This is a genomic window from Flintibacter sp. P01028 (genome assembly GCF_041925235.1).
Lineage (GTDB): Bacteria > Bacillota > Clostridia > Oscillospirales > Oscillospiraceae > Lawsonibacter > Lawsonibacter aceti.
In genome coordinates, this window is sequence record NZ_JBHEVC010000007.1 from 109,064 (window position 1) to 165,149 (window position 56,086).

Sequence of the window (56,086 nt, forward strand, 5' to 3'; positions counted from 1 at the left end):
GAGGGTGCGACTTCTATGGAATATTTTGCTGTAGCCCTGTTTTCCATCGGGGTCATTGGTATCCCCATCGCGGTCCTGTTGTACAATGACTATGGAAAAAAGCGGGGGTGCGGCCGGGGATGCGCCACCTGTGGAAATCGTTTTCTTTGCCATCCGGACCAGTATTCTGACAAATCGGAACAAATCGACAAAAAAGAGACGTCTGGATAAGCAGACGTCTCTTTTTATTGGTGCTTCCATCACTTGTCTAATCGTTTTTTATCAAGGAGCCTTCCTTACCTGTACTTTTGACTTTCCGCTACCGCCATTTCATCACAGCGGTTGTTATATTGATTTTCCGCATGTCCCTTGACCCAATGGAGGTGGACGGTGTGGTAGTCGCACAGATCCAGCAGACGGCCCCAGAGGTCTGGATTCAAGGCGGGCTTTTTGTCACTCTTTATCCAGCCCCGGGCCCGCCAGCCTTTAGCCCAGCCTTTGTCCAGGCCATCGATAACGTATTTAGAGTCAGACCACAGCTCCACAACACAGGGTTCCTTGAGAGCCTCCAAGGCAGTGATAACCCCAGTGAGCTCCATACGGTTATTGGTGGTATGGGCCTCGCCCCCGGACATCTCCTTTTTGTGGGGGCCGTACATCAGGATTGCCCCCCAGCCCCCCGGTCCTGGATTGCCGGAGCAGGCTCCGTCCGTGTAGATGGTAACAGTTTTCATAGTTCTCCTATCGCTGCCTTCCCCTGTGGGAAGGCTTTTATAGCTCCTCCACGATCTCCCGGCGCTTCTGGTCGTACTCCTGCTGGGTGATGAGCCCGGCCTCCCGCAAGGTCTTGAGCTGCTCCAGCCGCTCCCTAGCGTTCAGGGCGGTGGACTGGATATGGTCGTGGGACTCGTCAGAGGGAACGGGTTCTCCTTCTTTGTCCTCTTCAATGCGGATCTCGGGGCCCACATACTTTTTTCCAAACGCGTGAAGGGCGTTTATCACAGTGATTCCCAAAGCGCCCAGCGTCCATATTATTCCAAACGGTCCAAAGGTGGGGATTACCACAAACAGCCCGATCAGGACGAAGATGCCTCCCCATATCGTTCCAAAGGCTCCCTGTGCCTTGCCCGGGCGGTAAGTTACCCGTTTTCTCATGTTTCCTTAGCCTCCTGTCCCGCGGATCCTTTCCAGACGATAAAGGCTGTTATAGCCCACTGGAAAGTTCATCCTCTCCTGTCGGTTTGCGGCCTCCTTACGACTGGAGCTTTTACTCCTGATTGACGGGGGACTGCTCATTCTCGTCCGCCTGCTCCTCCCGCTCGGTGAGGGCCAGGGAGATGACCTGATCCCCCTCCTCCTTGAAGCGCATGACGATGACGCCCTGGGTAGCCCGGCCGGCGGTGCGGATGGCATCCACATGAGTACGGATCAGGATGCCGCTCTGGGTGACCAGCAGCAGGTCCTCTGAGCCGTCCACTACCTTGACGCCCACCACAGGCCCGGTCTTTTCGGTAACCATATAATTTTTGATGCCGATGCCGCCTCGGTTCGTGATCCGGTACTCCTCCACCGGGGTCCGCTTGCCATAGCCCTTTTCTGTAATGGATAGAAGGCACTTGCCCTCGGCAGCACGGGCGGCCCCTACCACATAGTCCCCATCCCGAAGGCGGATGCCCCGGACGCCCACAGCGTCCCGGCCCATAGCCCGAACGTCGTTCTCGTCAAAGCACACAGCCATACCGTCATGGGTGGCGATGAGGATATTCTGCTTCCCGTCGGTCTCTCGGACGGAGATCAACTCATCCCCCTCGTCCAGCCGGAGGGCCCGGATGCCACTGGCCCGAATATTTTTCAGCGCGGAGGCAGCCAGACGCTTTACTGTGCCGTTCCGGGTGACCATAAACAGGTATACCTCATCCTCGGTGAAGTCCCGGAAGTGGACCATGGTCTGAATCCGCTCTCCCTGCTCCACCTGGAGGATATTGACGATATTGGTCCCCTTGGCGGTCTTGCCGCTCTCTGGAATCTGGTAACCCTTCTTTCGGTAGACCTTGCCCGTGTCGGTAAAGAACAGGATATAGTCATGGGTGGAGGCGGTAAACACATCCACCACATAGTCCTCCTCCCGTGTGGTGATCCCCTTCTTTCCCATTCCGCCCTTGGACTGGGCGGCGTACTCGCTGACCGGGGTGCGCTTGATATAGCCCGCCTGGGTCAGGGTAAAGACACACTGCTCCTCCTCGATCAGGTCCTCAATGTCGATCTCGTCCTCTACATCCTGGATCTCAGTGTACCGCTCGTCTCCGTACTTGTCCCGGATGGCGGTCAGCTCGTCCTTGAGCACGCCCCGGAGCATCTCCTCGCTGGCCAGCAGGCGGTTGAAGTAGTCGATGCGCTTCTCAAGCTCCTCATATTCGTTTTGAAGCTTCTCCCGGTCCAAACCCTGCAGGGCCTTCAGCCGCATATCCAAAATGGCCTGGGCCTGAACATCGTCCAGGGAGAATCGGGTCATCAAGGCTTCTTTGGCGTCGTCATAGCGGGAGCGGATGATTTGGATGACCTCGTCAATGTTATCCTGGGCCACCAGCAGGCCCTCCAGCAGATGGGCCCGCTCCTGGGCTTTTTTCAGGTCGAAGCGGGTGCGGCGGATAATGACCTGCTCCTGATAGGAGATGTACTCGTCCAAAATATGGCGCAGAGAGAGGATGCGGGGCTGGAGCTTGCCGTTGACCTCCACCAGGGCCAGCATATTGATAGCAAAGGTAGTCTGGAGTTGGGTCTGGGCAAACAGGCGGTTGAGCACCACCTGGGGGTTGGCATCCCGCTTTAGTTCAATGACAATACGCATCCCGTTCCGGTCGGATTCGTCCCGGATGTCGGAGATGCCTTCCAGCCGCTTGTCCTCCACCTGATCGGCCATGTTCTTGATCAGCATCCGCTTGTTGACCTGATAGGGGATCTCGGTGATGATGATGCGGGTGCGGTCCTTGCCAAACTCCTCAAACTCATGGCGGGCCCGGACCACCACCCGGCCCCGGCCGGTGGCATAGGCCGCCCGAATGCCGGACCGACCCATGATGATGCCGTGGGTGGGGAAGTCGGGGCCCTTGATGTGCTCCATCAAATCGGAGAGGGTACACTCCGGGTCGTCCAGCACCCGAATGGTGGCGTCGATGACCTCCTTCAGGTTGTGGGGAGGGATGTTGGTGGCCATGCCCACGGCAATGCCGGAGGAACCGTTGACCAGCAGGTTGGGGAAGCGGGAGGGGAGCACCTTGGGCTCCTTCCGGCTCTCGTCAAAGTTGGGGTCCCAGTCCACCGTGTCCTTTTCAATATCCCTCAGCATTTCGTCGGACAGCTTGGACATCCGGGCCTCGGTGTAACGGTAGGCAGCCGGGGGATCACCGTCGATGGAGCCGAAGTTACCGTGGCCGTCCACCAGCATATAGCGCATGGAGAAGTCCTGAGCCAGACGGACCAGGGCGTCGTACACGGACTGGTCACCGTGGGGGTGGTACCGGCCCAGCACATCGCCCACGCAGGTGGCGGACTTCTTAAAGGGTTTATCCGCCGTCAAGTTATCCTCATACATGGCGTAGAGGATGCGGCGGTGGACGGGCTTCAGGCCGTCACGGACATCGGGCAGGGCCCGTCCCACGATGACGGACATGGCGTATTCGATATAGGACTGTTCCATCTCCGGTACCAGGGGGGAGGTAACAATATGCTGGTCCGGGTAACGAATCTCCTCGGGATCGTATTGTGGTTTTTTGCTCATGAATTTATTTCCTCCTTGTTAGAGGCTCATTTTCTCCTTCTGAGCCAGCCGCAGGCCACACCCGCCAGGGAACCCAGCAGGTAGGCCAGAGCGCAGAACAGGGCAAATCCTGTCTCATAGGGATGGTACAGGTTGATGACGCACAGCAGAAACACCAGGCACAGCCAAAGCCGCCTCATCCGAACCCACAGCAGGGTCTTAGAGTACGGCAAAGGTAAGGAACAAGACCAGCGCCAGGGAGGCGCCGTTGGGCGGTGTGACGGACTCCGTGCCGGGCAGGGGAGCTCCCAGCAAAATGATATGCTCCATATCAATAGTCCAAATTGACGGCATATCTGGCGTTGCGCTCGATGAACTCCTTCCGGGGCTCCACCTTCTCACCCATCAGAATAGTAAAGGTCTCGTCGGCCTTAACGGCATCGTCCAGCTCGATGCGGCGCAGAGTGCGCTTCTCCGGGTCCATGGTGGTCTCCCACAGCTCGTGGGGGTTCATCTCGCCCAAACCCTTGAAGCGGCTGATATCAATCTTTACATTGGGATTACCCCCCCGCATCTCGGCAGAGATGGCATCCCGCTCCTCATCGGAGAAGGCCACACGGGTGGTCTTGCCCCGTGTCAGCTTGTACAGGGGAGGGACGGCGGAGTAGACATACCCGTGCTCGATGAGGGGCCGCATGAAGCGGAAGAAGAAGGTAAGCAGCAGGGTGCGGATATGGGCGCCGTCCACGTCGGCATCGGCCATAATGATAACCTTGTGGTAGCGCAGCTTGCTCAAATCGAACTCCTCTCCGATGCCGGCACCCAGAGCGGTGATTACCGGGGTGAGCTTGTCGTTACCATATACCTTGTCCGCCCGGGCCTTCTCCACATTGAGCATCTTGCCCCATAGAGGGAGGATCGCCTGGAAGCGGCTGTCCCGGCCCTGGGTGGCGGAGCCGCCGGCGGAGTCGCCCTCGACGATATAGATCTCGGTGAGCTCCGGGTTGGCCTCGTTGCAGTCCCGCAGCTTGTCCGGCATGGCCGCCCCGCCCAGGGCGGTCTTTCGGCGGATGGATTCTCTGGCCTTACGGGCGGCCTCTCTGGCCCGATTGGCAGTGAGGGCCTTATCCAGAATAGCCCGGCCCACAGCGGGGTTCTCCTCCAGATAGGTCTCCAGCTTTTCGGTGACAATGGCGTTGACCAGAGTACGCATCTCGCTGTTGCCCAGCTTTGCCTTGGTCTGACCCTCAAACTGGGCCTCGGTCAGCTTGACGGAGATAACCACGGTCAAGCCCTCCCGGCAGTCCTCGCCGGACACCTTGTCATCGTCCTTCAGCACCTTGATTTTCTTTCCGTAGGCGTTGAGCACGTTTGTCAGAGCGCGGCGGAAGCCCTCCTCATGCATACCGCCCTCAGGGGTATGGACGTTGTTGGCGAAGGACACCATCACCTCGCTGTACCCGTCGTTATACTGCATGGCCACTTCGGCCATGCTGTCCTCCCGGGCTCCAGACATATAGATGACGTCGTTGTGAAGGGGGTCCTTATTTTTATTCAGAAAGGTAACAAACTCCCGAATGCCGCCCTCGTAGCACATGTCGTCCTCTTGCTCCTGGCCAGGCCGCAGGTCCACGGTCTGGATGCGCAGGCCGGCGTTGAGGAATGCCTCCTCCCGCATACGGGTGTGCAGGGTCTCATAGTTATACTCCAGGGTGTCAAACATCTCCGGGTCGGGCTTGAAGGTGACGGTAGTGCCGGTGTGATCAGTCCTGCCCACTACCTTCATACTCTGGGTGATCTTACCCCGGGAAAACTTCATCTCATAGATCTGCCCGTCCTTGTGGACCTGGACCTCCAGCCACTCGGACAGAGCGTTGACCACTGAAGCGCCCACGCCATGGAGGCCGCCAGACACCTTATACCCGCCGCCGCCGAATTTTCCGCCAGCGTGGAGGATGGTAAAGACTACCTCTAGGGCGGGCCGGCCGGTCTGGGGCTGAATATCTACCGGGATGCCCCGGCCGTTGTCAGTGACGGTAATGGTATTGCCAGGATTGATGGTCACTGTGATATCCGTGCAGTAGCCCGCCAGAGCCTCGTCAATGGAGTTGTCCACAATCTCGTAGACCAGGTGGTGCAGGCCAGACTCGCTGGTAGAGCCGATATACATACCGGGGCGCTTGCGGACCGCCTCCAGACCCTCCAGCACCTGGATCTCAGAGCCACCATATTCGTGGTTGGTCTGGGTGGTGTTCAGCTCATTCAGTTCGTTTCGTTCTTCAGACATAATTTACCTCCGGTTTCATATGGTGGAAGGGTCAAGACGGGAGGGGCAAGAGGCGCTCTCTTTCCTCTCCTCTCTTGACTCTTCGTAATAAAAAAAGAAAATATCACTCAAAGGAATTTCGCTCTGCCCGGCTGACCAGGGCAGAGGGGGACAGAGAAGATAGATAGACCGTGGGAGGGGACTTACCGTCCCCCGCTAAAATAAAGGACCTGGGAAGGTCATCGGTAAGCCAGACAGACCGACCCTCCCGTTCTGCCCGCTCTAAAAATTCCCGGGTCTTATAGGCCCAGCTGGCGTTGTCCAAATCGAAAATGGCCAAAATTTCCCGGTGAGGAAGTACCACGGACTGGCCTAAATACAAGTACATAACAAACTCCCTATTTTCTCCTTGACCACAAAAATGCTGGCAGTTCATAAAATACACAGCCAACCATCCAAAAAAATGCAATAGACGGAATGACAATCAGCTTTGCCCTCATATCTGCCCCTATGGGCAGATACCATGTAATCCAGCAAATCAAAAAAATAGCCCCGCTAACCAATAGAGATAATTTCTTCCCTTTTTTTCGGCCCCTTACAGACAGCCAAAATTGAAGGGAATAGGAGAGCGCCGCCGGCCAAGCTACCAGTCCTAGGGCTACCAGTCCACCATGTCCAAAGAGAGCGCCGCCGAACCAGGGGCTGGATAATTCCTGCCAATACGAAATAAGGTTCCGCAGCACAGTATCTTCCTCCATACAGCACATGATGAACTTTCTTATGAATCAAGCCCTGTCGGAGCCCTTTTAAATTAAAATCCCCGAACAAATTAAATTTTCTCTCTGGAAATTTTCCGCCGCCGCGACTTCGATTTGACGGCGCAAATACGCCGTTTTAGATATTCGTTACAATAGAGCCGTCTCGAATATGAAACACCCGACCACCCTCCAGCCCCTCCAGTTTTTCCTCCTCACAGCAGGTAATAAATACCTGGCCGCCACGGATGCGGTTAAGAACAAAGGCCTGCCGTTTCGAGTCCAGCTCAGACAGCACGTCGTCCAACAGCAGGACTGGCCATTCTCCTGTCTCCTCTTGAAAGATCTCCCGCTGGGCCAGCTTCAGGGATAGGACCGCTGTTCTGGTCTGGCCCTGGGAGGCGTAGGTTTTAGCCAGCTGCCCACCGATGGATACCACCAGATCATCCTTATGGGGACCGGACAAGCACTGGCGGGCGTCCAGCTCCGCCTGGCGGTGGCTCTCCTGGTGGGCCAGTAGCTGGGGAAGGATCTCTCTGGGCTGTGCCATGGGGTCAGTTACCGTGGACACTGTTTCATAGGACAGTTCCAGCCGCTCCCTTCCGCCGGAAAAATCGGCGTGGATGGCCGGGGCGTGTTTCTCCATCCGGCGGATAAAATGGGCCCGGTAGTGGATCAGGATGGCCCCGGTCTGAGCTAGGCGCAGATTAAAGTCATCCAGGGTCTGAAGCAGAGATGGGTTCTCCGGCCAGTCTCGCAGAATGCGGGTCTTGTGGTCATAAAGGCGGTTATATTCTGCCAATGCCTGACTGTATCGAGGGCGGAGCTGGCAGATGGCCCCATCCAGAAACCGGCGCCGGGCGGAGCTCCCCTCCCGGATAAGATACAAGTCCTCCGGGCAGAACAACACCGTGGTCAGGATCCCGGCCAGCTCCCCGGCTGTCTTAAGGCGTACGCCGTTGGAAAAAAGCTGTCTGCCTCGGCCCCGGAACAGCTTGGCCTCCAAAGTGAACACCCGGTCCCGACTGGCCACCTCCCCTTTGAGAAAAGCGGAGTCTATCCCCATCATGATCATCTCTCTGTCATAGCGGGCCCGATGGGACCGGGCGGCGGAGAGGTAGGCGACTGCCTCCAGCAGATTGGTCTTTCCCTGGGCGTTGTCCCCATATATCAGGTTGACCCGCGGGTCAAAGGAGGCCTCCAGATGGGTATAATTTCGAAAAAAATCCAGCTCTAAGGCGTTTACGATCATGTAACCACCAATTCAAGGGCGTGGTCGATGGCCGCCCGGTCCCCGGGGCGGAGCTTTTTGCCCCGCATTTCGCACACCTCGCCGTTGACTGTCACCCGTCCCTCCTGGATGATAAGCTTGGCGTCGCCTCCGGTCTCCACCGCCCCGGCGAACTTCAGTAAATCCTGGAGCTTGATAAATTCAGTTTTTATTTTGACCTCATGAGATTCCATAGCGGCCTCAACTTTCTAAGGTTATTGTTTTGGCTTCCATACCGCAATTCCAGCAGCGATACAAGGCAGCAAAAAGATGGGGAGAGCAGCGTGTCTTGTTACATATCGATAAAAGCTCCAATGTTCTCTGGAATAAACATGCCCCAAGGTCTGATATACCAGAAAAAAGCCAGCAATCGCTACGATACAGACCAGGACCGTAATACCTGTCACAAGGCCCTGCTTTCCCTCTTTTTTACATAGGTAGCTGGCTGAAATAAGAAGGATACAGGCAACATAGTGTCCAAATATCCAAAACACCAAGGGAATCCAGAATGAAATGAGAAGGAAAAATCCCAGAAATCCCAATACATTGATGAAATAGGATTTATGCCTCTGCCAGAGCGTCAATCGGTCGTTCTGTTCCATGGTATCCTTCCTTTCTGTTCTCTCTGTTTTTTGGTCCCGGTCTTTAATTGGCCTTCAAACGGACGGGCAGCACCATATAAATGAACTTCTCCTCCCCCTCGGCGGGCAGGATGACACAGGGGGCCACACCGGAGGTAAACTCCATCCGGAGCTTGTCAGCGGGGGCGGCCTTCAGAGCGTCCATCAGATACTTGTTGTTAAATCCAATCTCCAGCCCGCCGCCGTTGCCACTAATAGGGCACCGGTCGGCGGTGTCGCCCAGGGCGGTCTTTGTCGTAATATCTACCACCCCATCCCCAAAAAGGCAGCGAAGGGGAGATTTCAGCTTCTCGCTGATGATAAGGGACACCCGGTCAATGGAGGACAAGAGTGCTTTAGCTTCCACTTCCACTTGAATCGTGTTATTTCGAGGAATGGCGTTCTTATAGGGCAGAAACTCTCCCTCCAGCCTGCGGCAGACCAGAAGGATATCCCCGGTCTGGAACAGGATATGCCGGGCTCCCTGGATAATGGTCACCTTTTCTTCCCCGGAGCAGATTTTTTCCACCTCGTTAAGAGCGGAGCCGGGGACCACAAAGGAGAATGCCTCGGCCCCGGTTTTTTCCTCTACATCTTCCCGGCGGAGAGCCAGACGATAACCGTCCACAGACACCACAGTGAGGCGGCTGCCCTCCACATCAAAGAGGGAGCCAGTATGGATGGGGCGGCTCTCGTTGTCGCTGACGGCAAAGAGAGTCTGGGCAATCATGGACCGGAGCACAGGCTGGCTCAACACCAGAGAGTTCTGCTGGTCCACTGAGGGCAGTTCTGGAAACTCCTCGGCATCGGTGCCCAGGATGTTGATTTCATACATCCCGCATTTGATATTGACCGAGTAACCCTGTGAGGAAAAGACCACCACATCATCTGGCATTTTCCGGCAGGCCTCCCCCAGCAGGCGGGCGGAGAGAACCAGGGAACCCCCCTCCTTGATCTCCGCCGGTACCGTAGCTTGGATGCCAGTTTCCAGATTATAACCAGTCAGCTTCAGCTGTGCTCCGGCCTCGATGAGAATGCCCTCCATGGCGGGGATAGAGCTCTTAGCCGCCACTGCCCGAGAGGCCACGGTAACAGCGGAAGACAGCAGGGCCTTTTCACAGGAAAATTTCATATGGATTCCTCCGATCTCTTTCTCTCTCCCGGAAGGGGAGAGGACAGGATATATTTCGTAGTAGTTAGCCGTAGGAGAAAAAATTGTGGAAAGATGGCTGAAAGCTCTGGGGGAGTAAGAAAATAGCTTCCACAGGGGATGTGGATAGAGAAAAGCTCTTTTCCACAGAGAAAAAATTATCCACATTGGTCAACAGATAATCCACAAAAAAAGGTGGATAACTTATGTGTTCTCTGATTTTTTCAAGATCTCCTATGGGTCTATCCTTCGCGCTTCTTTATTCGTACCGGCTGTTGATGTTGGCAGTGATGTCCTTGACAATCTCCGCCTTTTCCGAGTCGCTTTTGATGGACTCCTCGATTTGACGGATGGAGTGGATGACTGTACTGTGATCCCGGCCGCTGAACTCCTGGCCGATCTCGTCCAGAGAGAGGTTGGTCATCCTTCGGATCTGATACATAGCGATTTGGCGGGCCAACACGATGTCCTTGGACCGGCCTTGGCCCCGTAGAATGGTAGGTTCTATGTTGTAGAACTTGCATACCTCGTCAATGATAACATCCGCTGTGGGCAGGATATCCGACTTTTCCTTGAACATATCTTTTACCGCCCGGACCACGGTGTCCTTGTCCACAGTGGCGCCCATCAGATCCCGGTAAGCCATGATCTTGTTGATGGTCCCTTCGATCTGCCGCACGTTGGCGGTAATGTTCTCGGCGATGAGTTGGAGCAGAAATTCGGGCAGGTCCAGCCCCATACGGACAGCCTTAGTTTTAATGATGGCCATTCTGGTCTCATAGTCGGGAGGCTTGATATCGGCGGGCAGGCCCTGCTCGAATCGGGTCTGAAGTCGCTGGTCCAGCCGAAGCAATTCCTTTGGGGGGCGGTCAGAGGTGAATACGATCTGGTGCCCGGCCTCGTACAAGGTGTTGAAGGTGTGGAACATCTCCTCCTGGGTGGACTCCCGGCCGGCGATGAACTGAACGTCGTCCATCAGAAAGACATCCGCCTCCCGGTATTTCTCCCGAAACTGCTGATTGCGGCCCTCTCGGATGGCGGCTACCAGCTCGTTGGTAAAGGTGTCCCCCTTGATGTAGACGATCTTATAGTCTGGATGGTTGGCGTGGATGGTGTGGGCGATGGCGTAGAGTAGATGGGTCTTGCCCAGTCCGGATTCGCCGTAGATAAACAGCGGGTTGTAGCCCGCCCGGCCCGGAATATCGGCCACCGCCCGGGCGGCGGAGTAGGCGTATCGGTTGGAGGAGCCTACCACAAATCGCTCGAAGGTATAATCGCTGGTGCCGGGAAACAGGATATCCTGTTTAGCCGCGCTGGTATTCTCCAGCTCTTTTTCCGTCAGGACCACCACCTTCAGGTCCATAGAAAACAGTTCTTTCAGGGCTGCCTCGATCTTCGGAATATAGAGGGATTTAATCACGCTCTGAGTATAGTCGTTTGGGGTCGATATGGTAAAACTGTCCTCAGTGAGGGATACGGCTTTCGCGTCGTCAAACCATGTTTTGATGGTGGTAGGGCTCAGGCCTTGCTGCTTCATCAGTTCGATGACCTTTGCCCAGATATCGTCGGCAGGGTTCATTGGAGTCCTCCTTAAAACAGTCTGAAAACTTGGAAAGCGCCTTCCCCTGCACAGAGAAGGCGGCTGGTCGGTTTCATCGGGATGTTCCTGAAAATAGGATTTTCCATACTGAACATTATACCAAAATTGGGGCTGGACCGCAAGGATTTCCCTTTATTTTTATTTATAATGTAAGGGAAAAAAATAGTCCAATTTGTGTATAGGAAAGATATCTGACACAAGATGTAGAGATATGAGGAAAAAGAGAGAAAAAAGTTGACTCAGATGATAAAAAAGATGGTTGACATCAGGTCCCATCATCGTCTATAATGAGTAACGCTTTCCTGCAAAGGGGCTATTGTACCCATTTTTGCGGAAATACCGGCCGGGGTCTATCCGGCGCCGGAAAGAGCAGACCGCAGTTTCTTTGGAAACTGTTGTTGGGCCGGGAAAGCCGGCTTGAGATCAAATGAGGAGGTGTCCCCCATGCTTCGTACCTATCAGCCCAAGAAGCGCCAGCGTTCCAAGGAGCACGGCTTCCGCAAGCGTATGGCCACCCGCAATGGCCGCAAGGTGCTGGCTCGCCGCCGCGCCAAGGGCCGCGCCCGCCTGACCCACTGATGAGACTGGCGGGACCAGAGTCGTCCCGCAAAACCATCCTGGGATGAGCGGAAGACCGGATCTGATGCAGATGCGGTGAGAGGACACGATTTTATAGATCGGGCAGAAGGGGCGTGGGATCTGATCCCCCGCCCCAAACGCACATACGGAGATTCCTGTAAACCAATGGAGATGCCCTGGACAGAGGGAGGCGTATCATGAAGCACACCGTTTCATTGAAACAGAATCATGAATTCCGCCGCCTGTACAACAAAGGAAAAAGTGCGGTGTCCCCTTATTTTGTGGTATATTGCCGCAAAACAGGCCGGGACCAGAGCCGGCTGGGCATTACCACTGGCGTGAAGCTGGGCAACGCTGTGAAGCGCAACTTTGTCCGCCGCCGTATCCGGGAGCTGTACCGTACCAATGAGGAGAAGTTCCTCCCAGGTTTCGACATCGTGGTAGTGGCCCGGACGCGGGCCATCTTTGGCCGGTACAGGGAACTGGAGCGCAGTTTTCTCCAGCAGATGAAGAAGTTGGGACTTATGGCCCAGTCCGACAAAAAGGAGGACAGGCCATGAAATGGCTGCTCCTGAAGCTCATCCGGTCCTACCAGCGCAATATCTCGCCCCTGCGCCCCCCTTGCTGCCGCTTTATCCCCACCTGCTCTGCCTACGCCCTGGAGGCAGTGGAGAAATACGGCGCTCTCAAGGGAGGCTGGCTGGCCCTGCGCCGCATCCTTCGGTGCCACCCCTTCCACCGGCAGAGATCGATCCAATATGATCCTGTCCCGTAACGAGACCGGGCCCGCCGCCCCAACCTGATTTGTGGAGGTAACATTGTGGGTATCATACTAAAACCCTTTGCCTGGCTGCTGCTGACCTTTTATAATATCTTTAACAGCTACGGCCTGGCCCTGATCCTGTTCGCCATTGTGATTAAGCTCATTCTCTTCCCTGTTTCTCTGAAGAGCAAGAAGAGCATGATCCAGATGAATTTGCTCTCCGGCAAGATGCAGCAGCTGCAAAAGCAGTACGGCAAAGATCGGGAGCGCTATAACCTTGAGGTACAGAAACTTTACGAGCGGGAGAAGGTCAACCCCATGGGCGGCTGCCTGTGGTCCCTGATCCCTATGATTGTGCTCATCGCGCTGTATGGCATTATCCGCGAGCCGATCACCTACTTCATGAACCTGTCTATGGACCAGATCAAGGAAGTGGCCCAGCTGCTAAACTGGGATACCGTAGCGGTCACCCAGGGCTGGGTGACCCAGGCCATGATGGACAAGGCCGGCGGCGTCTTTGAGAACGGCGCCTATAATCAGCTGTATCTGCTGTCCCTGATCAATGACTCCAATCTGGCTTCGCTCCAGGCTGCCCTGGGTGAGGCCGGCAGCGGCTTATTTGTTATGAACTTCCAGTTCCTGGGTCTGGACCTGTCCCTCATCCCCACTTGGAAATTCTGGACCGGCGGCCTGAAATGGAGTTCGATTGGCCTGTTTCTCCTGCCCTTGGTGTCCACCGGAGTGTCCTTCCTATCCATGAAGGTGTCCATGGCCACCAACAAGATGAATACCAAGACTCAGAATGCCCAGATGGACCAGACGAATAAAATAATGATGTGGATGATGCCGCTGATGTCTCTGTGGATCGGCTTTACCGTTCCTGCCGGCCTGTCTGTCTACTGGGTGGCCCAGTATTTCGTCACCATGGCCCAGGAGGTCATCTGCGGCAGGATGCTGAAGAAGGACTATGAGGCTGCCCGGCTGGCCGCTGAAGAGCGGGAGCGCCAGGAGAAGGAAGAGGAAAAGCGCCGTAAGGAGGAGGCTCGTCTGGAGCGGGCCCGCCGCATCGAGGAAGAGAAGCAGAACAAGGGCAAGAAAAAGTCTGGTCAGAAGAAGAAAAAAGATGAGGAACCCGATCAGGAGGGCGTCAACAAGGAGGACAGCCGGGAGGGCATCCGAGCCTACGCCAGGGGCAGGGCTTATATACCCGGCCGGTTTGGCGGCGTCACACCCTATCAGGATCCCAATATCCTGATCCGTGCCCAGATGGAGGCTCAGGCCGCCGCCAAGGGAAAAAAGAAGGGTCAGCCCGCCCCTGAGTCCCAGGCGGAACAGCCTGCCGCTCCCGTTCAGACGGAGCAGCCGGCGGCTGAAGCCCCAGCTCAGGAGGAGTTAGATGTCCAGTCCGCCCAGGCTGTGGAGGAGCGGATGTCCTCTGCCGCTGAAGTGACCGAGGAAGCCGAGACTCAGGAAATCGAGGTCGAGGTAGAGGAAATCGAGGTCGAAGTGCCGGATGAGGACGAGAAGAAGGAGGGTATCTGACTATGATCAAGTGGATTGAGACCACCGGACGCTCTGAGGAGGATGCCATCTCCGCCGCCCTGTTCCAGCTGGGCCTGGACCGGGACGATGTGTCTGTTGAAGTGATTGAGCGGGCAAAATCCGGATTTCTGGGTTTTGGCAGCAACCCCGCCAAGGTCCGTGTGAGCTATGAGGTGGAGGATGGCTCTCCCAAGCCTATGATGGAGGACCTGCTGGAGGAGATTTCTGTCCGCCAGGAGAAGCCCAGACAGGTGGAGAAAAAGCCTCAGCCCAGGGAGGAGCGTGTGCTGTCTGCCGCTCCTGTCCAGGAGAAGGAAGAGGAACAACCCGCCGCCCCTGTGGAAGAGGAGACTATTTTGTCCGCTAAACCTGGCTGGAAGAGCCAGCAGCCCCGCCGGGACCGCCGGAATGAGGGTAAGCGCCGTCCCGCGCCTGGCCAGCTCCAGGAGGGAGATGAGGTGCTTATCAGCAGCAGGGAGCACAAACCCCTGCGGACAGAAACGCCCGCGGTCCCCGTATCTGAGGACGATGAGAAGGCCCAGAAGATTGCCACATTCCTCACCGGTCTGATGGAGCACCTGAATGTGCAGGCCGCTCCTGAGATTTTTGTCACCGAGGAGGGCAACTATAAGGTGCGTCTCCAGGGGCAGGATCTTGGGGCTATCATCGGCCGCCGGGGAGAAACGCTGGACGCTATTCAGCAGCTGACAAACTACGCCATCAATCATGGTCAGTCTAAGCGGGTCCGTATCCACGTGGACGCTGAAGGTTATCGCTCCAAGCGGGAGGAGGCCCTTCAGCGCCTGGCGGTGAAGGTAGCTGGCAAGGTGGTCAAGTACCGGAAGAATATGACTTTGGAGCCCATGAATGCCTATGAGCGCCATGTGATTCACACTGCTCTTCAGGACTATCCCAATGTTACCACCTACTCCACCGGTGTGGAGCCCAACCGCCGCACTGTGGTGGCCTATGCTCCCGGTCAGAAATAAGAGAATGCACGGGCGGCGGGAGAAATTTTCTCCCGCCGCTTTTTTTCAGTTGGAGGTGTCCCATGCCTACGCCTTTATATGACGCGGTGAAAAAGTACGCGGACCAAGAGCCTTTCCGATTCCATATGCCGGGGCACAAGGGAGGGCCTGTTCCCCTGATGGCGGAGCTGAAGTGGATGACCCCCATTGACCTCACCGAGCTGCCCCCTACCGGGAACCTGTACGAAGGGGGTGAGCCCTTTGCTTCCGCCCAGGCTCTATGGGCAAAGGAGTTTGGCTTTGAATACTGCCAATTTCTCACCGGCGGCTCTACCCAGGGCATCCACACCGGACTGGCCCTGTGTTGTCCGCCGGGGAGTAAAGTGCTAGTGGACCGAAACTGCCACCGGGCGGTGTTTAACGCCATGGCTCTGCTGGATCTGGAGCCCATCTATCTGGAGCGCCCTTGGCTGGGAGAGGAAAGCCTGATCGGTCCGATTTCCCCGGAAACTGTGGAAAATATGCTGTGCCAATGTCCTAAAATAAAAACAGTTTGTATTACTTCTCCAACATATGCCGGTGTGTTATCAGATGTTGGCACAATTTCTCGTCTCGTTCACGCCCATGGTGGAAAACTTTTTGTAGACGGCGCCCACGGCGCCCATCTGCCCTTCCTAGGTCTGGCTCCCTTCTGGGAAGCGGATGGAGTTGTAGTGTCTGCCCACAAGACCCTTCCCACCCTGGGACAAGGGGCCCTGCTCTTTACCAATGGGATGGACCCGGACCGGGTGCGGCAGTTGGCCTCGGTCTTTGGCACCTCCAGTCCCTCCTATCCCATTATGGCCAGCATGGACACGGCCCGAGAGTGGATGGTCAAATGGGGACATCACGACTACCGCCGGACCGCTCTCCGGGTGGCACAGCTGCGGGAGCAATTCCCCTCCCTAAGAGAAAAAAGACTGTCACTGGATCCCACCCGCTTTGTTCTCAGCGTCCAGAACGGTCCCGCTTTTACCCGTGCGCTGGAGAAGCGCGGCGTTTATCCAGAGATGGAGGACGGGGGCCATGTGGTCTTTATCTGTACCCCCTTTGATAACAGCTTTTCCCTGAGTGCGCTGGAGAGGCGGCTGGAGGAGCTGCGGGAGCAGATGGGACCCTGTCCGCCCATTCCAGCTCCGCCTCTGCCGGAGCAGGCCATGTCTCCCCGGCAGGCTCTCTTTGCCCCCAGCCGGGTCTGGCCGCTGGAGGACTGTGAGGGGGAGGTGGCCGCCTGTCAGATTGCGCCTTACCCTCCGGGAGTACCAGTAGTGGCTCCCGGCGAGGTAATCTCAAAAAAATCGCTGGCCTATTTGAAACAAATAGGATATAATATAAAATCAGAGGTGCGGATTGCCGCCCTCTGATGGAGAATGTTCCCACAAGTGAGGAAGGTTATGGAATTTTCGGCCTTGGCTGGCAACGACAGGTTGAAGGAGCAGCTCTCCCAGCAGGAGAGCGGCCGCGGCCTGGCCCACGCCTACATTATTTCAGGTCCAACCGGCTCCGGCCGGCATACTTTGGCCCGGCTGCTGGCCGCCGCTATGGTATGTACGTCCGATAGCGGCAGCAGGCCCTGTGGAAAATGCTCCCCATGCAAAAAGATAACCGCTGGAATCCATCCAGATTTTGAGATTATTTCCGGCCCGGAGGAGGGCAAACCTATCACCGTGGATCAGATCCGAGCCCTCCGAAGCGACGCATATATACGTCCTAACGAGGGGAATCGGAAAATCTATCTGCTGGAAGGGGCAGACCAGATGAATGCCTCCGCCCAGAATGCCATGTTGAAGCTGTTGGAGGAGGGCCCTGGATATGCCGTCTTTCTGCTGTTGGCGGAGAACGGGGGGGGACTGCTTCAGACAGTGCGCTCCCGGTGCGAGGAACTGGTGCTGTCCCCTGTTTCTGTGGTCCAGTGCCAGAGCTGGCTGAAGGACCGCTTTCCCCAAAAAAGCTTGGAGGAGATCCAGACAGCCGCCCTGGATTGCCAGGGTGTTCTGGGCCGGGCGGTGGACCGGCTGTCTGGGACCGACGAGAAAACCAGGACCAGAGAGGAGCAGGCGGACCGGCTGGCCCAGGCCGTGGAGGAAGGTACGGAGCTGCAGCTCTTTGAGGCGGCCATGGTTTTGGATAGGATGGACCGGGAGGAGCTGAACCGACTGCTGGACAGTCTGGAGGCGGCTCTAGGTGCCCGAATTGGTAGGAGCGGCGACCGCCGTAGATCCCTCCGGGGAGTAGAGCTGGTCCATCAGCTGAGGAGGGCCTCACAGCTCAACGCCAATTCCGGTCAGATGGCTGGCTGGTTATGTGCCGGGATGTTCATAAAGGAGTGAGAACTCCGGGAGCGGAGCGGGGAAAAGGCGGCACAGCCGCCGGCCCCGCGTATCCACTCTGGAGAGAAGAAGGAGAATCCCCTATGGTAGAGATCATCAGCGTCCGCTTTCAAAGCGGCGGAAAGCAATATTATTTCAACCCCGATGGACGGCAGTTCCAGATAGGGGACGGGGTCATCGTGGAGACCTCCAGGGGTACGGAGTACGGTGAGTGTGTACAAGCAAACTCTATGATCGATGAGATCGAGCTCACCGCCCCCCTGCGCCCGGTGATCCGGGTGGCCACGGAGGAGGATCGGCAGACAGTAGAGGCCAACCGAGAGAAGGAGAAGAAAGCCTTTTCCATCTGCCAGCAGAAGATTGCCGAGCATGGCCTGGATATGAAGCTGGTCAAGGCGGAGTACAGCTTTGATGGCAGCAAGGTGTTGTTCTTTTTTACCTCCGAAGGGCGGGTGGACTTCCGGGCGCTGGTCAAGGACCTGGCCGGGGCCATCCACGCCCGTATCGAGCTGCGCCAGATCGGCGTGCGGGACGAGGCCAAGATGCTGGGTGGATTAGGCATCTGTGGAAAGCCCTTCTGCTGCTCCCAATTTTTGGATGAATTCCAGCCTGTGTCTATCAAAATGGCAAAGACGCAGAACCTGTCCCTGAATCCCACCAAGATATCGGGTACCTGTGGCAGATTGATGTGCTGCTTGAAGTACGAGCAGGAGGCATATGAGGACCTGGTGAAGCACGCCCCGAAGCAGGAGTCTTTTGTGGAAACTCCAGACGGAGCGGGCACTGTGTCCAGCGTTAACCTGCTCCGTCAAACAGTCCAAGTTCGGCTGGAGTCGGCACCGGAGACCCCCAAATGCTACCATAACTGTGAACTGTGTGTGATCCGAAATGGGAAGGGAAAGCGGCCGGAGGGCTATGTGGAGCCACCTTTGGAGCAGTTGGCCCAGCTGCGCCGTAAAGTAGAGGACGCCCCGGAGGAGAAGCGGGAGTTCAGCGGTGAGGGCTCCTCTCTGGCCGCCGCGCTGGAGGAGGTTTTCAGCCGCCGGGAGGAGAGCCAGACCCCACCCCCGCCCGCTGTGGAGCAGGAGGGGGGCGAGGAGCGCCGGGAACGCCGTCGCCGCCGCCGACCCAGAGGGGAGCGGCGTACCGCTGGAGAGCAGGAGGGCCGTACTACGGAGGACCGCCCCCGCCAGGAGCGGAAGGAGCAGCGGCCCCAGGAGATTCAGAGCGGCGAGGGGCAGCCCAAGTCCGCCGGGACCGAGGGGAGCGAGAAGCGGAACAGCCGTCGCCGCCGCCGCCGGCCTAGAGGGGGCAGCGGCCCCAGGAGTGAACAGCCCCAGGAGTGAGCTCTGCTCCCATCGCACTGTGGCAGAGAGATAGGGACCCGGTCTATTCGCGGAGAGGGCCGGGTCCTTGCTTTTGATTTGAGAAGAGGTGGAAAGGGATGGATGGCTTCCTCCACGCGCTGTCCGCTGTGTCAGTGCTGCTGATGCTCATGTCTGTGGGCTACTTTATGGGAGTCAAGGGCTGGATGACCACTAGGGAGAAGCGATTTGTCAGCCGGTACATCGTAAACATCGCAGTACCATGCAACTGTGTGGTGGGACTGCTGGATAATCTGAGCCATAATGATTTGGCCCAGGCTGGACTTCTGGTGGCGTCTGGAGTCCTGGGAGTGGGGGTCACACTGCTGATATCTACCGCTGCCGCAGCCCTGCTCCATCTGCCGCGGAAGCGGTGGGGCGTCTTTGTGGCTATGGCTGGGTTGTCCAATACCCTGTTTATTGGCATCCCGGTCTGTACTCAGTTGTTTGGTCAGGTATGTATGCCTTATGTGATGCTATATTATCTGGCCAACACCATTTTTGTACAGTCGGTTGGGATCTTGCTTATTGAACGGTCGGGAGACAGACCGGCCTCTAGAGGCGGAGTGACCGGCTTTTTTTGGGACTTGGTGACAAAGCCGCCTATTCTTGCCCTTCTATTGTCCTTACTGCTCCTAGTAGCGGATCTGAAATTGCCGGAGCCGGTGATGCGGTTCGCGGAGTACATCGGGGATTCAGTTTCCCCTCTCGCGTTAATTTACTGCGGGTTTATTCTCTATGAATTGGGGCTGAAAAATTTGAGACTGATGCCCGGACTGCCTGTTATGCTGGTGATACGTCTGGGGCTTTCCCCGGTGATTTGCTGGCTATTCTGTATGCTGTTCGGTGTCAGTGGGCTGGCCCGGGATGTCTTTGTGGTGGAGAGCGCTCTGCCGGTGGTCAGCCAAGTTCCTGTGCTGGCTGGGGCCTATGGCGCAGACGAGGAGTACGCTGCTGCTGGAGCTTGCTTGTCCGTGCTAGTCTGTCTAGTGACGATTCCCTTTTTAATGCTGGGTCTGGGATGAGGAGTGGACCCAGGACCAGTTTGGCACCAAATTGGTTGGTACTGAGTTTGAAAAATGGGTGGAATAAAAAGCCGGCGAGTATAATTACTCGCCGGCTTTCCTATTCTGGTTTAACAGGGGCAGCGAATGGAGGGCCGACGGCCTAGGCTGCTTACAGCAGGCCCAGATCGTATTTCCAGCCCAGTACCCGCTCCACGGCCCGGTCCAACAGCTCCTGGGGGATGACATCGTCCTCCAGTGCCTGGAGGATCTGGGGGATCTGTTCCTGAAAGTCAGTGGTGACCAGCATATCGTTGCCAGCCAGCAGGGCCAGAACAGCGGCGGAGCCGTCAGCGGCATACTGATCTATGGCGTCCATGGCCAGGTCGTCAGTGAGCGCCACTCCCTCAAAGCCCAAGCCCTGCCGCAGCAGTTGGTGGACCGCTGGGGAGAGGGAGGCGGGGAGATCCGGGTCCAGAGCCGCCATGATATTGTGGGATACCAGCACGGCGGTCATCCCATGGTTGGAGGAGGCCTGGATGCCGGCCTGGAAGGGGAGGAGATCCCGCTCCCAAAACAGCTCCAGCGGCCGTTGGTCCAGGGCGATGCCGGTGTGGGTGTCCACATTGTCTCCATAACCTGGGAAATGCTTTAGCACAGAGCCCATGGTATCCACTGACATCTGCTCTACCACCTGGGCGATGTAATCGCCGGTTTCCTCTACGCCCTGACCCAGCGTGCGGTCGTAAATAAAGTCGTCGGGATTCGTGGACAGATCGGCCACCGGGGCAAAATTCACATTGATGCCAAGAGAGCGGAGCAGCTCGTCCTTTTCCTGTGTGTCAGCCAGGATAGCTTCTATCCCGCCCTGTTCATACAACGCCTGGGGGGACTGGAACCGTTGGGGCCGTAGTTTTGGGTTGGAGCTGACCCTGACCACAGTGCCCCCCTCCTCGTCCACGCCGATTAGCATAGGGATCTCCACAGCCGACTGGTAGGAGGCGATATCCTCCTTGACCTGCTCCGCGGTCTTGTCCTTAAAATCCCGGCCGAACAGAATATATCCCCCCAGATGGTACTGGCTGGCCAGAGCGGCTCCATCTTCCTGTGGGCAGCGGGCAAAGAAGATCTGCCCCACTTTTTCCTCCAATGTCATGGAGGAGAGGAGGCGGTCAATGGTCTCCCGCCGGGGGTCGGGGACTTCCTCTGGGGAGGTAGAGGGTTCGGTGGTTGAGATAGAGGGCCCCGCCGGGACGGCTGGCTCGTCAGGGCCTTCAGAGGAGGTCTCAGGCGCGGAGGTACAGCCTGTCAGCAGAAAAAAGAGTAGGAGCAGGGAGAGACATCGTTTCATGGTATGCTCCTTAACAGAATGTGGTACGCAGAGTGCCGATGCCCTGGATGGTCACCTCCACCCAGTCGCCCGGCTTTAACCAGCTCTTTTGGTCAGCGGGATAGCCGTGCATCACACCTTGGGGGGTGCCGGTGAAAATCAGATCTCCGGGCATCAGAGTAAAGTGATGGGACAGGTCAGCGATGATCTGGGCCAGGGGGAAGATCATGTCCGAGGTATTGGAGCTCTGCCGCACCTCCCCGTTGACCGTGCTGGAGATGTCCAGATGGTTGGGGTCCAATTCTCCGGCAGGGACCAGGCATGGGCCCACGGGGGCAAAACCGTCGAAGGTTTTGGACAGCACCCACTGGCCGCCCCGGGCAAACTGCAGGTCCCTGGTGGACAGGTCGTTGCCGCAGGTGTAGCCAAAAACATAGTCCAGGGCATCCTCTTCGGACACGTTCCGGGCGGGTTTTCCGATTACAGATACTAATTCTGCCTCATAATCATACTCTTTGTAATCTGGAATCAGCTTGACACAGTCCCCATGGGCAGCCAAAGCGTTGGAAAACTTGTTGAACAGCACCGGGGCAGGGGGGATGGGCAGACCACACTCCTTGGCGTGCTGGCGGTAGTTTAGACCGATGCAAAAGATACGGTCTGTGCCAGTGACCACCGGGGCCAGGGGAGCGCCGGTAAAACACTGAGGGTCCTGGAGCAGGGGGGTCAGCAGCCGCTCCAGCTCGCCAGCGGGGAGGGCAATGGCGGCGGCCATATCTTCTGGGACCGTGACGCCCAGGCGGGTGGCCTCGGCAGCCGCGTCTACCACCCCTCTTTCGGTCTGGAGTCCCAGGGCGGGCCTTCCATTGCGCCAAAATTGCACCAGTTTCATAAACGATCTCTCCTTTTGTATCAAATCAGGGGCAGTCCCGCGAAGGGCTGGCATCGGTGGCGGGACAGGGTTCCGGTACCACTATGGTAGCATATCCGCCGGGGAACGGCAAGGAGAACCGTAGAAAAGGCAGGTGGCCATCCATTCTACCGCTGAGAGGCCCAGAATCCGTGTATATTGCAGTAGGCGTAAGCAGCTTCCACCTGGTCGCCGTCGGTTAGCAGAAACGTAGCCTTGGGCTCCTGACCGGGGACCAAAAAGCGGCACTGCCTACTGTTAGCACACTCCAGCACGATCCACTGAATATAGTGGACAGATAGCATGGGGTGGGGCTGAGTGCCCACATGGACAGTGACCTCGTTCCCGTTGATAGACAAGATGGGGACGTGGACCTCTGGAGAACCTCCACCAGAGCCGGAGGCCAGAGGCCGCATCCGCCGCCCGCAGGAGGAGATGGGGGTACCAAAATTATTCAGAAAGGTGACGACCTCGCTGTGAGGGGAAACGGCGTAAAAATTCATTGTAAAAGGCTCCTTTCCCGTAATACTGAGATATTCTATGCGGTGGACCTGGCAGTGACTATAAAAAAACCGGAGTCCCATGGTACATGGGACTCCGGTGGATGCCAGGGGAGAGGCGATTTCTCCCCGGCGGTTTTTTCCATGTGGATAACAGCGACGGGTAGGGCACCTAATTGTTTGGCGTTTCTCTCTACAAAATAGAATTTTGTGGATGACAGGACAGGAGAATCAGGCTTCCGGCTCATCCTGTTCCCTGCGGGTGACAGCAATGCTCAAATCGTCCAGCTGCTTGTCATCCACAAAGTCCGGACAGGCCATCATTAGGTCAGAGGCGTTCTGCACCTTGGGGAAGGCGATGACGTCCCGGATGGAGGGAGCGCCGGCCATCAGCATACACAGCCGGTCCAGACCATAGGCCAGGCCGCCGTGAGGGGGAGCGCCGAACTTGAAGGCGTTGACCAGATGGCCAAAGCGCTCCTGAATGTCCTCCTCGCTGATACCCAGAGCCTGGAACGCCTTTTCCTGCATCTCCGGGGTGTTGATGCGGATGGAGCCGCCGCCCAGCTCGGTGCCGTTAAGAACGATATCATAGGCCCGGGCCCGGCAGTGGGCTTTATCGGTGAGGATCTTGTCCTCGTCCTCTACCATGGGGGCGGTGAATGGGTGGTGCATGGCCTGGTAGCGGCCCTCCTCCTCAGACCACTCGAACATGGGGAACTGGGTCACCCACAGGAAGCGGAAGTCCTTGGGGTCCAGGATATTCAGCTGACGGGCTACTTCGCACCGCAGGGCGCCCAGGGCGGCCCATACCACGTCGTTTTTCTCGTCGCCTACGATGAGGATCAGGTCGCCGTCCCTGGCGCCGGCCCGGTCCAGAATGGCCTTGTTCTCCTCTTCAGTGAGGAACTTGGCGTAGGAGGAGGTCACTTGGCCGTCCACCATCCTTGTCCAAGCCAAGCCCTTGGCCTTATAGGTCTTGACGAAGTCCACCAGCTTGTCGATTTTCTTCCGGGGGAAGTCGGCAGCGTGACCGTTGATGTTGATCAGCCGGACGGAGCCGCCGCCTGCCACTGGACCGGAGAACACGCCGAAGCCGCAGTCCTTTACAATGTCGCTGATGTCGGTAAGCTCAAAGCCGAAGCGCAGGTCGGGCTTGTCAGAGCCGAAGCGGTCCATGGCCTCCTGCCAGGGCATACGTTGGAAGGGGGTCTGAACATCCACATCCAGCACCTCTTTGAATACCCGCTTCAAAAAGCCCTCCTGGATGGACATGATGTCGTCCTCGTTGACAAAGGACATCTCCAGGTCGATCTGGGTAAACTCAGGCTGGCGGTCGGCCCGCAGGTCCTCGTCCCGGAAGCACCGGGCGATCTGGAAGTAACGGTCAAAGCCGGACAGCATCAGCAGCTGCTTGTACTGCTGGGGGGACTGGGGCAGGGCATAGAACTTGCCAGGGTGTACCCGGGATGGGACCAGATAGTCCCGTGCGCCCTCGGGGGTGGACTTGGTGAGGACGGGGGTCTCAATCTCCAAAAAGCCCTGCTCATCAAAGTAGTCCCGGCAGATCTTGGTGATCTTGTGGCGGGTGGCGATGGCCGCCTGCATCTCCGGGCGGCGCAGGTCCAGATAGCGGTACTTCAGCCGCAGCATATCATTGGCCTTGGAGTGCTCCACAATCTCAAAGGGAGGGGTCTCGGACTTGGCCAGCAGGCGCAGCTGGGTGACATAGACCTCGATATCTCCGGTGGCGATCTTGTTGGTCTTGGACTCACGCTCCCGCACCAGTCCGGTGGCGGCCACCACAAACTCCGCCCGGAGAGAGGCGGCCTTTTCAAAGATGGCCTTGTCGGTGCTGTCGTCGAAAGACAGCTGGACCAGCCCAGTGCGGTCCCGCAGGTCCACGAAGATCAGGCCGCCCAGGTCCCGCTGGCGCTGGACCCAGCCGCAGAGGGAAACCGTCTTGCCGACATCGGACAGGCGCAGGTCCCCGCAGTAGTTGGTGCGGTGAAAGTTCTGAAGGTTATCCATAAAAATCAACTCCAAATCGTATTATTTATAAAAATAATATCAAATTGTATTACATGACGGTCGGTTTTGGGGCATGGGAGGCAATGAAGTCTACCACCTCCTGCTGAAAAGTGGTCCCTCCTGTGGGGTGATAGGTCCGGCTGGCCCCAGTGCTACTGTTGGCCACCGCCCGTGGGCCCCAGAAGTCAATGGACCACTGGAGCTCCCCCCGACGGAAGTAGATGGAAACGGCGTATGGGGACAGGGTGACTACCTGGGTGTCGGAGGCCCGACCCAGGCGGAACAGATCGGAGAGACCCCGCCGATAAGAGGAGGAGTCCAGCAGTTCTTTTAGCTGGTCATAGGGCGGGGAATCGAGAGGGAATTCCACTGTCTGGATAGGCAGACCGTCGCCCGGGTCAAAGGGGGAGAGGATGGCATAGCAGGAGGTGAATGCCTCTTCCGGCTGAGTGTAGTAGGGGAGGATATCCCAGAGGCTACGGGGCCAAAAGTACCACAGCCCAGCAATAGTGAGGGCGGCTGCAAGAGTAATAAGAAGTGAAATACGCTTCTTTTTCATTAAAATGCTCCTTTTTTGGTCAGTAAAATCAACTCCAATTTATATCGTATAGTAAGATTGCTAAAAGTATATCGTTAAGCGCCGTTTTGGCAGCTTTCCAGAAAGGCGATGACCTCCTGTTGAAATTCCTGGTTGCCATCGGGGAGATAAGTCCTGGATTTGCCAGGGAAAGCCAGGGGGTTGACTAAGATTAGGTTGCCGGGGAGGATGAGTTCCATGTGGCGGCCGCCGGAGTGGAAAAAGACCCGCGCATGAGGGTCCAGGGTGATTTGAACGGTGTCCTCCGGGATCCCAATATTTTTTCCGGGGACTTGATAAGTCGTACTGGAGAGCAGGTCCAGCAGTTCATGGAACTGCCCGGTGGTCAAATCAAAGCAGAGTGCGTTTTCCCGGTCGGAATAGTCCATCTGTACGTCGCAGGCCTCAATGTCCTCTGGGGAGAGAGGAAGGATATCAGCCAGAGTCTGGGGCCGATAGTACCAGCTGCGCCATCCAAAGAAAAGGGCGGCCAGAACGGCCAGCACAGCCCCGGCGATGAGAAATTGCTTCAACTGGTTTTTCATCATGGCAGCACTCCTCTCTGTGATTCGTGTTGGATAGGGGAACGGCTGCGTTCTATGGGGTTTGGCCGACGCTGATCTTCTCCAGATGTTCCCCCAGCGAGTGGGGCGGAAGGGGAAGAAAGCGGTTCCACCTCCCTGGCGCTGAGGCCGGCAGCCAGAGAAAGGTGCCGTCCCAGTAGGCCATGCACTCCGGGGTACAGCCGGAAAGATAGTAAACTGCAATCCCGCCGTCCGGGGCCCCGGGCAGGGAGGGGAAGGGGAGATAGTCCTGCCCTCGGAGAGCGGTTAGAAGTTCCCGATAGTTCTGTCCCTCATCAAAGGTGACAGGGGTATCGCTGAAACCGGGGAAAGTACCCTGGCGAACCACAGTGAAAGAATCTGTCGGTATTGCGGGCGGCTCTATATCATAGCCCTGAAAAGCATTGTCAAAGGTAGTCTGCCCCATCAGACAATATAGCGTTCCGGCAACCATGACAAGTACCAGGATGACCAAAGAAAAAATGGCTTTTTTCTTCATCTTTTTTATTCCTTCAGAAAGTAGGTAGACTGCAATTCCGCCATCCAGGGCCCCGGGCAGGGAGGGGCTGCTTAGAGTCGGGTGCGTTACTCCATACACGACTGCAAAAAGGCTGAAAGCGCCTGATATTGGGCCAGACTGTCCCCCTCCGGGCGGTAGGTAACGGAATCGCCCCGATAGGTAAGGGGGTTGACCAGCAGGAGTTCTCCGTTCAGCATCAGCTCCGAGTGGCTGGAGCCGGAGGTGTGGAGATAGATCCGGATCAGAGAGTTTGTTTCCGTGGAGAGCCCGCTGGCGGAGCCCTCCCGCCGGTAGGTGGATTGCGAGAGCCGCTCCAGAAGATCCTGAGTCTGTGTCTGGGTGAGCTGGGTGTGGAGAGATTTCTCCTGAGCCGGGTCGTCCGGATAGAAACATTCGAGGGTAGCGTAGCACGCAGTGACTTCCTGGAGAGAAAACGGAAGGAGGGAGGAAAACTCTCTGGATCGATCCAGCCACCGAAACCCTAAAAATAACGCCAGGAGAAGACCGACTGCCAGGAATAAGATGTAAGAACACTTTTTGACAGCTTTCATGGTAACCCCCTTTTTGCGGCGGAGAGGAAGATCTCGTCAGCGGACGGCTCAGCTTTCCCGGTCCCGGATGGGTGTGCCCCGATTCAGTTGTTCCAACCCCCTTCGGATATGGGCCACGGCCTCAACGGAGGGCAGCTTCACCTGCTCGCCGGTACGCAGATCCTTGACAGCGGCCACGCCGGCGCGGATCTCGTCCTCTCCCAGAAAGACGACATAGGGGATAGCCAGCTTATCGGCATAGGAAATCTTCTGCTTGAATTTTTTCTGTTCCCCGTGGATCTGGGTACGGATACCGGCATCCCGCATGGTGGTGGCCAAAGAGATGGCGGGGGAGAGGTCCTCGGTCATGGGCAGGATGAGCACGTCGGCGGGGGCGGTGTTCAGATCCTGATTCAGATAGCCCTGATCCTCCAGAACGAAGAACAGGCGGGTCAGGCCGATGGAAATTCCAACTCCGGGGAGTTGTTTATCGGTATAATATTCCGCCAAGTTATCATATCGGCCGCCGGAACAGATGGAACCGATTTCCGGATGGTCCAGCATGGTGGTCTCGTAGACGGTTCCGGTGTAGTAATCCAGCCCACGGGCGATGGTCAGGTCCACGGCAAAGTGGCTCTCCGGCACGCCAAAGGCGGCCAGGTACTTTGTGACGGTCCGCAGTTCGTCCAGTCCAGTGTCAAAGAGCGCGTGACGGCCCCGATAGCCCTCCAGAGCGGCAAGGACTTCTCCGTTACAGCCCTTGATGGCGATGAATTTCAGGATCTCATCGGCCTGGTCCTGGGTGAGGCCGATGTCCTCCCCAGTGAGGAGGGCGGCTACCTTCTCCCCGCCGATCTTGTCCAGCTTGTCCACGGTACGCATGATGTCTCCGGACTTGTCTGTCAACCCCAGCATGGCGTAAAAGCCATTGAGGATCTTCCGGTTATTCACCCGGATCTGGAAGCGCCGCAGGCCCATTTTGGAAAAGGCCTGATAGATGATGGCGGGGATCTCCGCCTCGTTGGAGATGTCCAGTTTGCCATCGCCAATAACGTCGATGTCCGCCTGATAGAACTCCCGGAATCGGCCCCGCTGGGCCCGCTCTCCCCGATAGACCTTGCCAATCTGGAAGCGGCGGAAGGGAAAGGTGAGCTGGCCATAGTTTTGGGCTACATACTTGGCCAGGGGAACGGTCAGGTCAAAGCGGAGGGACAGATCCGTGTCCCCCTTCATAAAGCGGTAGATCTGTTTTTCTGTCTCTCCTCCTCCCTTGGCCAGCAGCACCTCGCTAGACTCGATGAGTGGGGTATCCAAGGGGGTGAAGCCATAGAGAGAGTAAGTTTCGCGCAGAATGGCCGCCATCCGCTCAAACTGGGCTTGCTGCGGAGGCAGCAGCTCCATAAAGCCGGACAGGGTGCGGGGCTGTACTTTGCTCATGGTATCAAGATCCTTTCTTTGGTGGAAATGAAGTAATGGGATTGGCTGGTTAGAATAAAAAACACGCTCTCCTCCCATGATTGGGACGAGAGCGCGGAACGCTTCGTGGTGCCACCCAATTTCAGACGCCTCCGGCGTCCCTCTGACCTTCTGTTGCGGGAAGGGGACCGCACCCGTCTCCGGGCCCGCTGGTGGCACTGTCTTCTCCGGAGCCGGACCCTAGGGCCCTCTCAACCAAGGGGCCCCTCTCTGTTGGGCGACATACCGAATACTAATGAGCCGTCATCACGGTGATTTATCGATCTTACCCCAGCGGGGAAGAAAAGTCAAGCCTTATAGGGCAAAGGGGACCCGATTGGGATTCATGCCCTCCCGCCAGTCCAGGTCGCCCCGGGCCAGCCCGTGAATGAGCAGCTCGGCGGTGGCCACGTTGGTGGCCATGGGCACGGAGTGCTGGTCACACAGCCGGGAGATGTAGAGGACGCTCTGATCCATCTCGTTATCCAGAGGCGAGTTGAAGAACAGCACCAGGTCAATCTCATTATAAATGATGCGCTGGCCGATCTGCTCGATCCCACCATGCTCATGGGATAAAAACAGGTTGACGGGCAGGCCGGTGGCCTCCATAACCATGCGGCCGGTGGCGTTGGTGGCGCATACCGTATGCTTGGACAGGATGCCGCAGTAGGCGGTGCAGAACTGGACCATCAGATCCTGCTTTTTGGTATGGCTCATGATCGCGATATTCATAAGGCGTTACCTCCTTCTCCGGCGGAGACTTTGCCGCCAGGCTTTGTGGGGCCAACGTAAAATACTGATCTATTTTTCCGTAGGCCGCCCTGTGGAAACGGACCCCTGTAGGCGGGGTATTTCCATTATACTTCCTATTTTTTCTGGCCAGGGGCGCGTCTTGGCCAGGGGGGTTACCGGATGCGCATGATGGGAACCTGATTGCCGTCCAGACGGAGGGCAATGTTCCAGCAGGCCAAGGCGGCGCCCCGTCGCCCCTGGGCGGTCAAGGGCTGGCCCAGGTTGGCGGCCAGCATGACCTGATCGTCCTCCGGCACCACCCCAATCAGAGGCAGGCCGGCGGTGTTCATGGCATCGTCGATAGTGGCCCGCAGCTTCCGGAGGAGCTTGGGCTGGATACGATTCATGATCAGGTGGACCTGGCGGATACTCTCCAGCTCGCAGACTGTACGCTGGGCGTCCCGCAAAGAGGAGGCATCATTGGTAGCGATGACCAGAGCTCGGTCGGCTCCGCAGATGGCCAGCCGAAAGCCGGCCCCCAGTCCAGCGGGGGAGTCAATGAGGATGTAGTCATATTGCCCCCGGGCGGTATCCAGCATGGCCCGGACCTTGTCGATGGTCAGACTGGGGGACAGGGACATAGGGGCAGTGAGTAGGGACAGCCCCTTCACATCGGGGTGGTCCACAGCCCCTCTCGCCAGGGGACAGCGGCCCAGCGCCACGTCAGAAAAGTCCATCAGGGCCCGGTCACTGAGACCAAGGGTGATGTCCAGATTACGCAGGCCGATGTCCATGTCGATACATAGTACCGTGTGGCCCATCAGAGCAAGGGAGGCGGCTACGCCGCCGGTGATGGAGGTCTTTCCAGTCCCTCCCTTCCCGGAGGTGACGGCAATGACAGTTCCCATAAAAACCTCCTAACTCACCAAATCAAGTGTACCCACAATTTGGGATTTCGTCAACTATTTCACAAAAAATTTTCGTCTAAAACCTGTTTTTTTTAGGCCTTTTCGTCAGAGCGGCTCTTTCTGAATTTTTGCCCAGCGCCGGGGATAGCCCTTGAGCGTTGGAGCAACCTTTTCGATGGCCACAACCCGGTGGGTGATCTCTGTGCCGGGAATTTGATAGTCCGCCTGGTCCCGGACCCGGCCACCCAGCAGCTTGATAGCATGGGCGGCGCCCTCCACTTCAGGGCCGCAGTCCACCGATTTCATGGCCAGGAACACGCCGCCCACTTTCACAAAGGGGAGGCACAGCTCGGCCAGCAGCCGCAGGTCGGCCACCGCCCGGGCGGTAACAAAGTCAAAGGAGTCCCGAAAGCCTTTAACCAGGGCCTGCTCCTCGCTTCGGGCGTGGATGGCCGTGACACCGGACAGACCAAGCTGCTCCGACACCTCACGGAGCCAGCGGACCCGCTTGCCCAGGGAGTCCAGTAAAGTAACCTCCAGGGTGGGGCAGAGGATCTTTAAGGGCAGACCGGGAAATCCGGCTCCGGTACCTACGTCAAGAAGCGTTTTCCCCTCTAGGTGGACGTAGTTGAGCAGGGCTGCGCAGTCCAGCATATGCAGCCGGGCCACCTGGTCGGGCTGGGTAATGGCGGTCAGGTTCATGACCTGGTTTTTTTCCAGCAGCGCCCGGCCGTAGGCCTCCAGCAGCTCCGGTGCCTCCGGTGGGACTCGTTGGGACAGGCCCAGCTCCTCCAGGCCGGCGGCGATGATATCACGCATGGTTGCTTCCTCCAGAATCAGGGATCAGAAAACTGACGCAATGATGTCGAACCCGCTGAAGTTTGACAGCAGGCCCACAATGCCGATGGGCAGAGTGGCCAGGGCAGCCAGCCAGCACAAAATAGCCAGCAGGATGGCGAGCCATTTGCGTGGCCGACCAGTGGACCGCCAGCTCACCAGAGCCAGCGCCCCCAAGCCGATGAGGCCGGGAACGGTGAGCAAGGGGGCCAGATTACCCAAAGTAGTGCCGGTGTAAAAGTAGTAGGTGGTCAGGGCTAAGAGGATGAGCACATAGGCCAGGGCGATCCAGGCCATGGTCCTTTTCAGGGGAGAAGCGGGGGTATATCCCCGGTCCTCCCCTTTATGCTCCTCCGGGAGCTTTTCCTCGGACATTTTAGGATCTCTCCTTTAATAAGTCACGGATCTCGGTGAGCAGCTTCTCCTCGGCGCTGGGCTCCGGGGGAGCGGGCTCCTCGACGGGGACCTCCTCCGGCTTCTTATGGAGCCGGTTGATGGCCTTGATGACACAGAAGATGGCGAACGCGATGATGATAAAGTCCAGGATCACCGAGATCAGGTTGCCGTAGTTGATGGCCACCTCGGGGGTGACGACAGTGCCCTGGGTATCGATCACCGCCTCGTTGAGGACCAGCTTCCAGTCAGAGAAGTCTATGCCGCCGGTAATCATGGAGATTAGGGGCATGATGATGTCATTGACCAGGGAAGTGGAGATCTTGCCAAAGGCGCCGCCGATGACCACGCCGACGGCCATGTCCATTACATTGCCCCGCATAGCGAAGGCCTTGAATTCTTCCAAAAATTTTTTCATGCCTGCTTTCCTCCTATCTGCTGAATGGGCCTACCGGAAAGGGGAGAACCTGGAAACCGTTGGGCCGCAACGGTTTGAAGCCTGCGACCCGTCTGGAGCCATTTTCGGCGGTCCAAATGACTTGGGGTAGGGTAAGACGTGCTGTAAATCGCTCCAGAACGGTCAATACAAATTGTAATATATAATAAAAATATTGCAAAATAGAATATCGCAATCGCTAAATTACTTTTCAGGCACCATGACTTCCAGACCACCCATGTAAGGACGAAGGACCTGGGGGATGACCACGGAGCCATCGGCCTGGAGGTTGTTTTCCAGGAAGGCGATGAGCATACGGGGCGGAGCTACCACTGTGTTGTTCAGTGTGTGGGGCAGATAGGTGCCCTTTTCCCCCTTGATCCGCATCTTCAGGCGGCGGGCCTGGGCGTCACCCAGATTGGAGCAGGAGCACACCTCAAAATATTTTTGCTGGCGGGGAGACCAGGCCTCAATGTCACAGGACTTGACTTTCAGGTCGGCTAGGTCGCCGGAGCAGCACTCCAGCTGTCGCACGGGGATGTCCAGGGAGCGGAAAAGCTCTACGGAGTAGCGCCACATCTTTTCGTACCAGTCCATGGAGTCTTCAGGCCGGCAGACCACGATCATCTCCTGCTTCTCAAACTGGTGGATGCGGTAGACACCCCGCTCCTCGATGCCATGAGCGCCCTTCTCCTTGCGGAAGCAGGGGGAGTAGGAGGTGAGCGTCTGGGGCAGGGATTCCTCAGGAATGATTTGGTCAATAAATTTGCCGATCATGGAGTGCTCGCTGGTGCCGATGAGGTACAGGTCCTCCCCCTCGATCTTGTACATCATGGCCTCCATATCAGTCTGAGACATGACGCCCTCCACCACGTTGCCATGGATCATAAAGGGAGGGATACAGAAGGTGAAGCCCTTGTTGATCATAAAGTCTCGGGCATAGGCCAGCACTGCCTCATGCAGCCGGGCGATGTCTCCCAGCAGATAGTAGAAGCCGTTGCCCGATACCCGGCCGGCGGCGTCCATGTCGATGCCGCGGAAGGACTCCATAATTTCAGTGTGGTAGGGGATAGGGAAGTCCGGTACCTTGGGTTCCCCAAACCGCTCTACCTCTACGTTGGCGGAATCGTCGGGGCCAATGGGGACGGAGGGATCGATGATGTTGGGGATTTGAAGCATGATCTTGCGGATCTGGGCGGCCAGCTCGGTTTCCTTGGCCTCCAGCTCCGCCAGACGGTCGGCGTTGGCCTTGACCTGGGCCTTGACCGCCTCCGCCTCCTCCAGCTTGGAGGGATCTTTTTTTGCCTGACCCATGAGCATACCCACTTGTTTGGACAGGGCGTTGCGGCTGGCGCGGAGCTCATTGGCCTCGCTAACGGCGGCCCGGTTCTCCTCGTCCAGGGCAATGACCTGATCAACCAAGGGCAGCTTGGCCTCCTGGAATTTCTTTTTGATATTTTCTTTGACGGCATCGGGGTTCTCGCGGACAAATCGAATATCTAACATTTTATACGTTCTCCTTTATTTAAGTGTAATGTTTCACGTGAAACGTTCCAGGGGGAAAGTCAGTTTGATAAGGAGTGACTTGGCGGGCTTTCCTGATCCAACGCCCATGTCTCTAAGTCACAAAACAGATTTCCCTGGCGCTCGGCCTCAGCTTGAGGGTAGAGCAAGTGCCCTAATAAAGAGCCTCGTAAATCTCCAGATAGCGGTCATAGGGAGAAAAACGGCCATTGTCAGTGGTGCTCTCCTTAGGGAGATAGTCTTTCAGCGGTGTCTGCCCATTTTCTGTGGCTTCCATCTCCTGAATTAACTCACGACAAAGGGAATAACGCCCCCGAACATAGGCCTCGTCAATCTGCCAGAAGTGGTCTAGGGCGCGGCAGGTTTCAGAGAGCACATGTTCCTGGTGGCTGATAACATCAGGCAGCACATCTAACTGGTCATTGGCATCCGCCAACTGTTCCTCCAGGTCCGCTACCTGCTCCTTCAACTTCGCATTCTCCTCGTACAGGGCATCCAACCGCTGAACGGCGGATGCGGACTGCTGAAGGCTGTCGATTTGCTCCTGGTTTTGCTCCAGATAACTCTGATATTGCCGCCGCTCCATCATGAAAGAGTACAGCAACAGCAAGAAGGCGGCGGCAAAGAGGATGGCTATATATTGGAATACCGACCGCTGGCGGCGCTGCCGCTGTCCCTTGGTCATGGGTTTGTCCCCACGTTTGGCGGGAGAGGGGGGGAGATCCTGTGAATCAGGCTGGGGGGCCTGTCCTACCTGTTGATCTTTTTCCTCATCCATTCCCACCACCTCCTTCCCGGTGGAGGCTCTGAAGCAGGGTCAAGAGAGCTTCCAGGTCCTGGTCATCATAGTACTCCAGCTCGATCCGGCCCTTTTTTCCTTTGTGGGCGATCTTCACCTTCCGGCCCAGCCGGCCGGATAGGTCCTTTTCCAGATCTCCCAGGTAGAGGGAGAGGTCGGGGCCGACGGCCTTCGGCTTTTCATTACGCTCCTTTTGAAGAGCCTTGACCAGCGCTTCGGTCTGGCGCACAGAGAGCTGACCCTCCGCTACCCGCTGGGCCGCCTCCTTCTGAATGGCGGCGGTGGGGGCGCCTAGAATGGCTCGGGCGTGCCCGGCGGAAAGAATGCCCTCCTCCAGAAGCGCCAGCACCTCATCCGGCAGAGCCAGCAGGCGCAGAGTGTTGGCGATGGCGGGTCGGGACTTGCCCATCTGTTGAGCTACCTGCTCCTGGGTCAGACCATATTCATCCATCAGGACCTGATAGCCTCGAGCCTCCTCGGCCGGATTCAGGTCCTCCCGTTGGAGGTTTTCAATCAGGCCCAGCTCCATGACCTTCCGGTCATCCGCCTCAATAATGACGGCGGGCACCTCGGCCAGCCCGGCGGCCTTGGCCGCCCGCCACCGGCGTTCACCGGCGATAATCTGATAGTAGCCGGAGGACAGCCGCCGAACCGTAAGGGGTTGAATAATGCCGTGGACTCGGATAGATTCAGTGAGATCGGCCAATGCCGCCTCGTCAAATCGCTTTCTAGGCTGGTTCAGTCCCGGCTCCACCTGGGAAATGGGCAGGGATACAGAGCCCTCGCCTTGGGGCTGGAGGTCCGGGTCGCCCAACAGGGCGTTAAGACCACGGCCCAGCCCCAGTTCTTTGGTTCGTTTTGCCATAATAAACTCCTTTTCCAGAGTAAAACATCGGGTGCGGAGAGGAACGATATTGATTCATAAGAGCCGGACGACCACACAGCAGAACCTCGAAAGCTCCGCTTTCCGTACTCTTTTATAAGGTTAGCGCTTGGACGCGATCTCATCCGCCAACAGGCGGTAGGCCTCCGCGCCCCGAGAATAGGGATCATAGGCGGAGATGGGTCTGCCGTGGCTGGGTGCCTCGGAGAGGCGGACGTTTCGAGGGATGACGGTGGCGTATACCTGGCCAGGGAAGTGGCGCTTGACCTCCTCCGCTACCTGAAGGGAGAGGTTGGTACGGCTGTCGAACATGGTGAGCAGAACCCCCTCCAGAGTGAGGGCGGGATTCAATCCCCGCTTGACTAACCGCACTGTGGCCAAGAGGTCGCTAAGCCCCTCCAGGGCATAGTATTCGCATTGGACCGGGACCAACAGGGAGCCGGCGGCACACAGGGCGTTGACAGTGAGCAGCTCTAGAGAAGGGGGACAGTCGATAAATATATAGTCATAGTCCCCGGACAGGGCGTCCAGGGCGGTTTTCAACAGTCTCTCCCGGTTGTCGATGGCGATCATCTCAATGCCCGCTCCGGCCAGCGCCTTGTTAGAGGGGAGAACATCGCCATATCTGGTCCGGACCACTGCTTTGGCCGGCTCGGCCCCATTGATCAGCACATCGTAGACATTGGGAGAGGCGGTGTTCTTATCTACACCCATGCCGGAGGTAGAGTTGGCCTGGGGATCGAAGTCGCATAGCAGCACCCGCTTGCCCAGGTCATGGAGGGCGGCCGACAAGTTGACAGCGGTGGTCGTCTTGCCTACTCCGCCCTTTTGATTGACGACAGCGATGATCTTGGCCATGAGCGCCTCCTTAGCAGCGATGAAAATGCCCCCGAAGGGGCGGTACAGCATCTTATTATATCAATCGGGCACCGGGATTTCAACTGCTTTTCCGCTTTTTCTCTGTCCTTTCCCACAAAAAATGAGTGCCTAATGTTTCACGTGAAACATCAGGGCCATCTGGGCGCAAAAACCCCGTGGGCTCAGGATCAAAAGCCCACGGGGCAAAAAGGGGGGAGGGCGTCATGTGGCCCTTCGGGGAATATGAATGGTAAGTAAAATCTCCTCGTCGGTGTCCTCTCTGCGGCAACAGGCGTTGACGCCGGCAGAGCGCATCAGATCCAGACTACGGCTGATGGTATTTAAAAACAGCCGGACATCCTTGACAATAAACGTGGGTTTCTTTTTAGGGCCGGAGGAGGGAGAGGAGAGCATGGCCTCCACCATACTCTCTGTCTGGGCCACGGTCAGGGAACGCTCGGTCACCTGCTGCGCCGCTTCCCGCTGCTGGGCCGGGTCCTCCAGACGGAGCAGGGCGCGAGCGTGACGCTCGGTGCATCCACCTTCCCGCAGGATTGTGAGGACCGCCGGGTCCAGCTTCAGCAGCCGGAGCTTATTGGCCACAGCGGACTGGCTCTTACCCAAACGCCGGGCGGCTTCATCCTGGGAGATGTGATAGGTGTCAATGAGTTTACGCAGGGCGAGAGCCTCCTCCCAAAAATCCAGGTCACGCCGCTGGAGATTCTCCACCAGGGCCAGCAGGGAGGAGGACTGACCGTCTGTCTGGATGGATAGGCAGGGCACTTCCCGCAGACCGGCTAGCTTGGCCGCACGCAGCCTCCGCTCGCCAGCCACCAGCTCCCAGCCGCCCTCCCGGCGGCGCACAGTAAGTGGCTGTAAAATACCCATAGACTGGATGGAGTCAGCCAGTTCCTCTAGTTCGGGTTGGGAAAACAACGTGCGGGGCTGGTCAGGATTGGGAAGGATTGAGTCCACAGGGAGGAATAGGACACGCCCGCTGTCGAATATACCTTTTTTGGGCAGCAGCCGCATGATAGGTACCGCCTTTCTGTCAAGTTCTCACACCCATATTCTACCAAAATATGGTAAATAATAGGTCGAAAACACAGAGGGGCAGAAAAAAATCCGTAAAAATTTCAGAGGGAGGGTCAAAGGCTGACTGAATAGATAAAAAATGAATGATTGATATGGGGAACTTGCACAATTATAAAAGGAGAGGAAGAGAATACCTTGTAAATTCAAAGCGAGGTGTATATAATGAAAGCAGAAGAAAAAGTGCTGTAAAAAGCGGGGATAAGGGAAATAAGAGGAAGGAGAGAGGGAGAGGGCCGGGTCCAATGCCGTTGTATGTATGATTACGGCCGTTTTATTTCTGGAAAATCCTTGCGAAAGTATAAGGGAAGATAGGGAAGGAGAAGGAGAATTATGAAAACAAAAAAACTGCCTCTTGCCTTTTGGATCTTTGTCGGCTTAGTGGCTGGTATTGCCGCGGGCCTGATACTGATGGCGGTCCCTGACGGAGGGCAGATCGCCATTGGCTATATCAAGCCCTGGGGCGACATCTTTTTGAACCTGCTGAAATTTATTGTAGTGCCTATCGTCCTGTTTTCCATCGCTGCCGGAGTCATCTCGATGCAGGACATCAGCCGCGTGGGTTCGGTAGGTGGCAAGACAGTGGTATATTATATGTGTACCACAGCCTTTGCGGTGGTGCTGGCCCTAACGCTGGCCAGCGTGGCGAAGGGGGCCGGCCTCTTTACGACCTTGGAAACCAGCGGCCTGAGCTATGAACCCCCAGCGGGAAAAAGCATTATGTCGGTCATTGTGGATATTTTCCCCGCCAACCCAATCACGCCGTTGGCCAACGCCTCTATGCTCCAGGTTATCGTCATTTCTTTGCTGCTGGGCTTCGGTATCCTGCTGGCCGGAGAGAAGGGGCTGGTGGCCGCCCAGATTGTGGACAGTTTCAATGAGGTGTCCATGAAGATTATGGACCTGATTATCAAGTTGTCTCCCATTGGTGTAGCCTGCCTGATCTGTCCGGTCATCGTGGAAAACGGCCCGGAGATCCTAGCATCCCTAGTGGCGGTGCTGCTAGTGGCCTATGTGGGGTACATCCTTCATGCCGTCCTGGTCTATTCCCTAACCGTGGGTACCTTGGGGGGAGTGTCCCCTCTCAAATTCTTTGCTTACATGGCCCCGGCTATGATGATGGCCTTTTCCTCCGCGTCTTCAGTAGGGACGCTGCCCTTTACGCTGGAGTGTTCCGAGCGGCTGGGTGCCCGGCGTGAGGTGGCCTCCTTTGTCCTGCCCCTGGGGGCCACCATCAATATGGACGGTACTGCCATCTACCAGGGTGTCTGTGCCATCTTTATCGCCACGGCCTTCGGCATTGATTTGAGCCTGGGACAAATGGTCACCATAGTGCTCACCGCTACCCTCGCCTCTATCGGTACCGCCGGCGTACCAGGGGCGGGCATGGTCATGCTGGCCATGGTTCTTCAAAGCGTCAATATCCCCATCGAAGGTATCGCTCTGGTGGCCGGGATCGACCGGATCTTCGATATGGGCCGTACTACAGTGAACATCACTGGCGATGCCGCTTGTGCGGTCATCGTGTCCAAGATGGAGGACCGTAAGACCGCCAAGACGCAGGGCGCGGTCCGCTGATTTTCTCCGCGTTGTGCCTGGAGAGGCGGTGAGGGCCGCCCGATCCACAAAGCTGGCGCGTCAATGGAACAATAAGAGGGAGCCCCTCCTTTGGGAGAGGCTCCCTCTTACTTTTTAAACAAGCCGGAAAAGAATTTGATTTTTATTTAAATAATAATTATATTATTCTATAATAAAATTAAGCAATAAAAATATTTATTTAGAAAAAACTTATTTAATTATATAGACAAATTAGAAAAGAGATATATAATGAAAGCTATACTAAATATATATTTTTTAGTATTTATTGAGAAGTAAAATGGAGGATGATGTAAAATGGGTATTCCAGTTGGGATCAATGGATTCGGACGGATTGGAAGGGTTGTACTCCGAATCATCTTGGAGCGAGGGGACGGCTTTGACCTGCGCGGCATCAATTTGCGTAAGGCTGACCTGGACTACATGGAGTACATGGTGAAGTATGATTCAGTGTTTCATACCTTTCAGGGGACGGTGGAGCATGATGGCCGCGACCTGATCGTAAACGGACACAGGATCCGGGTATTCAGTCAGAGCGACGCGGGGCAGATCCCATGGAGCGAGTGCGGCGCACAGTACATCGTAGAATCCACCGGGGCCTTTAACTCCCAAGAGCTGGCCTCCCTCCATTTTCAGGGCGGGGCAAAAAAAGTGGTCATTACCGCTCCGGCCAAAGATGAAATGACGCCCACCTTTGTCATGGGTGTCAACCACTGGAATTATAGCGCGGATATGGATGTAGTATCCAACGCCTCCTGCACGACAAATTGTCTGGCGCCTCTGACTAAGGTCATCCAGGACAATTTTGGGATAGAGCAGGCCCTTATGTCTACCATCCATGCCTCTACAGCCAAGCAGAAGGCGGTAGACGCCAGAGCGGGGCGTGATTGGAGGACAGGCCGCTCTGTCATTGGCAACATCATTCCCTCCACGACCGGGGCGGCCAAGGCGGTGGGCCTGGTCATTCCGGAGCTGAAGGGCAAAATGACCGGGATGTCCTTCCGTGTCCCGACCAATGATGTATCCGTGGTGGACCTGACCGCCCGCCTGGTGACACCCACCACCTATGAGGATATATGCCATGCTGTCCATGTGGCCGCCCAGGGCCCCATGAAGGGAATCCTATCCTATACCAGAGATCAGATCGTGTCCTCCGATATCATTGGCAATCCCCACACCTCCATTTTGGACGAAACCGCGGGTATCATGCTGGATGACCGCTTTGTTAAGCTGATCGCTTGGTATGATAACGAGTGGGGGTACTCCAATAAAGTGCTGGACCTGATTTCCCATATGTACCGCGTGGACCGTTCCTAAAAGGAGAGCCGTCTGCCGGGAAACCAGCAGGCGGCTCTTTTTTGTTTTACTCGTCAGCGGTCGTTCTGGTACGCCAGGCGATCTCAGATTCCAAGTCGCTTTTCAGCTTGTTGTTCTCCGCCACCAGATCGTCGTAGTGCCGGCTTTGGACATAGTATTTGACAAACTCAAAAGTGGCCTCCTGGAATTCCTCCTCGCTATAAGAGGGGAGGAGGGAGCCGTTGACTCGCTTCAGGCCCTGGACGGAAATGAGGACCAGACGGCGGTTCTTTTCAGACAGGCGGGCCAGCTTCAGGGTGTCAGGAATCTCCAGACCCAGGCCGTAGGCCTCGTTCACCAGTTCCAGCAGCCGGCGCTGTTCCGGCTTGGCCGATACGATGACCCCGTATTTTTGGAATAGGTCCTTTAGATAATCTACCGATACCAGTTCTCTGGTAATGGTCCCTTTGCCAATGCCGGAGAACATTGTATTTGACAGGGAAAAGCTGACATAAACCTCATTTCCAGTTTTCGGATAACCCATGGACGTTTCCTCCTATACTTTAAATAAAATAGACTGGGGTGAAAGGGGCTGTGTATAGTTTTATTATAGTTCAGGTTGCATTAAATATCAAGAAGATTTTAAAAAAAATTGTGCAGGATTACCGACTGAAAAAAGATGCTGCACTTGGTTACGTCGGCTGGAACTTTGTCAGCCTGTATTTCAAGCGGTACCGTATTGCCCCGTTTTCTCCTGTGGAACGGGACGGTCGGGGCAAAAGAAGGCGTGGTTGGTGAAAAAGGACGAAAGCTGGGGAGAAACAGAGAAAAAATTGTGGAAGGCGCAAGAGAAAAAATTTAAAAAAGGGATTGCAGGGGACGAAAATTTTTTGTAGAATGAATGTATATCAAGAAGTAGCGTGGCCCGTATTTTCGGGCCACTGTCATTTTCGAGGAAAGGACGGGGACTGGAAATGGAGCTTCTCAAGCAGCGGATCCGTCAGGACGGGATCGTGAAGGGGAACGATGTGCTGAAGGTGGACAGTTTTCTGAACCATCAGATGGATATTGCCCTTTTTGAGGAGATCGGCAAAGAATTCCAGCGCCGGTTCGCCAACTGCGGCGTGAACAAGATTTTGACCATCGAGGCCTCCGGCATCGGGATCGCTTGTATCACGGCGCAGTTTTTTCACTGTCCGGTGATTTTTGCCAAAAAGACCCAGACCAAAAATATTGACGGCGAGGTCTTTGCCACCCAGGTGGAGTCTTTTACTCACGGCCGGATCTATCAGGTCATCGTGTCCAAAAAGTTTCTAGGCCCCCAGGACAAGGTGCTCATCGTTGACGACTTTTTAGCCAACGGCGCCGCCCTGGAGGGACTGATCGACATAGTGGCGCAGTCCGGGGCACAGCTGGCCGGGGCGGGGATCGTCATTGAAAAGGCGTTCCAGCCCGGTGGAGACCGGCTCCGCGCCCAGGGCGTGCGGGTGGAGTCCCTGGCCAGAGTCAAGGCTATGAGTGAGGAAAACGGTGTGGAGTTCGCGGATTAAAGCCGGAGCCATCCGGTTTTAATATATGTACCATCCGAGGAATGAAAAGAGCAACCAAAAACTAAGGAGGATAACACAACGATGAAGAAGATCCTTGCGGCGGCTATGGCAATGGCCATGGTCCTGTCCCTGGCCGCCTGCGGCAACAGCGGCGACGGCGGCAACAGTGCCACCAGCGGAAACAACCAGTCCAACACCAGCAGCAGCCAGGCTGGCGGCTCCCAGACCACCGACGTCAGCGACTTTAAGGTGGGCGCTATCTACATCAACAGCAAGAACGACACCGCCGGCTACACCTATGCCCACCACAACGGCATTACCAAGGCCATGGAGGCCCTGGGCATGGACCCCGACACCCAGCTCATCATCCAGGACGAGATCACCGAGGACTATGAGAACGTGGCCACCGCCGTGGATACCCTGGTGGGCGAGGACTGCGACATCATCTTCGGCATCTCCTTCGGCTATCTGAATGCCATGGCCGACAAGGCTGAGGAGTATCCCGATGTGATCTTCTCTCACGCCACTGGCTATATGAGCAACCCCAACAACTACAACAACTACTTTGGCCGTATCTATCAGGCGCGCTACCTGGCCGGTATTGCCGCTGGCCTGAAGAGCCTGGAGACCAACAATAACAATGTGGGCTATGTGTCCGCCTACGGCACTGAGTATGCTGAGACCTGCTCCGGCATTAACGGCTTTGCCCTGGGTGTCCAGGCCGTCAACCCCGACGCCACTGTCTATGTGAAGGAACTGGGCAACTGGTTCGACGAGGTCAACGAGTACGCCTTTGCCGAGGAGCTGATTAACAGCTACAACTGCGGTGTCATCGCCCAGCACTGCGACTCTGCCCAGCCTCAGCTGGCCGCGGAGAAGGCCGGCGTGTTTGGCTGCGGTTACAACTCCGACATGACCAAGGACGCCCCCAACGCCCACCTGACTGCCCCTGTGTGGAACTGGGATGTCTACTACAAGCTGGCAATCGAGACTGCCATGGCCTGTGAAGGCGATGCTTCCCAGTTCGTGGAGAAGATGGGCGGCGAAGCTTGGTACGGCGGTCTGGCTGAAGGCTTTGTAGATGTGTCCCCCCTGAGTGACAACTGTGCTGCCGGCACCCAGGACGCCATTGACCAGGTCCGTGAGCTTATCGTTTCCGGCGCTTGGGACGTGTTCTCCGGCGTAAAGCTGAAGGTCACAGTCGCTGACGGTAAGGCCGCCGTGGAGCAGTATGACGACGCTCTGGTCACCAGCGACCGGGACGAGACCAAGGACGGCCAGGTGGTGGTTCCCGCCAACACCGAGATCGTGCCCGCCGGCGGCGAGTCTGTGGAGGACGGCGTCATCACCGGCACCATGAACTACTTTGTCAAGGGTGTCGTAGTGGCCTGAGCTTTTTGAACGAATATCCCCTAAGACCCGAAAAACCGGGCCGGCCACCGGCCGGCCCGGTTTTTAGAGCTTATGGCCCTTGGCCTGTGCTCCCTGGTCCGGAACCTCCGGCCCAGGGAGGAGAGGCCAGCGGTATTGGATTGCCTCGATACGATGTGCAATATAAGAGAGAAAGATAACAATTTGTAGTACAAAAGAGGGAGCGTGGTTCCATGGCGTCGGAATATGTCATTGAAATGAAGGGCATCACCAAGACCTTTGGCAGTGTGGTGGCCAACAAGGACGTAGACCTGACCCTGCGCCAGGGGGAGATTCTGGCCCTGCTGGGGGAAAACGGATCGGGCAAGACCACCCTGATGAATATGCTGTCTGGCATTTACCAGCCTGACCGGGGCCAGATCCTGATGGACGGGATACCTGTGACCATTAATTCCCCGGAGGATTCTAAGCGGCTGGGCATTGGTATGGTCCATCAGCACTTCAAGCTGGTGGATGTGTTCTCCGCGGCCGATAACATCTGGATGGGCAAGGAGAAGGCCGGTATCGGGCTAAACAGGGCTCGGTACGGAGAGATCGGGGAGATGGCCAAAAAATTCGGCTTTGACATCGACCCCAGAAAAAAGGTCCGGAACATGGCGGTGTCGGAGAAGCAGACCCTGGAGATTATCAAGGTGCTCTATTACGGAGCTAAGGTCATCATTCTGGACGAGCCTACCGCGGTGCTGACAGTCCAGGAGATTGATAAGCTCTTTGCTGTGCTGCGGAAGATGAAGGAGGAGGGCCACTCCATCATCATCATCACCCACAAGCTCAACGAGGTCATGGACATTTCCGACCGGGTAGCTATCCTGCGCAAGGGGGAGTATATCACCACCGTGGACACCGCTCGCACCAACGAGCAGGAGTTGACCGAGTGGATGGTAGGCCGGAAAATTGACCTGAATATTGAACGGCCTGTGGTGGAAAAAACCCGGCCCCTGCTGGAAGTCCGGGATCTGACCATCAAAAACGACGAGGGCGCCGTGGCCATCGACAAGGTGAGCTTCTACATCCGGGGAGGGGAGATCCTGGGAGTGGCAGGCATCGCCGGCTGCGGCCAGAAGGAGTTGTGTGAGGCCATCGCCGGCCTGCGGCCTATCCAGTCCGGCTTGATGATTCACAAGGGGGACAATATTGTGGGCCTGCCCCCCAAGGCTATTCTGGAGAAGGGCATCTCCATGTCCTTTATCCCCGAGGACCGGCTGGGAATGGGCCTGGCCCCCTCCATGTCCATTACGGACAATATGCTCCTGAAAAATTATGGTGAGAACAAGGGTCCCTTTGTGGATCGGAAGGCGGGCCGGGCCGCCGCCCAGCAGGTGATTGAGCAGCTGGGCGTGGTCACTCCCTCAACAGAAACCCCGGTACGCCGGTTGTCGGGCGGAAATGTGCAGAAGGTGCTGCTGGGCCGGGAGATTAAGGCGGGCCCCAATGTCCTGATAACCGCCTATCCGGTCCGTGGTCTGGACATCAATTCGTCCTACGCCATCTATCACATCCTGAACCAGCAGAAACAGGATGGGGTAGGCATCCTGTTCGTGGGCGAGGATCTGGATGTGATGCTGGCCCTGTGCGACAAGATCATGGTACTGTGCCACGGTAAGGTCATGGGCGTGGTCCACGCTCACAAGACGACCAAGGAGGAGCTGGGTCTGATGATGACTGGCGCCCTGGACCTGACCAATAAGTATGAGGATAAGCCCGCCGGTATTGCCCGGGACACCAACATCACCGACCAGGAGTTGCGTGAGCTGGAGGCCCAGGAGGACGGCGGCCGGAGGAAGGAGGACTGACCATGCGTTTTCATATCGTCAAGCGGGATCACTGTCCCCTCTGGAAAAAGCTGTGCCTTTATCTGCTTGCGGTGGGCGCCGCCCTGGCGGTGGGCGGTCTGCTGCTGCTGGCCATGGGAGTGGACCCAGTCGCCTATTACAGCCGGATGTTCACCATGGGCATGGTGGGCAACAAGATTGCCTACAAGACCTTTGAGAACTATCTGAAGGTCTTTGTTCCCCTGGCGCTCACCTCTGTAGCCCTGTCCCTGGCCTTTAAGATGCGGTTTTGGAACATCGGGGGCGAGGGTCAGTTCATCCTGGGGGCTGTGGCCGCCGCCACAGTGGCCTTTAAGGCCGGCCCTATGCTTCCGACTCCGCTGACTTTGGTGCTGATGTGTCTGGCAGGAATGGCAGCCGCCGGTCTGTATGGCGCCTTCGTAGCTGTGCTGAAGGTAAAGTTCGGCACCAATGAGACCCTGATGACCCTGATGCTCAACTATGTGGCCCTATATTTCCTGGTATTTTTGGGAGAAACCCAAGCGTCCTGGAACTTCTTTCTGGACACCTCGTCCGTCCGGCCTGTCTTTGCTAACTTCAGCAAGATGGTGTCCTTCCCCACCATTCCCATCGGGAAATTTTCCCTGAATATCTGTGTTCCCCTCACATTGCTCATCGGCGTCTTGGTCTATATCTACCAGAGATACTCCAAACAGGGGTATGAGATCGCTGTGGTGGGGGACAGCGCCGGCACCGCCCACTATGCGGGCATGAAGGTGAACGCCATCGTGCTGCGCACCGTATTCCTGTCCGCCTGTCTTATCGGCCTGGCTGCCTCCTTCAAGGTGGGCACCTCCGGCATCCTCTCCACCTCCTTTACCGACGATGTGGGCTGGACGGGCGTTATTGTGGCCTGGCTGTCCCAGCTGAACACCGCTGTGATCTTTGTGGTGGCCGCTCTGATCTCCATGCTGCAGCACGGCTCCACCATTGCCGCCGCCACCTTCTCCAAGGTGGACTCCAGCTTTGCCGATATGCTTCAGGGGGTCATTCTGTTCCTGGTACTGGCGGCGGACTTCTTCATCCGCTTTAAGCTTGTGCGTTCTCAGAAAGGGGGCAGCACCTAATGGAAATGGATAAACTGGGCGTGGTCACCACCTTTGTCCACAACATCGTGGTGTACAACATTCCTCTGCTCTACGGCACGGTGGGCGAGATCGTGGTGGAAAAGTCAGGCAGCCTGAACCTGGGCGTGGAGGGCATTATGGCCGTGGGAGCCATCTTTGGCTATATTGTGGGCTGCTACGCCAACAGCCTGGGGGTGGGCATTTTGGTGTCCTTCCTGGCCGGCGCCCTGTGCGGCCTGCTCTTTGCCCTGCTGACTGTTTCCCTCCAGGCGAACCAGAACATCACCGGCCTGACCCTGACCACCTTCGGCCTGGGCGTCTACTTCTTTGTGGGCAACGGCGTCAAGGCGGTCAGCTGGCCCGCCATGAATGACTACGCCAACATCAAGGAGGGCTTTTCCGATCTGGCTATTCCCGGCCTGTCCCAACTGCCCGTTGTCGGCCGGGGCCTGTTTGACCACAATATTATGGTCTATCTGGCGGTGGCCATTGCTCTGCTCATGTGGTGCTATCTGAACCGTACCGCACCCGGCCTGCGTTTGAGGGCGGTAGGGGAAAATCCCGGCGCCGCCGACTCTGTGGGTATCAATGTAAAGCGGTACAAATATATCCACATCTGCCTGGGCTGCGGCATCATGGGGATCGGCGGTTACTATATGGGGCTGAATATGTCTGGCTCCTTCAACAGCAGCTGCTGGATCAACGGCTACGGCTGGATTGCGGTGGCACTGGTCATCTTTGCCAACTGGAATCCTGCCCTGGCCATCCTGGGCACCTTCGTTTTCGGCTTTTTCAATACCCTGCGAGTTTCAGGCTCCAGTCTGGCCGCCGCCTTCCCCGATACGCTTGGGTGGCTGGCTGCCGTCCCAACCCAGCTGTACCAGGCCCTGCCCTTCCTCATCACCGCCATTGTGCTGGTGGCTACCTCCGTCCGCAAGCGTGAGGGCTCCGGCCTGCCCGCCTCCCTGGGGCTCAATTATTTTCGGGAAGAGCGGTGACCTGCCAAGAAAAAGACCTGACCGGATCCATCACAATAGTTTTTTGCCGCTGTCTTCTGAGGAAGACAGCGGCATTTTCTATATATTTTATGTACCGTTTCCACATTTTTCAGGCTTTGATGCTTTCCACAATGCGTCCATCCTGACCTTTGATGGTCACCACCTCCTGCTTCATATTCAAGTCGATCTCACGATACATCATGCCGTAACGTTTTGGGGTTACTCCCGTAAGCTTTTTAAAGGTACGGATAAAATGTTCGTTGCTTTGGAAACCGGACCGTTCTCCCGCTTCCTGTACCCGCATTCCCTGTCGCAGCAGTCCCCGCGCCTTGAGAACTCTGCAGTTAATGACATAGTCAATTAAGCTAAAGCCAGTGTGCTCCTTAAATAGGTGGCACAGATAATGCTTGCTCATATAAAAGGCTTCCGCGATACTTGCGGTAGTCAGCGGCTCATCCAAATGGTCCTGGATATATTCTAAAATCGGGGTCACTTTTTCTAGTCCCGGATTGGTGCGCGCCTGGGGTTTTCCGGCTTTGGCAAAGTGGGAAAAGCACTCCACCAAAAAGTTGATGACCTCTGCAACTCTGTTCAAATCGGCGCCAAACCCGATCTCTTTTGGGGCCATCAGGCCGGAAAACAGTGTTTCCAGCCTGTTGATATCGTCTCCAGTGAGGGTCACCGCCTGCCCGATCCCGCAGCAGTATGTGCTGAACTGGGTATAGGGGCTGCTGAGGACCTGGAGCATCTGGGGGGACACATGAAATACCATACACCGGTACTCCTCATTCGCCACGCTGCGATGCAGGACCGAGCTATTAATGAAAAATAGCTGTCCCCGGTGCAGCGGAAACACAGTGTTTCCAATAAACAAAAGCCCTTCTCCAGACACACACAGAACAATCTCCACATCCTCATGGAAGTGAGGCTTATCCATAGAATAGGTGTCATTTTTACTGATGTGTACTTCATATCGGCACTGCAGCATACGGGCGCTGTTCTCTCCTTTCTCAAGTCGGGCGTTTCCCAGGGAGCGCCTGTGTTCTCTCAAATGTAGCATGGACGGAAACGCTTCTCAAAGCATTTTGCTTTTTTGAACAAGATAGATCAATAAAATAACAAGGTACCTACCAGAAATTTCGACATGACCCCATTTTATGTGTTTGATCCGAATTATTTAATATTTCTGGAAATAAATCCATTTTTTGTTTTATTCAATTTGTTTATTTGCTTTACCGTCATTTTCACTTTTTTGGTGTTTTCATCCTGCTATTAGCAAGATACGTCAATTTAATCCTCGTTGAGTGCAGGAAAACGTCCTTATTCTCTGACATAATTCAAGGCAGAAAAGCCAATGCGCAGCGGCGATTCCCATCTGTCTCTGCCCGGCAGCCAAGAAAAACCTGCGGCACGGGCCTTATACCAGGCGCAGCCAGCGGGTTGGGCTGGGCACGAATGAAAAAGGAGCAACAACATAATGCTGCACAACTACGACGTGATCCACTTTGAGGCTTTGGGCGAGGAAGCTCACCACCTTCGTGAGGAGACGGAGGCAGCGCAGGCCAAGGGGCTGCTGCCCAGGGATCTGCGTTATCTGATTGTTCCCGATGCACTGCAGGATTTTCTTGCACAGCACCCAGACGAAACGCTTCCTCCCCTCATTACGATTAAGACCCACTCTGTTCCTCCCCAGGACTACCTTGCCAGCGATCCCAAAAAGAGCATCATTACCAGAAGTGCCGGCTATGATCATCTGGAGAGTCTGGCTGATGTTTCCAACATCACCTCTTTGCGCAACTACTGCGTCAACGCGGTTGCGCAGACCGCCATCAAATTCCTGTACGCGACTGCCGGACTGCTAAACCAATACACAGTGAATACTGCTACGTTTGAGCGCAACAAGACTGACTCCTTCATGGAGCTGGCCGCCAACCGGGTCGTGACAGTATTTGGTCTTGGCAATATTGGAAAGCGCGCATTTGATCTGGCTCGTGCCAACGGTCTGACAGTACAGGCTGTGGACATCCGCGCCCGGGAGCTGTCCCAGCGATACGGTGACGACGTGAAATTTGTCACCAAGGATGAGGCCATTGAGACCAGCGACGTGATCATCAACGCCATGAATCTGACCCGGATCAAGGGGAGCCCTTATTACAACGAGAACTACTTCTCCTACGACTATCTCAGCCGTGCCAAGAAGGGGTTGATCTTCATCAATGTGACTCGTGGCGAGATCGCGCCGGAGCCTGTGCTGCTGAAGCTCTACGATCAGGGTGTGCTGGGCGGCATCGGCCTGGATGTGTTCTCCAATGAGCATGATTTTTCATTGGCTGTTCAGAAGGGGCAGGTTGAGACTGTGAACAACCGGGTAGCTGCGGCGCTGGTGCTGCTCCAGATGGCGGAGAGCCGGATGGGCAACATTTATGTGCAGCCCCACCAGGGCTTCAACTCTGATTTGGCTGTGGAGTCCAAGGCAGCTGACACAATTTCCCACATGATCAGCTGGTATCAAAACGGGAAGAAACGTTTTGATGAACAGCTGCCCTATTACCAGGATGTGATCTGACTTTCTGCGCGTCAGGGCTTTCTGGAGCAACTGATAAAGGAGGAAAGTGTTTACAATGGAACTCACAATGTCTTCTGCTATCTGGCAAGTCATGGTCGATATTTCGATCATGGGCGCACTGCTACTGATCGGTGAATTTCTGCGTGCCAAGGTAAAACTGATTCAAAAGGTGCTGATTCCTCCCGCGGTTATCGCTGGTTTTCTGGCTCTTCTGTTCGGTCCACAAAGTCCTGTGGAGCAGCTGAAGATCCTGCCTCTGTCTACCTCATTCGGGACCTATGCCAGCGTGCTGATTGTGGTGATCTTTGCCGCCACCCCCATCGGGGACAAGCCCCAGAAAGGGGCCGCGTCGGGCCCCAAGATCAGCGGTATGTTCTTTAACGTGTCGGGTATTGCCGTACTGCAGTACGCCGTAGGCATGCTGGTCACACTGGTGCTGCTGGTCAAACTCTATCCCACTCTGGACGAGAACTTTGGTCTGATGATGGCTACTGGCTTCTACGGCGGCCACGGCACCGCTGCGGCGGTAGGCTCCGCTCTGAGTGAGCTGGGCGTGCCTAACATGACGGATCTGGGCAACACCTGCGCCACCATTGGCATCGTAGGCGGCATCATTAGCGGCATGATCATTATCAACTGGGGCACCCGTAAGGGCTACACCCACTACGTGGAGAATCCCAAGGAGCTCCCTCAGGAAATGCGTACCGGCCTGGTCCCTGCCAATAAGCAGAAGTCTTCTTCGAAAGGCACTGTAGCCTCCATCTGCCTGGATCCTCTGGGCTTCCATCTGGGCATTGTGATGCTGGCCTGCTGGGTGGGCTATATCGCCTCCAAGTGGTTTGCCAACTGGACGCTGGCTACCTTTGATTTCAAGATCTCTATTCCTGAGTTCTGCCTGTCTCTCATTGCCGGAATCATCCTCAATGGCCTTCTGAACAAGACGGGTGCGGATCAGTATGTGGACCGGGGTACGGTACAGCGTATCCAGGGCACCGCCACCGACTTCCTGATGATTTCCGGTATCGGCTCGCTGAACCTGAGTGTCGTAATGGAATTTGCGGTTCCCCTCATCGTGGTGTGCGCCGCTGGCTTCCTCATCAACTGGTTCTGGTTCATCATCGTGGGCGGAAAATCCTCCGACGAGGATTGGTTCGAGCGCAACATGATGGTCTGGGGTCACGCCACCGGCGTGGCGGCCACCGGCGTGCTGCTGCAGCGCGTGGTTGACCCGGAACTGAAGAGCCGCGGTATTGAGGACTCCGGCATCGCCGATGTGTTCAACCGTCCCATCATCATTGGCCTTCAGGTAATTCCTCCCATTCTTATCGTCAACATGGGTACGACCGGAAGCTGGATCGTCACTGGCGCTTGCTTTGCCATTGTGGCTGTTATGTGGATCTTCGCCTACTTCACTAAGGGCTGGGTCCCCGGACGTCGTCTGAAGACATATCGATAATTTACCCATTTTTCATCTTCTTCTACATACACCGTCTCTTGGTCCTCCCCAGGGAGCCAGGAGGCGGTGTGTGCCGCTATATACCCAGATCGGAGTGCCCCATATACCAGTCAGGTCTTTTTTGCCCAGGAAATAAGGGGCAGAAAGTCATATAGGAGCTGGCTCCCGCATATCTTCCTGATACGAACCATACAGAGGATAAGGGGTGGTAATGTGGATAAGAGAGATCAAATCGGACGGGCCCTGCGCCGTGGAGTGGCCCTGGGGCTTGTGTTGGTGGCCTGCTGGGGGCTGTCCCTGATGGCCGATTTATCCGGGGTAAAGGAACGGCTGGCCGCGCTGGGGCAGGAGCCCGGCCTGTCCGTGTCCCTGTTGTCCAGCCAGCTGGGGGAGCTGCCCCGGCAGACCGCTTCCGCAGAGCTGACCGGATGGGGCAGGCTGCTGTTGAGTCACAGCGCCCTGCTGGCTGCCGGAGAGGAAGCGGTAGCGGAAGTCCGAGATGGGGCCGACCCGATGGAGGATTTGGGCTCAAAGGAAGAATTGGTGGATGAGGAGGAGCAGGGGGAACCCGACCTGAAGCCTCCCACAGAGGACGAGGGCATCCTGGAGATGACGGCGAAGGGCAAAGAGGGGGGGAAGTACCTCCACGACCAGGGAGTTTATGTCTATGACCGGACCGACCTGGGGCTGGACGCCTCGGTGCTGGAGGAGGGCACGGTGGACGTTCCACTGGGAGAGGGACCGCAGATCCTGATCCTGCACACCCATGGCAGTGAGGCATACTCCCAGTCGGACGGGAGGTCCTATGAGGAGAGCGATCCCTACCGGACCACCGACTGTAACCACAACATGGTCCGGGTGGGGGAGGAGATGGCCACGGTTTTCCGGGCCCACGGCCTTCAGGTGGTCCATGATACCAACCTCTATGACTATCCGGCCTATAATGGGGCCTATGACCGGTCCAAGGCGGCGGTGGAGCAGTGGCTGAAGCAGTATCCCACCATCAAAGTGGTGCTGGATGTCCACCGGGACGCCCTGGTGGGAAACGAGGGGGAGATCTATAAGCTGGTTTCAGAGGAGGCCGGGGAGAAGGTGGCCCAGGTCATGCTGGTGGTGGGCACCGACGGCTCTGGCGCCGCCCACCCCCGCTGGAGGGACAATTTGGCCTTTGGAATCAAGCTGCAAAAAAACCTGGTCACAGGGTACTCCAGCCTGGCCCGGCCCATCGTCCTGCGCAACAGCCGGTATAACCAGCAGCTCTCGCCCGGCTACCTCCTGGTGGAGGTGGGAGGCCATGGAAATACTCTCACCGAGGCCCTGGCCGGTGCCCGCCTGTGGGCGGACAACGTGGCCCGCACCCTGCTGGCCATGAAGGAGGGGTAGGAAGTCCGAGAAAAGAGCGGTTGCGAAAACCACCCCCCTGGTGTAAACTGGGGAAAAGGGGTGAAACGGATGAAGCAATACGAATATAAAATAGCTGATATCAGGGCATCTATGGGGTTTGACGAGAAGAAAAAGGTGAGAGAAGCGGAGGAGCAGTGGAATGCGCTGGGCCGGGCAGGCTGGCAGTTTTGCGCACAGGTGAATGGGGGACTGGTGTTCATGCGGGAGATTCAGGATGAATCATGAACAGTATATGCGCCGGGCTCTGGAGCTGGCGATGGAGGCCCAGGCAGAGGGGGATGTGCCCGTAGGCTGTGTTATTGTTCGGAACGGAGAAATCGTTGGCGAGGGGCGCAACCGGCGGGAGGAACGGGGAGACGCCACCGCCCACGCGGAGCTGGAGGCCATACGGGACGCATGCGCCAGGACCGGAAGCTGGCGTCTTCACGGCTGTACCCTCTATGTAACGTTGGAGCCATGCCCCATGTGCGCCGGAGGGATCATCAACGCCCGCATTGACCGAATCTACTACGGAGCGGGAGATGAGAAGGCGGGCTGCTGCGGCTCGGTTCTCAATCTGTTCGAGGAACGCTTCAACCACCATCCCCGCATCTATCGGGGTCCCCTGCGGGAGGAGTGTGAAGCGGTCCTTCAGAAGTTTTTTGAGGCGCTGCGCTGAAAAGATTTAAAGGTTTTGTAACAACTGCGGATAACTTTTGTAATAACCCTTGGGTATACTGATACTCGCAAGGCAAGAGCATCTTTTCATTCTATCCTCCAATTTTTTTTGGAAGACCGGCGGTTTGACCGCTGGTCTTTCCCCCTTTTTGGGCAAAATTTTTGGATCCAGGAGAGATTTAAAACTTATGTAACAACTTGCGTTGGAATTGTTAATAAGTTTCTCTTATCATAAAATCTGCAAGAGACAGTTCGTTTCATTTTGATCCTCTTTTTCAACGGAAGCCCCCGGACGCCTTGGAGCAGGCGTCCGGGGGCTTTCGTCAGCGGCCCCGCAGAAAAAGAAAAGGCAGGCCTGTTCCAACTACAGGCCTGCCTTTTGATTTTTATGGGGAGGGGATACTTGTGTCAGCATTTCCCTGAACTTTCTTTTTCCGCATCAGCAGCAGGGTCATCAGCCCATGAAACAGCTTGCTTACAGGCAGCAGCAGGGAAATAAAGGTTACCTCCCCAAAATAGAAAAACCGCCACCACAGAAACCCCGCGGCCGCGAAGAAGCATACCGCATTACAGACAACGGAATTTTCCGCTGGCCGTATGGAGCACAGCGCCGTCCGGCCCAGGACCAGCAGCAATACAAGGATAAAGGCGGCAATGCCGGTCCCAAGGTCAAGGAGTAGGTATACAAGCTGATAGGTGCTCTGTGCCTTTTCCTGAAAGCCGGAGCAAGCCACATGACTCAGGAAAATAACAAGAAAAATGCCGCAGTAATAGAGAAGCTGTTTCTATATCTTGTTCATCTGTTTCCTCCCTCGATCATTGGATGGACCCTTTGACCGATTTGTTTCACTCTGCCTTTGAGTACCTTATTTTTCCCCTTGTTTCAATCTATCACCAGAATTTTCGTAAAAAAGACGAAAAGGCCCAAGGACCTCGGAAATTCCCGCTTTCTTGGGGGGAGACTCACAGGACAAAAGGAGCGGAGCCCTGGGGATGTCCCGGAGCTCCGCTCGATACTATATTGTGATCCTTCCAAAATCACAGGCCGCTTTTCCAAAGGGGAGAAGAGAAAATCAGCACTTCTCAAAGATGGTGGCAACGCCCTGGCCGCCGCCGATGCACAGGGTGGCAAGGCCCTTCTTGGCGTCGTCGCGCTTCTGCATCTCATGGAGCAGAGTGACAATAATGCGCGCGCCGGAGGCTCCCACGGGGTGACCCAGAGCGATAGCGCCGCCGTTGACGTTGACCTTGCTCATGTCGAAGCCCAGCTCGCGGGCCACGGCGATGGACTGGGCGGCAAAGGCCTCGTTGGCCTCCACCAAATCCATGTCCTCGATTTTCAGGCCGGCCTTGGCCATGGCCTGACGGGAGGCGGGCACGGGGCCCACGCCCATGATCTTGGGATCCACGCCGCCCTGGCCCCAGGAGACCAGCTTGGCCATGGGCTTCAGGCCGTACTTCTCCACGGCCTCGCCGGAGGCCAGGATGATAGCGGCGGCGCCGTCGTTGATGCCGGAGGCGTTGGCGGCGGTGACGCGCTGCTGGCCCTTGTCAGCGGACTCCTTGATGCCGGTGGGCTCGAAGGTGTGCTCCACGGCGGGGGCGGGGGATTCAGGCCCCACAGGGAAGGCGCCCTTCAGCTTGGAGATACCCTCGGCGGTGACGCCGGCGCGGGGGAACTCGTCCACTTTAAACTCCACCATCTGCTTCTTCTGCTTGACCATCACGGGGACGATCTCGTCGTCAAAGCGGCCGGAGTTGATGGCGGCCTCAGCCTTGTTCTGGGAGGAGGCGGCAAACTCGTCCAGTTCCTGGCGAGTGATGCCCCACACGTCGCAGATGTTCTCGGCGGTGGTACCCATGTGGTAGTTATTAAAGGCATCCCACAGGCCATCCTTGATCATGGTGTCTACCACCTTCTTGTCACCCATGCGGGCGCCCCAGCGCTCGGCAGGCAGGGCGTAGGGGGCGGCGGACATATTCTCGGTGCCGCCGGCCACAATGATGTCGGCGTCGCCGGCCATGATGGTACGGGCGGCCTCGATGACGGACTTCATACCGGAGCCGCACACCATGCCCACGGTGTAGGCGGGGACGGAGGTGGGCACACCGGCCTTGATGGCAGCCTGACGGGCCACATTCTGGCCCAGGCCAGCGGTGAGGATGCAGCCAAACATGACTTCGTCCACCTGCTCAGGCTTGACGCCGGCGCGGGACAGGGCCTCCTTGATGACGGTAGCGCCCAGATCAGCGGCGGGGATATCCTTCAGGGAGCCGCCGAAGGAGCCGATGGCGGTGCGGCAGCAGTTGACAACGTAGATGTCTTTCATAGCTTCTGTTACCTCCAAAATTTATTTGGCGTCCAGAGGGACGCCCACGATTTCCGCTCTTGTTCTGATTATATCGGAGGAAAGGGGAAAAAGCAATCAATTTTTCTGTCCAAGGGTGCCTCTTTCCTGCCTGTGATTGACAAAATCGCAAAAATTATATCAGCGGAAGGGCAAAAATTATGTAATATAGTGAATTTTTTAACAAAATCCCCCGGCTCTATTTTAAGCCGGGGGAGGGAAGAAGGCTTCAGTCCGCAAGGACGGCCTCCTGGTAGGGGGCCGCCACAGAGGTATCTCCGGTAGAAACGCTTCCGACAGCCGTTTCCTCATCGTGGAGGACCAGCTCATACTGGGAGCCCAGGCCGCTGAACGTCCGAAGCCATTCCAGTGTTCGGCTGGCGTTGGGCGTCAGGGTGATGCTGAGGGAGGAGGAATAAGTCTGGCCGACGGGACTGCTCTCTGCGGCGGGGGCATACTGGCCGCCGCGGCCGAACTGCTCCTCAAGGGGCAGCTCCCATTGGAAACGCAGGTCGGTGCGGTAGGTGTTTCGCAACCGCTCCTCGTCGCTGAAGAGATAGCGTACGCCGATGCTGCCATCAGCAAAGTCAGCCTTGACCGCTTCCCACAGGCCCTCCAGGTCCTCCCCGGCGGCGCCGTCCAGATACAGGGTGCTCCGATCTTCCCCCTCCGGGGACAGGGAATTGGGCAGCATCCGGACATCGGTGAGATAGGCCTCCACCAGCCGGCCCTGTTCCTCGAAAGAGGCAAAATTATACACCATGGAGATCAGGCCGCGGTTCTGGATCAACTGGTCGGCCAGCTGAGTGACAGAGCCCTCCTTGTCCAACTCATCCAGGAAGATGGGGACGCTGGAATATTCACGGGACAGGGTGGACCCATCCTTCAGCGTATAGGTCACATAGAAAAAGATGTAGTCATCACCGTATATGCTGTAATTGTCAGCTCCATTCCGGTCCCTCTCATTGATGATGGCCTGGTGGAGGTCCAAGACCTGCTGGATCTGGCCGGGCTCGGTGAT

At 56.6% G+C, this 56,086-nt stretch carries 57 protein-coding genes (1 of these 57 only partly in view); 23 read left to right on the plus strand and 34 right to left on the minus strand.

The features are described from left to right. Positions 1-15: 15 nt before the first annotated feature. Positions 16-210: a hypothetical protein gene (locus ACEVJK_RS12255; protein WP_374740697.1), complete on the plus strand. Its 195-nt coding sequence runs from the start codon at positions 16-18 to the stop codon at positions 208-210. Between the two features lie 65 nt (positions 211-275). Here ACEVJK_RS12255 and rnhA read toward each other — a convergent pair whose 3' ends face one another. From rnhA to dnaA, 11 genes are all read right to left on the minus strand, one after another. Then, complete coding sequence (gene rnhA / locus ACEVJK_RS12260) at positions 276-713, minus strand: ribonuclease HI (RefSeq protein ID WP_147572511.1); 438 nt, start codon at positions 711-713, stop codon at positions 276-278. A 37-nt stretch (positions 714-750) separates the two neighbouring features. Further along, positions 751-1,134, minus strand: a complete 384-nt coding sequence (locus ACEVJK_RS12265) for an SHOCT domain-containing protein (protein ID WP_147572512.1) — start codon at positions 1,132-1,134, stop codon at positions 751-753. 112 nt (positions 1,135-1,246) lie between these two features. Continuing rightward, positions 1,247-3,757 carry a DNA gyrase subunit A gene (gene gyrA, locus ACEVJK_RS12270; protein ID WP_262669552.1) on the minus strand — a complete coding sequence of 837 codons (2,511 nt, stop codon included), beginning with the start codon at positions 3,755-3,757 and terminating at the stop codon, positions 1,247-1,249. Between the two features lie 26 nt (positions 3,758-3,783). After that, entirely contained in the window at positions 3,784-3,936 is a 153-nt protein-coding gene (locus ACEVJK_RS12275) for a hypothetical protein (RefSeq protein WP_340405896.1), read from the minus strand. A gap of 131 nt (positions 3,937-4,067) precedes the next feature. Continuing rightward, entirely contained in the window at positions 4,068-6,023 is a 1,956-nt protein-coding gene (gene gyrB / locus ACEVJK_RS12280) for a DNA topoisomerase (ATP-hydrolyzing) subunit B (protein WP_147572515.1), read from the minus strand. Between the two features lie 103 nt (positions 6,024-6,126). Then, positions 6,127-6,390: an extracellular matrix regulator RemB gene (gene remB / locus ACEVJK_RS12285; RefSeq protein ID WP_147572516.1), complete on the minus strand. Its 264-nt coding sequence runs from the start codon at positions 6,388-6,390 to the stop codon at positions 6,127-6,129. Between the two features lie 506 nt (positions 6,391-6,896). Beyond that, entirely contained in the window at positions 6,897-8,009 is a 1,113-nt protein-coding gene (gene recF / locus ACEVJK_RS12290; RefSeq protein ID WP_147572518.1) for a DNA replication/repair protein RecF, read from the minus strand. Then, complete coding sequence (locus ACEVJK_RS12295; RefSeq protein WP_147572519.1) at positions 8,006-8,221, minus strand: RNA-binding S4 domain-containing protein; 216 nt, start codon at positions 8,219-8,221, stop codon at positions 8,006-8,008. Before ACEVJK_RS12295 ends, recF begins: the two co-directional genes overlap by 4 nt. 21 nt (positions 8,222-8,242) lie before the next feature. Beyond that, positions 8,243-8,629, minus strand: coding sequence for a hypothetical protein (locus ACEVJK_RS12300; RefSeq protein WP_340405895.1), 387 nt, complete (start codon positions 8,627-8,629; stop codon positions 8,243-8,245). Positions 8,630-8,672: 43 nt separating this feature from the next. Then, positions 8,673-9,779: a DNA polymerase III subunit beta gene (gene dnaN / locus ACEVJK_RS12305; RefSeq protein WP_147572521.1), complete on the minus strand. Its 1,107-nt coding sequence runs from the start codon at positions 9,777-9,779 to the stop codon at positions 8,673-8,675. 277 nt (positions 9,780-10,056) lie between these two features. Beyond that, a complete protein-coding gene (gene dnaA, locus ACEVJK_RS12310; RefSeq protein ID WP_147572522.1) occupies positions 10,057-11,376 on the minus strand; it encodes a chromosomal replication initiator protein DnaA in 1,320 nt (439 codons plus the stop codon). A gap of 465 nt (positions 11,377-11,841) precedes the next feature. Here dnaA and rpmH point away from each other — a divergent pair, with 465 nt between their 5' ends. The 9 genes from rpmH to ACEVJK_RS12355 all read left to right on the plus strand — a co-directional run bounded on the left by rpmH (position 11,842) and on the right by ACEVJK_RS12355 (position 20,007). Then, positions 11,842-11,976 carry a 50S ribosomal protein L34 gene (gene rpmH / locus ACEVJK_RS12315; RefSeq protein ID WP_040649988.1) on the plus strand — a complete coding sequence of 45 codons (135 nt, stop codon included), beginning with the start codon at positions 11,842-11,844 and terminating at the stop codon, positions 11,974-11,976. Between the two features lie 197 nt (positions 11,977-12,173). After that, positions 12,174-12,536 (plus strand): ribonuclease P protein component, encoded by a 363-nt coding sequence (gene rnpA / locus ACEVJK_RS12320; protein WP_186853222.1) that lies wholly within the window; start codon positions 12,174-12,176, stop codon positions 12,534-12,536. Next, positions 12,533-12,751 (plus strand): membrane protein insertion efficiency factor YidD, encoded by a 219-nt coding sequence (gene yidD, locus ACEVJK_RS12325; RefSeq protein WP_147572524.1) that lies wholly within the window; start codon positions 12,533-12,535, stop codon positions 12,749-12,751. Before rnpA ends, yidD begins: the two co-directional genes overlap by 4 nt. 45 nt (positions 12,752-12,796) lie before the next feature. Continuing rightward, positions 12,797-14,281, plus strand: coding sequence for a YidC/Oxa1 family membrane protein insertase (locus ACEVJK_RS12330; protein WP_374740698.1), 1,485 nt, complete (start codon positions 12,797-12,799; stop codon positions 14,279-14,281). Between the two features lie 2 nt (positions 14,282-14,283). Continuing rightward, positions 14,284-15,270, plus strand: a complete 987-nt coding sequence (jag, locus tag ACEVJK_RS12335; protein WP_147572526.1) for an RNA-binding cell elongation regulator Jag/EloR — start codon at positions 14,284-14,286, stop codon at positions 15,268-15,270. 62 nt (positions 15,271-15,332) lie between these two features. After that, entirely contained in the window at positions 15,333-16,652 is a 1,320-nt protein-coding gene (locus tag ACEVJK_RS12340; RefSeq protein ID WP_374740699.1) for an aminotransferase class I/II-fold pyridoxal phosphate-dependent enzyme, read from the plus strand. Positions 16,653-16,682: 30 nt separating this feature from the next. Beyond that, on the plus strand, positions 16,683-17,618 hold the full coding sequence (locus ACEVJK_RS12345; protein WP_374740700.1) for a DNA polymerase III subunit delta: 936 nt from the start codon (positions 16,683-16,685) through the stop codon (positions 17,616-17,618). 83 nt (positions 17,619-17,701) lie between these two features. Further along, a complete protein-coding gene (locus tag ACEVJK_RS12350) occupies positions 17,702-18,964 on the plus strand; it encodes a stage 0 sporulation family protein (protein WP_147572529.1) in 1,263 nt (420 codons plus the stop codon). A 98-nt stretch (positions 18,965-19,062) separates the two neighbouring features. Then, complete coding sequence (locus tag ACEVJK_RS12355; RefSeq protein WP_374740701.1) at positions 19,063-20,007, plus strand: AEC family transporter; 945 nt, start codon at positions 19,063-19,065, stop codon at positions 20,005-20,007. A 151-nt stretch (positions 20,008-20,158) separates the two neighbouring features. Here the strand turns inward: ACEVJK_RS12355 and ACEVJK_RS12360 are convergent, their stop codons facing one another. The 19 genes from ACEVJK_RS12360 to ACEVJK_RS12450 form a co-directional block, all read right to left on the minus strand. Then, complete coding sequence (locus ACEVJK_RS12360; protein WP_147572533.1) at positions 20,159-21,337, minus strand: glycoside hydrolase family 3 protein; 1,179 nt, start codon at positions 21,335-21,337, stop codon at positions 20,159-20,161. Between the two features lie 10 nt (positions 21,338-21,347). After that, a complete protein-coding gene (locus ACEVJK_RS12365) occupies positions 21,348-22,208 on the minus strand; it encodes a fumarylacetoacetate hydrolase family protein (RefSeq protein WP_147572535.1) in 861 nt (286 codons plus the stop codon). Between the two features lie 146 nt (positions 22,209-22,354). Next, positions 22,355-22,729 (minus strand): desulfoferrodoxin family protein, encoded by a 375-nt coding sequence (locus ACEVJK_RS12370; RefSeq protein ID WP_240288863.1) that lies wholly within the window; start codon positions 22,727-22,729, stop codon positions 22,355-22,357. Positions 22,730-22,957: 228 nt separating this feature from the next. Continuing rightward, a complete protein-coding gene (aspS, locus tag ACEVJK_RS12375; protein ID WP_240288862.1) occupies positions 22,958-24,757 on the minus strand; it encodes an aspartate--tRNA ligase in 1,800 nt (599 codons plus the stop codon). Between the two features lie 49 nt (positions 24,758-24,806). Beyond that, a complete protein-coding gene (locus ACEVJK_RS12380) occupies positions 24,807-25,316 on the minus strand; it encodes a hypothetical protein (protein ID WP_186853215.1) in 510 nt (169 codons plus the stop codon). 74 nt (positions 25,317-25,390) lie between these two features. Then, positions 25,391-25,882, minus strand: a complete 492-nt coding sequence (locus tag ACEVJK_RS12385) for a hypothetical protein (RefSeq protein ID WP_147572541.1) — start codon at positions 25,880-25,882, stop codon at positions 25,391-25,393. Between the two features lie 49 nt (positions 25,883-25,931). After that, entirely contained in the window at positions 25,932-26,396 is a 465-nt protein-coding gene (locus ACEVJK_RS12390) for a hypothetical protein (RefSeq protein WP_374740702.1), read from the minus strand. A gap of 86 nt (positions 26,397-26,482) precedes the next feature. Beyond that, positions 26,483-26,968, minus strand: a complete 486-nt coding sequence (locus tag ACEVJK_RS12395; protein ID WP_374740703.1) for a hypothetical protein — start codon at positions 26,966-26,968, stop codon at positions 26,483-26,485. A gap of 48 nt (positions 26,969-27,016) precedes the next feature. Then, entirely contained in the window at positions 27,017-28,384 is a 1,368-nt protein-coding gene (gene hisS, locus ACEVJK_RS12400) for a histidine--tRNA ligase (RefSeq protein ID WP_374740704.1), read from the minus strand. 333 nt (positions 28,385-28,717) lie between these two features. Beyond that, positions 28,718-29,134, minus strand: a complete 417-nt coding sequence (locus ACEVJK_RS12405; RefSeq protein WP_147572547.1) for a methylglyoxal synthase — start codon at positions 29,132-29,134, stop codon at positions 28,718-28,720. Positions 29,135-29,307: 173 nt separating this feature from the next. Continuing rightward, positions 29,308-30,042: an AAA family ATPase gene (locus ACEVJK_RS12410; RefSeq protein ID WP_147572549.1), complete on the minus strand. Its 735-nt coding sequence runs from the start codon at positions 30,040-30,042 to the stop codon at positions 29,308-29,310. A gap of 105 nt (positions 30,043-30,147) precedes the next feature. Next, positions 30,148-30,861, minus strand: a complete 714-nt coding sequence (rsmG, locus tag ACEVJK_RS12415) for a 16S rRNA (guanine(527)-N(7))-methyltransferase RsmG (RefSeq protein WP_186853212.1) — start codon at positions 30,859-30,861, stop codon at positions 30,148-30,150. Between the two features lie 24 nt (positions 30,862-30,885). Then, complete coding sequence (locus ACEVJK_RS12420; RefSeq protein WP_147572553.1) at positions 30,886-31,254, minus strand: hypothetical protein; 369 nt, start codon at positions 31,252-31,254, stop codon at positions 30,886-30,888. A 1-nt stretch (position 31,255) separates the two neighbouring features. Next, positions 31,256-31,690 (minus strand): large-conductance mechanosensitive channel protein MscL, encoded by a 435-nt coding sequence (gene mscL, locus ACEVJK_RS12425; RefSeq protein WP_186853210.1) that lies wholly within the window; start codon positions 31,688-31,690, stop codon positions 31,256-31,258. A gap of 222 nt (positions 31,691-31,912) precedes the next feature. After that, positions 31,913-33,214, minus strand: coding sequence for a serine--tRNA ligase (gene serS, locus ACEVJK_RS12430; protein ID WP_374740705.1), 1,302 nt, complete (start codon positions 33,212-33,214; stop codon positions 31,913-31,915). Between the two features lie 172 nt (positions 33,215-33,386). Continuing rightward, positions 33,387-34,010, minus strand: a complete 624-nt coding sequence (locus tag ACEVJK_RS12435) for a hypothetical protein (RefSeq protein WP_186853208.1) — start codon at positions 34,008-34,010, stop codon at positions 33,387-33,389. Then, complete coding sequence (locus ACEVJK_RS12440; protein ID WP_147572562.1) at positions 34,003-34,896, minus strand: ParB/RepB/Spo0J family partition protein; 894 nt, start codon at positions 34,894-34,896, stop codon at positions 34,003-34,005. The genes ACEVJK_RS12435 and ACEVJK_RS12440 overlap by 8 nt, the downstream gene beginning before the upstream one ends. Before the next feature lie 120 nt (positions 34,897-35,016). Continuing rightward, on the minus strand, positions 35,017-35,772 hold the full coding sequence (locus tag ACEVJK_RS12445) for a ParA family protein (protein ID WP_262669564.1): 756 nt from the start codon (positions 35,770-35,772) through the stop codon (positions 35,017-35,019). A gap of 222 nt (positions 35,773-35,994) precedes the next feature. Further along, positions 35,995-36,804, minus strand: a complete 810-nt coding sequence (locus tag ACEVJK_RS12450; RefSeq protein WP_186853207.1) for a ParB/RepB/Spo0J family partition protein — start codon at positions 36,802-36,804, stop codon at positions 35,995-35,997. Positions 36,805-37,197: 393 nt separating this feature from the next. On the opposite strand from ACEVJK_RS12450, the gene ACEVJK_RS12455 reads away from it, so the two are divergent. After that, positions 37,198-38,442: a dicarboxylate/amino acid:cation symporter gene (locus ACEVJK_RS12455; protein ID WP_186853205.1), complete on the plus strand. Its 1,245-nt coding sequence runs from the start codon at positions 37,198-37,200 to the stop codon at positions 38,440-38,442. A 315-nt stretch (positions 38,443-38,757) separates the two neighbouring features. After that, positions 38,758-39,777: a type I glyceraldehyde-3-phosphate dehydrogenase gene (gene gap / locus ACEVJK_RS12460; protein ID WP_147572570.1), complete on the plus strand. Its 1,020-nt coding sequence runs from the start codon at positions 38,758-38,760 to the stop codon at positions 39,775-39,777. 46 nt (positions 39,778-39,823) lie between these two features. Here gap and ACEVJK_RS12465 read toward each other — a convergent pair whose 3' ends face one another. After that, positions 39,824-40,300: a hypothetical protein gene (locus ACEVJK_RS12465; RefSeq protein ID WP_147572571.1), complete on the minus strand. Its 477-nt coding sequence runs from the start codon at positions 40,298-40,300 to the stop codon at positions 39,824-39,826. Positions 40,301-40,730: 430 nt separating this feature from the next. Between ACEVJK_RS12465 and ACEVJK_RS12470 the strand changes: the two genes are divergently transcribed. The 5 genes from ACEVJK_RS12470 (at position 40,731) to ACEVJK_RS12490 (ending at position 46,634) form a co-directional block, all read left to right on the plus strand. Continuing rightward, positions 40,731-41,306 (plus strand): xanthine phosphoribosyltransferase, encoded by a 576-nt coding sequence (locus ACEVJK_RS12470; protein WP_147572573.1) that lies wholly within the window; start codon positions 40,731-40,733, stop codon positions 41,304-41,306. An 81-nt stretch (positions 41,307-41,387) separates the two neighbouring features. After that, a complete protein-coding gene (locus ACEVJK_RS12475) occupies positions 41,388-42,698 on the plus strand; it encodes a BMP family ABC transporter substrate-binding protein (RefSeq protein ID WP_147572574.1) in 1,311 nt (436 codons plus the stop codon). A gap of 212 nt (positions 42,699-42,910) precedes the next feature. After that, positions 42,911-44,530, plus strand: coding sequence for an ABC transporter ATP-binding protein (locus ACEVJK_RS12480; RefSeq protein ID WP_374740706.1), 1,620 nt, complete (start codon positions 42,911-42,913; stop codon positions 44,528-44,530). 2 nt (positions 44,531-44,532) lie between these two features. Beyond that, the gene (locus tag ACEVJK_RS12485) at positions 44,533-45,636 is read left to right on the plus strand and encodes an ABC transporter permease (protein WP_147572577.1); all 1,104 of its coding nucleotides are present in this window, start codon (positions 44,533-44,535) and stop codon (positions 45,634-45,636) included. Next, a complete protein-coding gene (locus tag ACEVJK_RS12490) occupies positions 45,636-46,634 on the plus strand; it encodes an ABC transporter permease (protein WP_240288853.1) in 999 nt (332 codons plus the stop codon). Before ACEVJK_RS12485 ends, ACEVJK_RS12490 begins: the two co-directional genes overlap by 1 nt. Before the next feature lie 109 nt (positions 46,635-46,743). Here the strand turns inward: ACEVJK_RS12490 and ACEVJK_RS12495 are convergent, their stop codons facing one another. Further along, a complete protein-coding gene (locus ACEVJK_RS12495; RefSeq protein ID WP_240288852.1) occupies positions 46,744-47,694 on the minus strand; it encodes a helix-turn-helix domain-containing protein in 951 nt (316 codons plus the stop codon). Positions 47,695-48,111: 417 nt separating this feature from the next. On the opposite strand from ACEVJK_RS12495, the gene ACEVJK_RS12500 reads away from it, so the two are divergent. The 6 genes from ACEVJK_RS12500 (at position 48,112) to ACEVJK_RS12525 (ending at position 53,397) form a co-directional block, all read left to right on the plus strand. Then, positions 48,112-49,200 (plus strand): NAD(P)-dependent oxidoreductase, encoded by a 1,089-nt coding sequence (locus tag ACEVJK_RS12500; protein WP_147572578.1) that lies wholly within the window; start codon positions 48,112-48,114, stop codon positions 49,198-49,200. A gap of 55 nt (positions 49,201-49,255) precedes the next feature. Further along, the gene (locus ACEVJK_RS12505; RefSeq protein ID WP_147572580.1) at positions 49,256-50,656 is read left to right on the plus strand and encodes a sodium/glutamate symporter; all 1,401 of its coding nucleotides are present in this window, start codon (positions 49,256-49,258) and stop codon (positions 50,654-50,656) included. A 213-nt stretch (positions 50,657-50,869) separates the two neighbouring features. Beyond that, entirely contained in the window at positions 50,870-52,039 is a 1,170-nt protein-coding gene (gene spoIIP, locus ACEVJK_RS12510; protein ID WP_186853199.1) for a stage II sporulation protein P, read from the plus strand. A 69-nt stretch (positions 52,040-52,108) separates the two neighbouring features. Next, complete coding sequence (locus ACEVJK_RS12515) at positions 52,109-52,285, plus strand: hypothetical protein (RefSeq protein WP_186853198.1); 177 nt, start codon at positions 52,109-52,111, stop codon at positions 52,283-52,285. Next, entirely contained in the window at positions 52,275-52,718 is a 444-nt protein-coding gene (gene tadA, locus ACEVJK_RS12520; RefSeq protein ID WP_186853197.1) for a tRNA adenosine(34) deaminase TadA, read from the plus strand. Before ACEVJK_RS12515 ends, tadA begins: the two co-directional genes overlap by 11 nt. A gap of 460 nt (positions 52,719-53,178) precedes the next feature. After that, entirely contained in the window at positions 53,179-53,397 is a 219-nt protein-coding gene (locus tag ACEVJK_RS12525) for a hypothetical protein (protein ID WP_186853196.1), read from the plus strand. 393 nt (positions 53,398-53,790) lie between these two features. On the opposite strand, the gene ACEVJK_RS12530 is transcribed toward ACEVJK_RS12525, so the two are convergent. Continuing rightward, the gene (locus tag ACEVJK_RS12530; RefSeq protein WP_240288848.1) at positions 53,791-55,047 is read right to left on the minus strand and encodes an acetyl-CoA C-acetyltransferase; all 1,257 of its coding nucleotides are present in this window, start codon (positions 55,045-55,047) and stop codon (positions 53,791-53,793) included. A 247-nt stretch (positions 55,048-55,294) separates the two neighbouring features. After that, positions 55,295-56,086, minus strand: the final stretch of a protein-coding gene (locus ACEVJK_RS12535) for a hypothetical protein (RefSeq protein ID WP_374740707.1). 1,254 nt of this gene lie beyond the right edge of the window; 792 of the gene's 2,046 nt are visible here — the last part of the coding sequence; the start codon falls outside the window, past its right edge; its stop codon occupies positions 55,295-55,297.

Excerpts from the sequence above, each read along its gene's own strand:
- ACEVJK_RS12255 (WP_374740697.1), top strand. The coding sequence starts at position 16 with ATGGAATATTTTGCTGTAGCCCTGTTTTCCATCGGGGTCATTGGTATC.
- rnhA (WP_147572511.1), bottom strand. The coding sequence starts at position 713 with ATGAAAACTGTTACCATCTACACGGACGGAGCCTGCTCCGGCAATCCA.
- ACEVJK_RS12265 (WP_147572512.1), bottom strand. The coding sequence starts at position 1,134 with ATGAGAAAACGGGTAACTTACCGCCCGGGCAAGGCACAGGGAGCCTTT.
- gyrA (WP_262669552.1), bottom strand. The coding sequence starts at position 3,757 with ATGAGCAAAAAACCACAATACGATCCCGAGGAGATTCGTTACCCGGAC.
- ACEVJK_RS12275 (WP_340405896.1), bottom strand. The coding sequence starts at position 3,936 with ATGAGGCGGCTTTGGCTGTGCCTGGTGTTTCTGCTGTGCGTCATCAAC.
- gyrB (WP_147572515.1), bottom strand. The coding sequence starts at position 6,023 with ATGTCTGAAGAACGAAACGAACTGAATGAGCTGAACACCACCCAGACC.
- remB (WP_147572516.1), bottom strand. The coding sequence starts at position 6,390 with ATGTACTTGTATTTAGGCCAGTCCGTGGTACTTCCTCACCGGGAAATT.
- recF (WP_147572518.1), bottom strand. The coding sequence starts at position 8,009 with ATGATCGTAAACGCCTTAGAGCTGGATTTTTTTCGAAATTATACCCAT.
- ACEVJK_RS12295 (WP_147572519.1), bottom strand. The coding sequence starts at position 8,221 with ATGGAATCTCATGAGGTCAAAATAAAAACTGAATTTATCAAGCTCCAG.
- ACEVJK_RS12300 (WP_340405895.1), bottom strand. The coding sequence starts at position 8,629 with ATGGAACAGAACGACCGATTGACGCTCTGGCAGAGGCATAAATCCTAT.
- dnaN (WP_147572521.1), bottom strand. The coding sequence starts at position 9,779 with ATGAAATTTTCCTGTGAAAAGGCCCTGCTGTCTTCCGCTGTTACCGTG.
- dnaA (WP_147572522.1), bottom strand. The coding sequence starts at position 11,376 with ATGAACCCTGCCGACGATATCTGGGCAAAGGTCATCGAACTGATGAAG.
- rpmH (WP_040649988.1), top strand. The coding sequence starts at position 11,842 with ATGCTTCGTACCTATCAGCCCAAGAAGCGCCAGCGTTCCAAGGAGCAC.
- rnpA (WP_186853222.1), top strand. The coding sequence starts at position 12,174 with ATGAAGCACACCGTTTCATTGAAACAGAATCATGAATTCCGCCGCCTG.
- yidD (WP_147572524.1), top strand. The coding sequence starts at position 12,533 with ATGAAATGGCTGCTCCTGAAGCTCATCCGGTCCTACCAGCGCAATATC.
- jag (WP_147572526.1), top strand. The coding sequence starts at position 14,284 with ATGATCAAGTGGATTGAGACCACCGGACGCTCTGAGGAGGATGCCATC.
- ACEVJK_RS12340 (WP_374740699.1), top strand. The coding sequence starts at position 15,333 with ATGCCTACGCCTTTATATGACGCGGTGAAAAAGTACGCGGACCAAGAG.
- ACEVJK_RS12345 (WP_374740700.1), top strand. The coding sequence starts at position 16,683 with ATGGAATTTTCGGCCTTGGCTGGCAACGACAGGTTGAAGGAGCAGCTC.
- ACEVJK_RS12350 (WP_147572529.1), top strand. The coding sequence starts at position 17,702 with ATGGTAGAGATCATCAGCGTCCGCTTTCAAAGCGGCGGAAAGCAATAT.
- ACEVJK_RS12355 (WP_374740701.1), top strand. The coding sequence starts at position 19,063 with ATGGATGGCTTCCTCCACGCGCTGTCCGCTGTGTCAGTGCTGCTGATG.
- ACEVJK_RS12360 (WP_147572533.1), bottom strand. The coding sequence starts at position 21,337 with ATGAAACGATGTCTCTCCCTGCTCCTACTCTTTTTTCTGCTGACAGGC.
- ACEVJK_RS12365 (WP_147572535.1), bottom strand. The coding sequence starts at position 22,208 with ATGAAACTGGTGCAATTTTGGCGCAATGGAAGGCCCGCCCTGGGACTC.
- ACEVJK_RS12370 (WP_240288863.1), bottom strand. The coding sequence starts at position 22,729 with ATGAATTTTTACGCCGTTTCCCCTCACAGCGAGGTCGTCACCTTTCTG.
- aspS (WP_240288862.1), bottom strand. The coding sequence starts at position 24,757 with ATGGATAACCTTCAGAACTTTCACCGCACCAACTACTGCGGGGACCTG.
- ACEVJK_RS12380 (WP_186853215.1), bottom strand. The coding sequence starts at position 25,316 with ATGAAAAAGAAGCGTATTTCACTTCTTATTACTCTTGCAGCCGCCCTC.
- ACEVJK_RS12385 (WP_147572541.1), bottom strand. The coding sequence starts at position 25,882 with ATGATGAAAAACCAGTTGAAGCAATTTCTCATCGCCGGGGCTGTGCTG.
- ACEVJK_RS12390 (WP_374740702.1), bottom strand. The coding sequence starts at position 26,396 with ATGAAGAAAAAAGCCATTTTTTCTTTGGTCATCCTGGTACTTGTCATG.
- ACEVJK_RS12395 (WP_374740703.1), bottom strand. The coding sequence starts at position 26,968 with ATGAAAGCTGTCAAAAAGTGTTCTTACATCTTATTCCTGGCAGTCGGT.
- hisS (WP_374740704.1), bottom strand. The coding sequence starts at position 28,384 with ATGAGCAAAGTACAGCCCCGCACCCTGTCCGGCTTTATGGAGCTGCTG.
- ACEVJK_RS12405 (WP_147572547.1), bottom strand. The coding sequence starts at position 29,134 with ATGAATATCGCGATCATGAGCCATACCAAAAAGCAGGATCTGATGGTC.
- ACEVJK_RS12410 (WP_147572549.1), bottom strand. The coding sequence starts at position 30,042 with ATGGGAACTGTCATTGCCGTCACCTCCGGGAAGGGAGGGACTGGAAAG.
- rsmG (WP_186853212.1), bottom strand. The coding sequence starts at position 30,861 with ATGCGTGATATCATCGCCGCCGGCCTGGAGGAGCTGGGCCTGTCCCAA.
- ACEVJK_RS12420 (WP_147572553.1), bottom strand. The coding sequence starts at position 31,254 with ATGTCCGAGGAAAAGCTCCCGGAGGAGCATAAAGGGGAGGACCGGGGA.
- mscL (WP_186853210.1), bottom strand. The coding sequence starts at position 31,690 with ATGAAAAAATTTTTGGAAGAATTCAAGGCCTTCGCTATGCGGGGCAAT.
- serS (WP_374740705.1), bottom strand. The coding sequence starts at position 33,214 with ATGTTAGATATTCGATTTGTCCGCGAGAACCCCGATGCCGTCAAAGAA.
- ACEVJK_RS12435 (WP_186853208.1), bottom strand. The coding sequence starts at position 34,010 with ATGGATGAGGAAAAAGATCAACAGGTAGGACAGGCCCCCCAGCCTGAT.
- ACEVJK_RS12440 (WP_147572562.1), bottom strand. The coding sequence starts at position 34,896 with ATGGCAAAACGAACCAAAGAACTGGGGCTGGGCCGTGGTCTTAACGCC.
- ACEVJK_RS12445 (WP_262669564.1), bottom strand. The coding sequence starts at position 35,772 with ATGGCCAAGATCATCGCTGTCGTCAATCAAAAGGGCGGAGTAGGCAAG.
- ACEVJK_RS12450 (WP_186853207.1), bottom strand. The coding sequence starts at position 36,804 with ATGCGGCTGCTGCCCAAAAAAGGTATATTCGACAGCGGGCGTGTCCTA.
- ACEVJK_RS12455 (WP_186853205.1), top strand. The coding sequence starts at position 37,198 with ATGAAAACAAAAAAACTGCCTCTTGCCTTTTGGATCTTTGTCGGCTTA.
- gap (WP_147572570.1), top strand. The coding sequence starts at position 38,758 with ATGGGTATTCCAGTTGGGATCAATGGATTCGGACGGATTGGAAGGGTT.
- ACEVJK_RS12465 (WP_147572571.1), bottom strand. The coding sequence starts at position 40,300 with ATGGGTTATCCGAAAACTGGAAATGAGGTTTATGTCAGCTTTTCCCTG.
- ACEVJK_RS12470 (WP_147572573.1), top strand. The coding sequence starts at position 40,731 with ATGGAGCTTCTCAAGCAGCGGATCCGTCAGGACGGGATCGTGAAGGGG.
- ACEVJK_RS12475 (WP_147572574.1), top strand. The coding sequence starts at position 41,388 with ATGAAGAAGATCCTTGCGGCGGCTATGGCAATGGCCATGGTCCTGTCC.
- ACEVJK_RS12480 (WP_374740706.1), top strand. The coding sequence starts at position 42,911 with ATGGCGTCGGAATATGTCATTGAAATGAAGGGCATCACCAAGACCTTT.
- ACEVJK_RS12485 (WP_147572577.1), top strand. The coding sequence starts at position 44,533 with ATGCGTTTTCATATCGTCAAGCGGGATCACTGTCCCCTCTGGAAAAAG.
- ACEVJK_RS12490 (WP_240288853.1), top strand. The coding sequence starts at position 45,636 with ATGGAAATGGATAAACTGGGCGTGGTCACCACCTTTGTCCACAACATC.
- ACEVJK_RS12495 (WP_240288852.1), bottom strand. The coding sequence starts at position 47,694 with ATGCTACATTTGAGAGAACACAGGCGCTCCCTGGGAAACGCCCGACTT.
- ACEVJK_RS12500 (WP_147572578.1), top strand. The coding sequence starts at position 48,112 with ATGCTGCACAACTACGACGTGATCCACTTTGAGGCTTTGGGCGAGGAA.
- ACEVJK_RS12505 (WP_147572580.1), top strand. The coding sequence starts at position 49,256 with ATGGAACTCACAATGTCTTCTGCTATCTGGCAAGTCATGGTCGATATT.
- ACEVJK_RS12515 (WP_186853198.1), top strand. The coding sequence starts at position 52,109 with ATGAAGCAATACGAATATAAAATAGCTGATATCAGGGCATCTATGGGG.
- tadA (WP_186853197.1), top strand. The coding sequence starts at position 52,275 with ATGAATCATGAACAGTATATGCGCCGGGCTCTGGAGCTGGCGATGGAG.
- ACEVJK_RS12525 (WP_186853196.1), top strand. The coding sequence starts at position 53,179 with ATGAAACAGCTTGCTTACAGGCAGCAGCAGGGAAATAAAGGTTACCTC.
- ACEVJK_RS12530 (WP_240288848.1), bottom strand. The coding sequence starts at position 55,047 with ATGAAAGACATCTACGTTGTCAACTGCTGCCGCACCGCCATCGGCTCC.